The following is a 57140-nucleotide window of genomic DNA, read 5'->3' on the forward strand; positions in this document are numbered from 1 at the left end:
CGCGCGGTCTGCTCCGCAGACGCGACGCGACGCCCCTACGGGGCGTCAACTCCCGCGCTGCGCGCGGGAGTTGGGGAATTGCTTCGCAATTCCTGCGGGAACCTGCTCCGCAGTTTCCCTTTCGGGGAATCGCTCCGCGATCCCCCGCCTGAATTCGCTCCGCGCATTCAGGAAAACGGCTGGCTAGGGGATGTAAGTGCCCGGATTTCGGTGCGGAATCAAGGGGTCCGGCCCGGTGAAGAACTCGATCCGATGCCCTCTCAGAATCCCAGCCCGCAGGGTCCTTGGCACTCCCCCGGGCCCCGGAAGCCTCGCCCTCGCGGGCGGGGCCGGCTGACCGTTCCCCGGCCCCGCCACGAGCACAACGCCAGAGTTGCGACCCCAGAGCAGGCCAGTCAACCACCTGGTGTGGGTGGGGGCCGGCCGTGAGGTCCCGGGGCAGGGCCGGGGGTGAGGATGGGGGTGGGAATTGCGGGCCAGTCCAGGAGCACTTGCTCCGCAGGGCAGTGGCGTGGCCGACGGAACACCGGACGAAGACGGCGGGCGGGCGCCCAGGGGGCGGCTAACAGTCCGGCGGTGATCTACAGGTGTACGGCGGGATCAATCGCTCTCACCACGTGACCACCCGTGGTTCCGCCCGTGCATGTCCAGACCGCGGTCTCATGGACGTAATCGACATGCAGACCGCGATTGTGCTCATCGCAGAGGGGCCAGGTCACGCGATGGTGGGGCTCATGACGAATTCCTGTATTCCTTCTGCCATGGCGCACAGAGCGTCTGCCGAATCGGGTGTGGAGACCTCCGCCGACTTGATGTGGACCACGCCGACCGGTCCCATTTCCGAGTCGCGCATCCGCCCGGGAGATCAGCGCTGAGTACGCACCCACCACATGGTTGATACCTTCCAATGCCACCTCGTACGCCGTACCGTCCTCGGCCGACCACGAGGCCGTCCCCATACCGGCCAGCACTGAGTTCTGCTCCGTCACCATGCTCCCCTGTCTCGTCGGTTCACACACGGGCCGTGGTGTCGACCATCACGGGACGACCACCACAACTCTGACAGAAACCTCCCACAGCACGCCCCTGTTCGCCCGCGCCGTCGACGCGGCCGGGTGCCGGGTGCACCGGGCCTTCCTCGCCAGCGTTCGCGTGCTCGGGGAAGGTGTGGACATCACCGGCGAACGGGGAGTCGATTCGATCTGCTTCGCCGACACCCGCGGCTCCCGAGTCGAGATCGTCCAGTACATCGGCCGGGCGCTCCGCCTCAACAAGGACGGCGCACCAAGGTGGCCAGGATCATCGTGCCGGTGTTCCTGGAGCCGAGCGAGGACCCGACCGACATGGTCGCCTCCGCCAGCTTCAAGCCGCTCGTGGCCGTGCTCCAGGGCCTGCGCAGCCACGATGAGCGCCTGGTCGAACAGCTCGCCTCCCGGGCGCTCACCCACGGCAAGCGCAAGGTTCAGGTGCAGCGTGACGAGGACGGGCGGATCGTCGGGGCCGGCGGCCCGGGCGACGGCGAGGACCAGGAGCAGGACGACACCGACGCTGCTGCCGAGTCGGCATTGCTGCACTTCTCCTCGCCCCGGGACGCGACCATCGCGGCCTTCCTGCGCACCCGGGTCTACCGGCCCGAGTCCCTGGCCTGGCTGGAGGGCTACCAGCCCCTGCTGCGCTGGCGCAGGGAGAACGAGATCACCGGCCTCTACGCCGTCCCGTATGACGTCGAGGTCCAGGTCGGCGTCACCAAGGACTTGCCCCTCGGGCGGTGGGTCCTTCAGCAGCGGAAGGCGCTGCGGGCCGGGGAGCTCGACCCGCACCGCAAGACGCTGCTCGACGCACCCGAGGCCGGGGTGGTGTGGGAGCCGGGCGAGGAAGCGTGGGAGAACAGCTCGCCGCGCTGCGCTCGTACCGGCGGGCGACCGGGCACCTCGCGCCCCGGCAGGACGCTGTGTGGGGGGAGGGCGAGGCGATGGTGCCCCATCGGGCAGTACATGGCCAACCTCCGGCGCAAGGGCGCGAAGAACTGCCTGGGCAAGGACCCCGAGCGGGCGGCCGAGCGCGCGGTGCCGTCGTGCTACGGCAGTGATTGAGGAGTGCGGTGTGAGTGTGCTGATGCCTCCCCATGGAGGGCCTTCTGCAGCTTCACCGGTCACTTCTGGGATGCCGGGACGAGAGCGGGCGCGGCCCTGAAGGAGATGGCCTCCATCAGCGGCTTGCGCTTGGTGTTGTGGAAAGCAGCGATGCGCCACTGGCCGTCCGACTCCCGGACCAGCGTATAGGTCTGGACCTTGGTCAGTTTCTTTGGCTTGCTGCCTTTGTAGCTGTCGCCCCGGCCGGTGATCACAGCGGTGTCCGGACCGTAGAAGCGGATGTCCAGGATCTCGTCGGCGAGCTGTGTGCCCTTGAGGAATGTGGCGAACAGCGTGCGGTGGCTGTCGATGATGTCCCGGCGGCCCTGGTAGTACGTGCCGACGAAGGTGACGTAGGTGGCGTCCTGCGTGAACTGCGCACCGTAGGTGTCGGCGTCGTGGCGCCGCCAGGCGTCGACGAGTGAGGCGATCACTGTGGTGACGGCATTCCGGTCGTCCGTGGTGGTCATGGAATCCTCCAGGTAGCTATACTGGTGCAGATATTGCATGCAGACATTATCTGCACATGTGCAGCTATTTACGCAAGGGGCATCCAGGGATATGGCAGACCCGACGCCGGCAGATGAGCACTTGGTCTTCCGTCAGTACCTCGACGCTGTGGGACTCCACGGCATGGCCGGGGCGGAAGCGGTGGGGCTCGGCGCCTCCGAGTGGTATGCGCTCAGCCAGATCGCTCTGGACGGCATGCTCACCTCGGGAGAACTGGCCGCACGTACCGGTCTTACCACCGGGGCGACCACTCGCCTCATCGACCGCCTGGAGCGAGCCGGATTCGTCCGCCGGGCCGCCGATCCGGATGATCGACGCAAGGTCATCGTCGAGCCGGTGGCCGACTCCCTCGACCAGATTGAAAAGGTGGTTGGGCCTGCCCGCCGCCGGATCGCCGAGGTTCTCAGCCTGTACACGCCAGACCAACGCGCTGTTCTCTTCGACTACTTCGCTCACGCCGCCCCTGCTTTCCGTGCAGCCACCGAGGAGATCCGGGACGCAGCAGCACACGGTCGCCAGCGCAAGGGAGGCGCGGCGGCTCGCCGCTCGTGAGGGCGGCGGGCCGCCGAGTCGGAACCGGCGGTGTCAGCTGGACATGACTGCCTGCTCGGCGCGGGCTCGGGCGCCGGCGAGGTGGTAGGAGCCGGTGTCGGTTTCGATGATGATGCCGTTGAAGGTCAGGCGGTCGACGATGGCCGCCCAAAGCGGGGGCGGTGAAGGTCTTGGTCCAGCCGCCGAAGCCGCCGGCCGTCTGACGAACAAGCTCGGCACCTACCTGCGGCCCAGCGTCCTCGTCGTCGACGAAGTCGGCTACCAGCCCCTCCTCCCAGCTCACTGCTCGCACCAGCGAAGCCACCGAGTAGCCGCCACGGGAGCTTCAATTGCTTTTACCCAAGGGCAGCCCGGCCGATCGATCAACTCTTCAGGTAACCTCGCTGTCGCCTTCACCTGCTCTGATCATTATTCGGGACACGGTCCTGTTGACTCATCGCGGTGACGAGGGTGGAGGAGATGTGGGCCAGGTCGGGGTCTGCAGCGATGAAGAACGTTTCGACTCCGGCCAGTTCGTGGTTCATGCGGGCCATCGGCATTTCGTAGTCCAGGTCGCGAACGCCGCGGACTCCGCGGATGACGACGTCGATACCGACTCGGCGGCAGTAGTCGACCAGCAGGCCGCCGGTGTGGGACTCGACCGTGACGTTGCTCAGATCAGCTGCTGCTGCGCGGAGCCGGTCCAGCCGTTCCGGGATGGGGAAGCGGCCGGTCTTGTTCGAATTGAACATCACGCACACGACGACCTCGTCGAACAGGAGGGCAGCGCGCCGAAGTACATCCTGATGCCCTTGGGTGACCGGGTCGAAGGATCCTGGGAAGAGGGCTCGCATGATCGGAAAGAGTAACAAGCGGCCGCTCCCGGTAGTGCAGTGCCGGGGAACCCAAACCACCAAGATCAAGCACGGCAGGGGGAACGTCTGGCGGGGCGAGACAACCGCAACGTCACACATGGATCACAGCCACATGGAGCACGCTCTCTAGTTCAGAGAAGGCTCACCACCATCATCTGGCGCCGCACCGGCAACCCACGACATCCTCTCCGGCCTGACCACAGGGGGGGGCGGCACGGCCGGTCACCCGCTGGCAGGCTCAGCGCCCGCACCGAAGGGCGGGACGTCCGCAACCGCGTCGTCCAGCCGGGGACGTGCGAAGCGCACCGGGTGCCGCCACACGCCGCGCTCCAGCGCCGCGGCCAACCGTGATCTCGGCATCCAGCTCCGGTTCGACCAGCATGTCGTCGAGCGGCGTCCGCGACCCCCACGAGGTCGTGAACCGCACGCCCTTCCAGGGGTGCCGGGTCCTGCCAGGGGTCAGCCAGGTCGCGCGCCGCGTCCGGCCACAGCGCCGTACTGCGACCGACCGCCTTGACCGCCCCGGCCGCGTCGAGGCGGCCCGGCACGAGCGGTCTGCGGCCGGCGCACGGTCCCGGTGATGACGCCGCCCACCGCCTCGGTGGAGACCCGGCGGCGCACCTTGTAGAGCGCGCAGGCTTCCGGCAGATACCGCTGGCCGCTCCCCCGGACCACCAGCCCTTCAACACCGGGCACCTGCGTCCAGGACGTCAGCCACTCCTTGGCCGTCGCCAAGTCGGTCGTCTCCGGGCACAGCGTCCACGGGGTGCTCAGCCGGTGGTCGGCGAACAGCCGCTCCCTTCCCTCATCCTCCGTCGGAGCGACCCGGCAGGGGCGAGCGGCGGCCAGTGAAATCTGATCCCCCTACACACGTGGGCCCCGGGAGATCGACCATGACGCCCGGGGCCCGGCCCGAGGATCACAGCGTCCAACGACGCTGTGATCCTCGCCGTCACGTGGTGGCCGGCTGCCGCTCCCACAACACATCGGCGACCGCGCGACGGAGGGGCGGCGGCGGGCGTAGTGGTCTCAGGCGGAGGCGATGCTGACGAGGGCGCTCTGAAGTCGGCGGACTGCGCCCTCGGCCTGCGCGTACTGCTGAGGGGTGGGTGGGACGGTGCCGAAGGCGTGGCTGTCGTCGGCGGGCATGGCGCGCCAGTGCAGGACGGGCGTGAGTGCGGTGGCTGCCGCGCCGAGGAACCAGGCGGTGCGCCCGTGGACGCGGGCCAGGGCGATGGCCAGTGCGGCGAGTGCTTCCCGCAGGTGTTCCAGCCGGTCGATCGCGGGCAGCGCCTCCTGGACCTGCGGAGCGCCGACAACGCCGTGCAGGTCCAGGGCGGCCTTCGCGACGACCGAACGATGCCGGGGTGTCAGGACCCACGCACCGTCGCGGATCAGGCCTTCGGCCTCGGCCGCCAGATCCTCGATCAACGCCCCCATGTCCATGACCACACCCTATGGTCCCCGGCGGGATGAGGGTGCCCGGGCATCGCAGAGGGCCCTCAGGAAGCCGTGGCGGCGCCCTGAGGACCCCTTACGGTGGGCAGCGTCAGCCGCTTTCAGTCTCGCGAGGGTGACATCACCCGGTGGAGGCTGCGGCTGGCCGGTTAGTAGATGAGGTGGACGACGGCGTCGTCGTAGTCGTTGTCTCGGCTCATCAGGCTGTCGTCGGTCAGGCGCACGTACACCATGTTCGAGGTGTGGTTGCGGACGGCGTGCCAGCCGTTCAGCCCGATCAGCACAGCCGGAGCGAGCATTTTTGCCCCCGGCAGCGCGCCGCCGCAGTCCGGTGAAGGAGCTCGGTCCCCCGTCACGAAGGTGGACGGGGGCCGGAGAGGCACGGGGCGGTGTGGGCTCAGGCGCTCTGGTTCACGATGAAATCGGCGCCTTCCAGCGCGCCGACCGGCTCGGTGCCTGCGGCCGCGCTGTCGTCGGCGGGGTAGAGCTGCACGGGCTCCTGCAGCGTGTAGAGCTGATTGACCGGCGGAAATGCCTTCACGTCGACGGCCCGCAGCGTGGCGTGCTTCGTCGGGGCCGTAGCCAGACGCGCATGTGTCTCGCCGGTGGCCTTGTCGATCACCTCCACGGTGAGGGGCAGGTGGAGGAGCATCTCCAGGCCCCCGGGCGAGGCGATTTGGAGGACGCTGAGGGGCGCGGTCGTCGCATCCGACTTCGAGAGAGCGATGAGGGTGCCCGAGCTGGGGGTGCTGGGGCTGGTGTCCGCTTCCACGCGGAAACCCTGGATCTCCAGGACGATGCCGTCCGTGCTGCTCGTTCGAACTGTGGTGTTGAAGCCGCCCTTGAAGTCGAGGGTGAGAGTGCCCAGGATGTTGATCTTCAGTGGCGTGTTCGCCCCGTACATGCTGCACGGGATGTCCACACCGACCGGCGGAAGCGGGACGAGCCCGCCGATCAAGGAGTCAAGGTCAGTCACGTGATGGTCCTTCCGTTCCTTGTGTGCACGGATCAACGAGGACGGCCGAGGCGGGTCACTTGAGCCCCGACTCTGTGCGCGGAGCGTCGCTACAGGAACGGGCCCCGGAAGGAGTAGTGGCGGCCTGAGGCCCTTCGCGTGGGCGGAGAGCCACGGGTTGAGGGCGTTCAGGGGTTGATGGGGGCTGGGCGGGGCTGGGCGGGGCTGGGCGGGGCTGCCCGGGGAGGAGGGGTGGGTGACGGCGGAGGTGTGAGGGTGGCGCCGGCGGCCGGCGATGTGCCATCCCGTCCCTCTCTCCCCCCCCCCCCCCCACCGGCGGGGGCACCGGGACATCGGAGCGCGGCGCGCAAGGTGTCGCCGTTCTTGCTCGACGGCGGACAGGCTTGGCGGCGGCCAGGAGATCGACGCCGGCCGGGGCGCAGGCGACGGTGGGGAGGCAGTGAGCAGTGGCGCGGGCGCGCGGCTCGGTGCGGGCCTTGTCGAGTGCGGTGCGGATCTGCCCGGCCGGGTGGCTGAGTGCAGCTGCCGCCTGCTCGGGGCGGCAGGCCCGACCGACCGTCGCCGAACCGTGGAGGCCATCACGTGGAAGTACCGCATGTGCTCACGCTGGCGGGATCTGCCGGACGAATTCTCGCTGATCCGACGTTGAGCGGCAAGGATATCTACCGGGAGGTGCTCGTCCCAGCCGGTGACGCTCACCACCTCACGCGCTATGTCGACCACGGCACGTCCGTCCGTCGCCACTCGCACCGCTTCCGGAGGCATCTGCTCATCCAAAATCCGCGCTTTGCGGGCACTGCCCTCCAACTCATGTTCCAGCTCCGACCCCCGTTCCCGACCAGTCCACTGCACGGCCAGGACCGGGCCGCCTCCGGGCGCCAGGACGGGACCGGCAGCCGCTTTTCGGGGGTGGGTCCGGCGAGGAACACCGACGGGCCACCGGCGGGGGCAGGTTCGCGGGCCCTGACGTGACGGACGGCGCTGGTGTCCATGCGGAGGGTCCGTTCCGCCCAGTGAGGGCTCGGGCGGTGTGCTGCGGGGCAGAGGGCAGGGGCAGGCCATCGTCGGCAGCACGGGGACCGATGTGCCGGTGCGGATGGGGCACCGTTGCGTGGCCTCGGAACCGATGTTCGTGATCAGGTTCAGATCCGCACCGGCCCCAGCCGCGTACTGGGAGGCGCGACGCACGGCCGCGCTTTCCTCGATCGGAGACACGGGGGTACCCCTCATGATCACGCGGGGGCAGGCCGACGCCCAGGTGAGCCAGGGGCCGGGGGTCGCACGGTCAGCCTTGGCGGTGCGGGGGTACGTACTTCAGGGTCACCAGGCGCGGCGCGTACGGCAGGTGCTTCCTTCCCGTCAGCAGGGCGTCGGCGGAGGCGTCGTCCATCAAGTAGCGGCGGAAGAAGGCTGTGGTGTAGGCGGTGGTGATCCGGCGCTGAGTGGCCTCGTCCAGTCCGCGGTGTTCCTGGTCCAGGCCATCTTGGGAGACGCAGTGTCCGGGGCGCCGACCGGAGGCGGCGTCGTTGGTCCCGCCGACCTGTCCACTCGACGGGGACCACTGGGTGTTGAAGTAATTGTGGTTGCCGCCGGTCAGGGTGACACCGTGCAAGGGGGCTTTGTTCTTGCCGTTGTTCCAGTCCACGTACTGACCGGTGTTGACCTGGTCGCAGGTGCCCCACAGTACGGCGAGCGGGATCTTGGTGACGGGCTCGACGTCCCAGGTGGCGGTAGGGGCGAGGCCGAGTGCAGCCTTCACTTTGACGCCTTCCGGCCAGGCAGCGTGACGATCGTCGGATGCATGTTGCATCACTCCGCCGCCGCCCATGGAGTGGCCGATGGTACCGACACGGCTGAGGTCCACATGGCCCGCGAACCCGGCGCGGCTCTCCTTGCCCGTCTGCGCGTCCATCAGTTTACCTCGCAACGGCCCCTTTCCTTGGACCAGTTGCCGCCACAGGTCCAGGTGCTTGTTGATCAGCGCGGCGCGGGCCTGGTACACCGACGGAGCTTGGCCCGAGCTGGTCGCGTTGATGCCGTTGGCTCCCATGGAGACGACGATGAAGCCTTCGCGGGCGAGGGCCGTGGCCAGGTAGTCGTAGCCCGAACTGCTGGGCAGGGGTGTGACTCCGTCCCGGCAGGGCCAGGACCACAAGGGGACACTCGCTTGCTCGACGAGCGCCTGGCGACGGGCCACCTCGTCCTCGTCACCGGCCTTCTCAGCCTCGGTCAGCGCCTTCTGCGCGGCCTCGAGTGCGATCTGTGCCGTTCGGTCCGCGCAGGTGTGCCACAGCCCGTGCTGCTGCAGGATGAGGGGGTGTCTGCCACTGGCCACGTTTCTGGGGTAATGGACGACGGCGGCGATTTCAGCCTTGCCCTCGTAGGGCGCGGGCGGCGTGAACGCCTGATCGCCGAGGTCGTACCGCGCCTCGCCCACCTCGCGGGTTTCCGGACGCTCCGCCTGGCCGGGCTGTTGGCCCCGTTCGGCCTTCCCGGCCGATGCCTGCACGGGCACGATCACGGCCGCCGCGGCCGCTGCTGCTGCCGCGGCCATAAGGGTTCGCCGCCCTGTCCTTCCAGAGAGGAGCGGCCTGCGGTGCTTGGCTGCCATGGTGTTCTTCCTTTCGATCGCCCCGACCGTCACCCGCGAGCCGGCACCTGGCCGGTTCAGCTGGACGGCTGAGGCTCGTCATTGTGGTGACCGCATGTCAGCAACGTGTCAGGAAGAGGCAAGGAACCTGTTCGCCGCCGAGCGTCGCTCGTGCCTCTTGCGTCTCCCCTACGAGATTCGCGCGCAGGACGCAGGACGCGTACGGCAAGGCCGGTCGCGCAGACCGTCCCACGTGGGGTGCACCTGGACGGCCCTCGTGCGTGCCTCTCCCGATCCTCTGCCCGCCCACGGGTGGGCGGCGGCTGCCGCCGGTGGCCGGCGCGCCAGCCGCAGATCCGCGGCGTCCGTGCTCCGGGCTGGTGGAAACGCTCAGCGGCGGTGCCGGGCGCTTCGTCTCTGCCGACCGACCACGACGGCGCACGTGAGCGCTGCCACGAGGAGCGCGCTCGCGATGCCCGTGCCGAGGAGTGGTGAGCGGGCGGGTTTCTCGCCGGCGTCGTCTGCTTCCCGGGGTGCGCTCGGCTCGGTCCCGCGATGCGTGGCGGGTGCCGTGGTCGGCGAGGGCGGGGAGCTGTCGTCTTCGGGTGGGAGAGTGGCGGGGGCGGGGCCTGCCGTGCGGAAGGCGTCGTCGACGAAGGTCAGCACCTGGTCGTGCAGGTGTGCCCCGGCTCTGCCGTCTTCCATCATGTCGACTCCGTGGGCGTGGCTGTCGAGGATGTGGAGCCGCTTGTCCTTGGCGCCGGAGGCCCGGTGGAGGGCCCGCACCTCGTCGACGAAGGTCTGGTCGCCCGTGGCCGCGGCGAAGAAGGAGGGCACCGTCACCTTCGCCAGACCCGGGAGGGGTTTCATCGTCGGAAGTTCGCGGGGTGAGGACAGGATGAGCAGGCCGACGAGTTCGGGGATCTCAGGGGCGACGGTCGCCGTCGCGGTGCCGCCCATGGAGGCCCCGCCCGCGAGGATGTGCCGTGCGCCTCGGTTTCTGAGCTGTTGCACGGCGGCCCGGACGTCCCGGTCGAAGTGGAGATTGGCGGCTCGGCCGCCTCGCTCGGAAGCCCCGTCGTACACGTTGCGCTGGTCGTAGACGAGGACCTGGTAACCGGCGGCTGCGAGTGCCTCGGCGAACGCCAGCCAGCTGCAGATGTTCCAGCCGTTCTCGTGAGACAGGACGACGCCCCTTGGCCCGCTGCCCAGGACAAGGCCGGACAGCCTGACGCCGTCGGTGGCCTTGAAGGAGATCGCCTTGCCGTGCAGCCGCTTGGGCACGCAGGCGTTGACGGGCACCTCGTGCCGGAGGGGATCGCGCTGCACGGTGGCCGAGGCGGCCGGCGTCCGTCGCTGTGGGGTGGGCTGAGGTGTCGCGGTGGCCGCTGTGGCGGGCCCGGTGAGTGGACAGACCAGAGCGAGCAGCAGGGCCGGTGCCAGGGTGCGGGCCGCGCGGTGGGGCTGTCGACCCGGAGGAGCGGGATTCATGGCTCCTTGGTAGTGGAGCCGTGTCAGGGAGCTGTCAGGTTTCTGTCGGCTTCCCGTTGGACCGCATCGCCCGGGAGGCAAAGCGGGACAAGCCGTGCAAGTTATCGGTTTGTCGTGACCTACGATCGTCACTATGTGTGCACACATCCTGGTCGCGGAGGACGACCCGAAGCAGGCTGAGCTGGTGGTCCGCTACCTGGAGCGACAGGGGCATTCCGTCCGGGCTGTTCACGACGGGCGCGCCGCGCTCGACCAGGTTCGCGGGCGGGAGCCCGACCTCGCCGTCCTCGACTGGATGATGCCGCGGGTGGACGGGCTCGATGTGCTGCGCATCCTGCGTGCCGAGGGCCGCGACATGCCGGTTCTGCTGCTGACCGCCCGCGCCACCGAGGACGACCTGCTGCTCGGCCTCGATCTGGGCGCTGACGACTACATGACCAAGCCCTACAGTCCCCGGGAGCTCGTGGCCCGCGTCCGTACGCTGCTGCGCCGGGTGGCCCGGAGCGAGCCGCCGCCCTCGTGCGCAGACGGCGATCTACACGTGGGCGCCCTCCGGGTCAGTCCCGAGCGATACGAGGTGACGGTGGACGGCCGGAGCATCGAGTGCACACCCGGGGAATTCCGTCTGCTCGTCGCGATGGCCGCGCGCCCCGGGCAGGTCTTCACCCGGGACCGGCTCCTCGACGAGCTGCACGGCTTCAGCCACTACACGACGCCCCGCGCGGTCGACATGCACATCATGAACCTGCGCAGGAAGACCGAGGCCGATCCCCGCAATCCGCGCCGGCTGGTCACGGTCTTCGGGGTCGGCTACAAGCTGGTCCCGGCCGACGTCGCCGAGCGGTCCGGGGGGAACGACGGGGAGGCCACTTCGGGAGTCACGCATGCGAGGCCCTGAGCCGTTCGACAGGCTCCCACTGCACAAGCGGCTCCTGTTCCGTCTGTTCGTGGTCTCCGTCGTGGTCGGGGCGTGCAGCGTCGCGGCCACCGCCTGGCTCGCCGCGCGGACCGCGACGGGTGCGATCGTGCGGGAGCAGGGGCAGATCGTCGCCGACGACGCCCGGATCACCGACCGGCTCCTGGCCTACGCGGCTGGCCACAGCACCTGGAGCGGCGTCCAGCCCGAGGTGCTCCGGCTGTCCAGAGAGACGGGGCGGCACATCGTGCTGAGCTCGCAGGACCACCGGCCTCTGGCCGACTCCGCGCCGCGCACTCCCCCGCCGTCCGCTCGCTCGGTCACGGTGCTGGACCCGCTCGCCGCCGAGGGCGTCCACGGCTCCGAGGACCGGATCGATCCCCGTGCAGTGGGACCGTACCGTCTCACCGCGGCCGAGCGCGCCCTTCTTCACGGTCATGCCCGCCGCGAGGCGGCGTGCTTCGCGAAGAGCGGGATGAAGTCCGTCATCGACACCGCCCCCAGCGGCCGCCCCACCGTCCGCCACCTCGGCCGCTCGGGCGCGCCCGCCCCGGCGCCCCTGTGTGACCGGGTCCTGGAACGGACCATCACACTGACTGAGCGCGCGGCCCTCGATGAGCTCGATGCTCTCGTGGCCCGCTGCCTCAGCGGAACGGGCATCTCCGGTATCCGGGTCGGCATCGACTTCTCCTGGTCCAGGACGGCGGGCGGCCCGTGGACGCCCAACAGTGACAACGACATCACGTCCTGCGTCGCACACAGCCGCCGCGAACAGCTCAAGAGCTACGTCGCCCCGCCGGCCAACCTGGCCTTGGGACCGGCCCGGGAGGCCGGCCGCACCGCCTTCGGCGTCTCGCCCCGGAGCACGACCGAGATCGTCGCTCTGGCGGCCCTGGTGTTCGCCCTCTCCGTGGGTGCCGCCGTCCTCGTGGCGGCTCGGGTCGTCCAGCCCCTGCGCCATCTGACCCATGCGGCTCGACTCATGCGGGACGCCGGCGACACGGCACCTGTTCCCGTGCGGAGCAGGGACGAGATCGGCCGGCTCACCTCCGCCTTCAACGAACTCGCCGAGCACCGGGCGCGGCTGGAGAGCGAACGCAAGGCCATGATCAGCGACATCGCCCACGAGTTGCGGACCCCGCTCAGCAACATCCGTGGCTGGCTGGAGGCGGCCCAGGACGGCGTCGCGACGGTGGACGCCGAGTACATCGACTCTCTCCACAACGAAGCCGTCCTTCTCCAGCACGTCATCGACGACCTCCGTGACCTCGCCGCCCTCGACGACGGCCGCCTGGTCCTGCACCCCGAGCCCACCCCTGTACGCCTCCTCCTCGACCAGGTCTCGGCAGGTCAGCAGGCTCGCGCGGAAGCCGGCCGGATCGCGCTCATCGTTGAGGCGGACGACGACCTGTGGCTCGACGCAGACCCTGTGCGACTGCGCCAGGCCGTCGGCAACCTGGTGTCCAACGCGATCCGGCACACCCCTGCGGGCGGCACGGTCACGCTGAGCGGAAGCGCCGACGGCGCGGAAGGCACCGGCGGCCGCGAAAGCATCCGTATCGAGGTTCGCGACACCGGCTCCGGCATCGCCGGGGAGGACCTGCCCCACGTCTTCGACCGCTTCTGGCGCGCGGATAAATCCCGCTCCCGTCAGTACGGCGGCAGCGGGCTCGGCCTGTCCATCGTGCGCAAACTCACGGAGGCGCAGGGAGGCACGGTGAACGTGAGCAGCGAGCCGGGACTGGGGTCCGTGTTCGAGCTACGGCTGCCGGGGATGCACGACGGCTTCCCGGTGCAGCCGGACGGGGGTCACCGAATGCAGAAGGCGTGACAGCACGTCCGGCTCCTCCGCCCCCTGAGCCCGAGACATCCTGTGGCAGGGCCTCATCGCGGAGCGCGCGCTCCCGGTGGCGGCGCGGAGCTCGCGACCCGTCCGAGGGCAAACGTCCCCGCCCTCGTCGGGTTCGGGCCGCACCGGCCGCCACGACTGCGGCGATGACGGCAGTGTCCTGCCGCCTACGCCCCCGCTGGGGGGCTGCCGGGGCTTCGACTACCTCCTGCGCTGCGGACGCGACGGGGGCGCCGCCGTCGCTGGGCGGGCGGGCGGAAGCGAACCAGGAGCCGGCGTTCGTCCTGCTGCGGCTGGCCGAGGACATCGTCCGGCCCGTCACGGCCCTCGACGGGGAGGCCACCGAGCTGTGCGCGGACTCCCGCCCTGGACGAGGTCAGGTGCGTGCTGTTGTCCGCGCTGCACGACTGGGCGGGGGACTCCCCCACCACGGCAGTGCCCGGCATCGCCCGCAGCATCATCCGGTTCACGACGAGCGTTGTCCCGGACCCCGACCGCCCGGACACCGCCGGCACCCTGGAGGCGATGCGCGACGAGCACTTGGCGCCGGCCCACGCGCTGCATCCCGCACCGGTGCGCACCACCGTCCAGCCGGGGCGCTCCACTCGGTGGTCGGTGCGCCCACCGGCGCGGCTGGTGCGCGGGAGTGATGCGCACCAGCCGGACGGTGGTGCAGTGCAGTGGGCCCGGGTGGAGACGGTGGCGACGGTGCGTTTCTCCTTGACCAGGGCCGAGGTCGAGGAGAAGCGCGCCGGGTGGATGCGCGGCGGCCCAACTCCCGTCGATGACGCCGACTTCCACCAGGTGTACACCATCGGGTCCACTCCGTGGCCGGCCTCCCGGCCGCGGTGCGGTCCGGGCTCCTGCCGGTGATGCGCCTGCTGGTCGTCCAGGCGGCGCACCGCGTCGGCGTCGGCCTGTGCGGTGTGGCGGTGCGCGCGGGTGCGGGATTCGTTGACCATCTTGGTGGCCCCTGGGTGCGGCGCAGCCGGTCGGCGGTGAGACCGGGGGCTTCCACGCCCGTGCGGGATTCCCGCAGGGTTTGCAGCGCCGTCACGTCGATCGCCTCTGGGCGCCCGGCCTCCTGCTCCTGGTCGTCATGCTCGGGGTCGGCCGGCTCGGGCCCGAGCATGTGCTCGGGCATCGCCGCCTGCTGGTGGGCGACGACGTCGTACGCCCGGCCCCGCACGGCGGTGATGGTGCGCAGCTTCTCCCGCACCACCGCGCCGGCGAGGACGGCACGGTCGTACGGGAGCGGGATGCGGGGGATCTCCCACTCCTCCGCGTCCTGGCCCGGGGGCCGGGGCGCGGCCGGCTCACCGGCATGGGCCGGGGGCTGCCGGTCCGGCCGGTCCGGGTCAGGTGCGGGCGGGGCCGGGCGGGGAGGTCGGCCAGCGCCCACCGGGCGGTGAAGAGGCGGTAGTCCGACAGCAGGCCGATGGTGGTCCTCGGCTCGGTGATGTCCAGGCAGTGGGTGGAGACGGCAGTGACGACGATCTTCTCGTCCAGGCCGGGGTCGCGGCGGCGGTCACGCAGGAGGAGGGCGAGGTGGCGGCGGACTTCGGCGAGCGGGTGCCGGCGGTGGGAGCGGCCGCCGTCGTTCATCACGAACACCGTCGCGGTGACGTCGACGGCCGCCAGGCCGACGTCGGCCGCGGCGGCGACGCGGGCCCGGATCGCCGCGGCTGCGGCGCGGGCGCGCTCAAGGAGCGAGGTCATGGCGTCGACGGCGACCTTGGAGGTGAGGATCGCGCTCACCTTCCACCACGCGCAGCCTCGCGAGCGGCCGGGTCTTCTGCTTCGGTGGGCGGCTCTTGCGGGCGGTGATCTGGTTCATCTTGGCGCGGGCCCGCTCGGAGACCACGGGCAGGAACAGCGGCTCGCCGTCGTCGTCGACGGCGGTGACGTACTCGTGCTCCGGCTCGGCCAGGCAGGCGGCGATCTGGTCACCGCGCCGGGCGGTCCATCGGATCAGCTCATGCGGCACCCCCGCAATCTCCATCACCGGCCGGCACGCCGGGGTGATGGTGCGCGGCGGTCGTCAGCCCCAGCTCCTCGCAGACCTCGGAGGCGACCAGCTCGTTGGAGAGCGCGGAGGCCGCCACCGTGTTCTCGTACAGGATCGTGGTGTGGATCGGCCCTCGCTTCCCGTCCGAGCGCTGCCCCTTCACGCTCAGAAGCAGATGGGCGTGGAGCAACGGCCGACCCGACCTCGCCTCGTAGTGGCGGAAGCGCGCGACCACATCACCGGGCGGCCGCACCCGATAGATCCCGTCCTTGCCGGATCACCGCAACCTCGTCCTCGATCCACTCCCGCACCCCGCTCACGCGCGGCCCCGATCACCAGACGGGTCTCCTCATCCCCGAACGCCCACAGGAGGTAGATCGCCGGCTGCGGCCGGACCACGAAGTCCACGCCCGTGACCGTGGCCGTGCGTCCGAGGGCGCCGGCCCGATACGCCTTCTTCGGGGAGTCGCCCGCGGCGAGCCGCTCGGCCTCGATCCGGTGCGCGTACGGGTGGCGCCCCCGCTCTCCGAACCAGTTCCGCAACTGCGCCTCGGTGACCTCCTCACCCGGTGCGGGTCCGAGTACGGCAAGTCCCCGGCCCATCCGACGCCCGACCGGGACCCCGGCCTGATCCTGGGCGGCGCGCAGCGGCGTGGGGGCCGGGCGGCGGCGTCGCCGGCGATGGCTTTGTTCATGAGAACGGACAGCAGATGTTCACCACTTCGGGAGGCGGCAAAGCCCATCGCAGGATTCGAACGGCGCGTGAGTTGCAGGCCCGAGCGCCAGTTTTCTTCTGCGGAAGGCTTCGTGAGTGCTGTCCCCTGCGGATGGCTGTCAGTCCCCGTTCATAGGGTCACGGCATGTCTGATGCCTTCACCGTCTTGTGGACCCATGACACGTGCCGCGCGCTGCACAAGGCGGGGCGCGTGGGAGAACGCCCGCCGGTCGCCTTCAGCGGCGTTCACTCATCCCTGCCCGCGTGGACGGGCGCTCGTGCTGGGGACGAGGTGTACGCGCTGCATGTCAACCGGCGCGAGGTTTTCGTGGTGAGTCAACTGCGAGTGATCGACACGGAACGACGCGACTGCTGCGGCGCGGCCCCCGCGACGTGGGAGGACCCTGCGTATCCCGGGCACGGTGACTGGGCGATGCTCGGCGCCGGCGGCTGCGGCGCCATGGCGGTGCATGTGGATGCGACGCCCGTGCGCTTCGATGTGGCCATCCCCGGTGAACTGCTTGCGAGGCTTACCTGGCGCAACCGCCGAGGTCAGACCCGCGGTCTGAAGTACGTGGTGGATGGTCGTCTGGAGAACTCGGTCAGCCTTCAGGGTTTCTACCGTCTGACCCCCCAGGCCGCCGGCGAGTTGGCGGAATTCGTCGGCAGCTCTGCCCCTCGATGCTGAGGGACGGGCGAGGCGTAAGCCCCGGCAAGCGTCGCCGCCCTCTGCCGCAGTAGTGGGGGAAAATCGAACAAGGCCGGCTGCGGTGCCTCCCGAAGTGGTGAACATCTGCTGTCCGTTCTCGTTTACAAAGCCAGACGGGGGCCGGAGAAGAGGGGACGGGTCGGCGGTCAGTGTTGCGGAGACGCCTCCTGCGGTGGCAGGCCTCAGGAGGACGTGCACCCGCCCCCGCGGGTCGATGCCGGGGTGCAGGGAGCGGTCGTGCCTAGGCCGTGTCTTTCGGATCAGGCCGGATCGGGGAGCGACGTCTGGCGCCGTGCATCGCTAGGCGGAGGAGGGAGTCGATGCCGAGCCTCGGCGACCGACGACAACGCTGGGGGCACCTCCCGTGCCCGAAGGGCCACGGGGGAGAGGCGCGGTGCCAGGCGCCGCGAGCCCGGCAAGATCCGAAAGACACGGCCTAGCCGCAGGCACCCTTCAGGTTCGGCTGGGAGGAATCGTCGGTGAGCAGCGCGGTCACCTTGGCGGTTACATCGGCTGGGGCGCCCGCGTCCTTGAACAAATGGCCCGAAAGGATGCTGGTGCCTGAGAACCACTGGTCGATCGCGCAGACCGGTGCGTCGGCGCCGCCGCACTGGTTGAGGGGAGAGCCGACGGGCAGGCCGGCGAGGTTGCCGGCGGCGGTGCCCGTGCCGTGCGTGGTGGCACCGTCGGCGCGGGCGGCGGTGTGGAGGTTGACGCAGGAGGTGGCGAAGGCGGGAGAGAGGACGTCTCCGATGCCGCCTGCGGCAGCCGGGGCGGCCGGGGCGAGAGCGGTCGCGAGGGCGGCGGTGGTGACCGCCGCGGCGGTGTGTCGGTTGCACATGCCCGGTGAACGACCCCGCACCGCCCGGTGTCACGCCGACTCCCGCCCCGGGGTGCGGTGGGGAGGTGGGCGAGCGGGAAGGCCGGTACTTCCGTGTCGTACGGACCTCTTCCCAGTCGTTGCCCGGGTGGGTGAGGAGCTCCTCGAGGTCGCCGTGGCGGTAGAGGGGGACGGCCGGGGTGTGGGAGCGGGGCTGGAAACGGCTGTGGACATGGGCGGCGGGGCGCAGGAGTCCGGTGCGGGTCAGGTCCCCACCGCCGCCCGAATCTCTGTGAGCCGGGCGGCGGTGTCCTGCAGGGCGGGGGCCGGCCTCCGGACGCCGGCACCCGGGGGTGGGATCAGTCCCAGGTTCAGGCCCCGCGGGAACTTCCGGGGAGCCAGGCCCAGCCGGTCGGGGAACTGCCTAACCGCTGCACCGATGCTCCCGAGGCTGTAAGAGACAGGGCTTCCGTAAACCGAGTACGAGAGCGTTCTGGAACAGAAAAAGAGAGGCCCTTTGGGACCTCCCAGACACCGAATGGTCTACATTCCGCTGTAGCTCTCCGGGGAGCCGCAGGTGCGCGTGCCATCCGCCCAGTTCTGACAGACCGTGATCTTTACCCGCGCCGTTGCCTCGGGAAAGCCGATAAACGTGAAGTTCTTGTTACCGTCCGCGACGGTGCGGGTGTCGCCCTGCAGCTTGATCCCGGAGTGATCGAAGGCCTCGAAGACAGCGGTGGTGGAGTAGCTGCTGCCCAGGCGGTTCACGACACGGCCCTCCACCGCTACATAACACGTGTGGCCCAGCTGGCACGCGACAGGCCAGCTGATGGCCCCCGAGGTGAAGCCCATATTGCAGTCGGAGTTCTTGTAACAGACCGCGAACTCCTGCTGCGAATAACCGTCGCCCACCTCCGCCGAGGCCGGGGATGCGCCGAGCCCCACACCCGCCAGCACGGCCGGTACGAGAGCAAGTCGAGCCAGAATCTTCATGGTTCTCCCTTTCCCGGTCCCCCCCGCGGAGACCCGGCAAGATCATAGGTGCTCCCGCACCGACTTGGCGGGGTACATTCCAGCAGGCAGGACAGGAAGCCTTGGGCTACGGGTCAAACTCGACGTGTCTCCGCCGCGTCGTTCCGACAGTCGTCCGATGCGGCGAGGATCACGCGGCCGGTGGCGACGTCCAGGCTGAACTTCACTTTCGTGGTGAACCCCGGCGTCGTCCGTAGGTCGCGGGGGATCCGGAGCAGGATCGCGGCCGCAGCAGCGCCGGCGGCGCTTACCCAGTCGACCTGCCGCTCGTACCGGTCCACGTGTACGCCGTAAGGGGACTCCGATCTCAGGGCGGTCAGCGGCTCGGCGCCGGTCCACTGCGCGGCCAGGAGCCGGGCGGCCTCGGAGCGCCCGAACGGGACCGGGGTCCGCATTGTCGGGGGTGGGTCCGGCGAGTAACACCGACGGGCCGCCGGTGGAGGGGGGGATCGCGGGCCGTGACGAGACGGACGGCGCCGGTGTCCATGAGGTGGCCCCGTTCTGTGCGGCGAGGGCGACGAGACCGGCAGCGCTGCTCACCTCGCAAGAGCCTGGGCGGCGTACAGCGTCTCGAGGGCGGCGGCGAGCGTGCCGAGCAGGAGACGGAGTGCCGTCTGGGCAGGTGCGGCCGGAGGCGCGCGCCGAGGTAGCCGCCGATCAGACCTCCGAAGCCACACGCCGGACCGAGCCGCCAGTCGGGGGCGACGGGCCCCGGAGCTCATCGCGGCGAGCACGGCGTACGCGGCGGCTCCGGCGAGCGAGGTGGTGAAGGCCGCGGCGAGCATGGCCGGTGCGAGCCGGACCATGGGCATGCCTCGTGCGGCGAGGAGCGGGCCGAGCAGGGAGCCGCCGCCGATCCCGTAGATCCCGCCCACCAGCCCGACGGTCAGGGCCAGAGCAGTGAGCGCACACGCCGACGGCTCGCCGGCTTCGGTGCCCCGGGGCGGTGCCGCGCCGGGCGCAGGGTGCACGGCCTAGGTGCCCACGGGCAGCAGGAGGGTGGCGGCCAGGACGCGGAAGAGGCTGTGGCCGGGGAGGGCGAAGACGCGGACGGCGGCGCCGGCGACGGCACCGGGCAGCGTCCGGAGCAGGAGGCGCCGGGCCGGTCCGCCGCGCAGAAGCGCCATCGCGGCGGTGGCGCCCCAGTGCGCCTGCCCCGGCCACCACATTGAACAGCAGGTTCGTCGGCGTGACCGCGGGACTCGGCACGCCGAGGGCGCTGAGCTGGACCGGCAGGAGGAAGACCGCCCCGGACACACAGAGCGGTGCGGTCACCGTCGGGATCAAAAGGCCAGCCGCGAACGCGGCCCGGACCGTCCACTCCACCGCTGCCCCCGCCATGGCTCGATCACCGGGTCGGTATCGGCACACCGGGCCGAGCGGGGCGGATCCGCAACGAGATGTTCACGAGCAGCAGGGGCAGCCCGGTTCGCAGCCGCAGGGGTCCGGCGCGGCCGCACCGGAGGCGGTGGGAGCCGCAGCGTGGGCGGTGGGAGCACAACAGCCTTTGCCCTGCCAGGCATGGCGGCCCTCTTTCACCGCGAGGGCGGCGATGACGAGTGCGGCGATCGGGTCGGCCCATGACCAGCCGAGGGTGGCGTTGAGCACCAGGCCGACCAGGAGGACGGCGGAGAGGTAGGTGCACAGCAGGGTCTGCTTGGAGTCGGCGACCGCGCTGGCGGAGCCGAGTTCGCGTCCGGCCTTGCGCTGGGCCGCGGAGAGGAACGGCATGATCGCCAGGGACAGCGCGGCGATGACGATGCCGGGGATGGACCGGTCGGCCTGGCCGGTGCCGGCCAGCGCGCGGACGGCGTCGAAAGTGACGTACGCGGCGAGCACGAAGAAGGAGACGGCGATGATCCGCAGGGTGCGCTGTTCGCGGGCTTCGCGGACGGCGTGCTCGCGGGCGGAGAACTGCCAGGCGACCGCGGCGGCGGAGGACACCTCGATGACCGAGTCGAGTCCGAAGCCGATCAGGGCTGTTGAGGAGGCGATCGACCCGGCGGTGAGGGCGACGGTCGCCTCGATGACGTTGTAGGTGAGGGTCGCGGCGACCAGGAGGCGTATCCGGCGGGCGAGTACCTCGCGGCGGGTCGGGCCGGGGCCGAGGGATATGGAAGTGTCCGCGGTCATTCAGCAGCAGCCCTTCTCGTCTGCGTCCGGGCAGGTGCGGTCGGCCTCGACGGCGACCACGACGGTGCGCACATCGTCGAGGGCCCGGCCGAGGCGTTCGTCGGCGAGCTCGTAGCGGGTGCGGCGGCCGTCGGGGAGGGCGACGACGAGGCCGCAGTCGCGAAGGCACGCGAGGTGGTTCGACAGCCGAGTGCGGGAAATCCCGAGGGTGTCAGCAAGGTCAGCCGGATAGGCGGGGGCGTCGCACAGAGCGAGCAGGACGCGGCAGCGGATCGGGTCGGCGAGGGCGCGGCCGAACCGGGCCAGCACCTCGATGTCAGAGGCAGCGGTCAGCACACCAGGACAGTACACGATTTTCTGAATTCACAGAATCCTGGATGGTTCATGGGTTCGGCGCCTGGTCAGTGGATTCGGGGCAGGTTCTTGTCGGGATGCGCCATCTGCACGTACTTCACGGCGACCCTGGGTTGGATGCCGTACGAGACAGATCGGGTCGGCCGTCTCGCGGGCTCGTCGAGCACGCGGTCGGTCCATGGCGGGGCAGGAGGCTGATCCGGTCGAAGGCGGAGCGCATGCCGGTGCAGCTGATCTGCGGTGAAGCCGGGTACAGGTAGGTCTGGGCGGTGATGAGCAGATGAGGGTGGGTGGCCAGGGGCCGGCGGGTGCGCCGTCAGCAGGCCGCGGGCCACGTTCCCCCGTGCCGGTCGAGCTGGGCCTGGACGTCCTTGCTCGCGATCTGCCGCAGGTCCTTCCCGGTGGCCGCCCACGCGGTCAGGGCGGACGGCGCCGTGCGGGAGTAGCGGCGGATGAGCCGGCAGGCGGCGGGTGGGTGCTCGTAGCGGCCGCCACCGCGCATGACCTTGCCCCAGGCGTGCATCGGCTCGGGTGGCCGGTCGATCCGCTCCCGCAGCTTCCGAGCGTCGTGTCGGTCACGGCGCTCCACGTGCAGGCTCATGATCCTGGCCGAGATCCGGCCCTGGACATCGAGCAGCTGATGCGGTGTCTCGCGGAGTCCTTCGGCGTCGAGCAGGTCGTGCTGGTCGAGGAAGTCGACCACGCTGCGGGTCGCGGCGGCGGCAGCGGCCATGGCGGCGCGGGACCGTACATCCCGTTCGAGGATCGGCTCACTTCCGCCCACCCGGGTCAGCAGGCTGCGCAGAAGGGCGACAGCTGCGCCCTGCGTCGTGCGCTGGTCGGCGAATCAGACCTTCGAGCGGCCGGCGAAGGACGAGTTCAGCAGAGCCGCCTCCGCGGCCGGCAGGTGCGACTCGGTGGTGACGAGGTGCCGGCGCTGCCACCGGCGAGCCATCGCGAACAGGGAGAACCGCCCGGAGACGCTCAGCACAGCCTCCTCCGAGCCGCCACGCCGGCGGCGAGGCGGCCGTACTGCGGAGAAGTTGATCACAGGGCAGGCGCCGGCCTGAGGGACAGTGAGCTCCTGAGCGCTTTGAAGGGCGTCCGTCCGCCGCCTCCCGGTGCCGGGTGGCGGGGCCGGAGTCACCAGCGTTCGTACACGGAGAACGGCGGCATGGTGTCGTCCGCGTGGACCAGGATCACCAGGTCTTGGTAGGTGAGCATGCCCGCGACGGACCGCACCTCGGCATCGCGGAAGGACCGATCGTCCTTCTCGTCTCCGGTGGCCGCGTCGAGGACGGTCAGCAGGTCACCGTGCCGGTGGGCGCTGACCGTCGTCACCCGGCCGTCCGTCACGTCGAAATCGTTGCCCGCGACCTTCGTCCGCCACAGCTGGGCACCGGTTGCCAGGTCGAATGCGACGATTCTGCTGAAGGACGTGCTCTCTCCGCTCCCGGCCCAGGCGCTGCTGAAGAGTCGCCCGCCCTCGACGTGCGTGCTCATCAGCCTGCCGTGGTCGCCTGTGCCGGCGATCCTCGCCCGGCTGCGGCCGTCCGGTCCGTACGTGAGGACGGCGCTGGTCCTCCCGTCCGCTGCGGAGATTTGCACCACTGGCTGAACCGCGGACAGCACGCGCAGCTGCGCGTGCTCGTCCACGCCTCGCCGGGCGTCGACGGGCACGGTCCACCGGGCCGTGCCGTTGGCGGGGTCGTACGCGATGAGCGTGGCCTCGGGGCCGCACATCAGGGCGGCGACCAGCTGTTCGGGAGCGAGGGCGAGGGCGTGCGGGGCACAGTTCTTGGGCAGGGGGACCGTCCAGCGCTGGGCGCCGGTCTTCAGGTCGACGGCGCTCAGGTGGTCGCCGTCGAGGAGCACGCCGAGTCCGCCGCCGGCGGTGACGACGTCGTCCAGGAAGTGCGCCGCGACACCGTCGGTGCGCCACAGTTCCCGGCCGTCGGCGAGGTCGACCGCCGCGACGGTGACGCAGCCCTTCTCCTTCGGCCTCGCCTCACGGTAGGCGACCAGGGCTACCCCGGCAGCCGGGTCGGAGGACATTGCGCACGTCTCCGCCCGGTCGGGCACGGCGTATTCCCAGCGCTTCTTCCCCGACCGGACGTCGAAGGCGGTCACGCCGTCGGAGCGGCTGCTGATCACCGCGTCGCCCGCCAGACGGACCTCCCCTCCGTCGTCGGTGGCATCACCCTCGTGCGGGGCGTCCCAGACCTTGGCCATGGAGAACCCGGGGACATAGCCCGAGTCGGGCAGGATGACGACGGCGATGATGCCGCCGATGAGAAGAAGCATTCCGAGGAGGCTCGCGAGGGGCTTGAGGCACCCCCCGGCGGACCCGGCTCTCCGGCCGGCGGCGTCCGTGCCGTTCGTTTCTGCCGTCATGCGATTTCCCCCTGGTTCGACCGGCGACCGGTCAACAGGCTAGGCGATCACCGATCAGCGGCGGCATGCGGCCGTCGACGCTCCGAGGCCGTCCCGCGGCCCTCCGCGCCACTCCCCCGAGCCTCGGCGCCCCTGTCCGTCCGACGGACTGCGCCGCTGCCCCGGGCATGCTCCGGTGCCGTGTGCGAGTGAGGCGAAGCGCCGGGCCGAGGCCGGGGAGCCGTCGGCCTGCGGTCAGGCGGAGGCGGCGGTGGTGCGGGCGTAGTGTTCGGCGATGTCGTCGCTGGTCGTGGTCCACACGCCCGGGTGGTTGACGACGTATTCGAGCGCCTGGTCCAGGTACTTCATCCGGAACGCCTGGCCGGTCACGAAGGGGTGCAGGGCCAGGGCCATCACACGGCCGCTGTGCGCGGAGTCCGCGTACAGCTGGTCGAGCTGGTCCTTGACGATCTGCACGAAGTCGGGGCCGCTGATGGAGTGGGCGGTGAACAGCCCCAGGTCGTTGAGTTCGAGGGTGTAGGGGATGCTCAGGAGCCCGGGCTCGTTCAACCGGAACGGCTGGTCGTCGGCGGTCCAGTCCAGCACGTAGCGCAGGCCGAGCTCGGCGACCAGTGCCGGGGTCCGAAACGTCTCGGTGAGGGCGGGTCCCATCCAGCCGCGGGGACGCTGCCCGGTCGCCTTCTCGATGGTCTCGACGACCTCGGTCAGGTAGGCGCGCTCGTCCGCCTCGACCTCGGCCTGCAGAGTGGAGTTGTTCTTGCCATGGGCGAGCCAGGCCCAGTCGCGCGCCCGGCCGGCCTCGATGATCTGCGGGTAGTGCTCGGCGACATCGGAGTTGAGGAGCACGCTCGGGCGCACGCCGTGCCGGTCGAACGACTCGATCATCCGCCAGATCGCCACCCGGGGGCCGTAGTCGCGCCATCCGTGGTTCAGCGGATCGGGCACGAGCGCCGCGGTGCTCTGGTTGATGCTCGTGGACGGCTTGCCCAGGACGAAGTGCTCCACGTTGAGGCCGACGTAGAACGCCACGCGGGCGCCGTCGGGCCACTGGATGGGCGGGCGTTCGGTGATGGGGCTGTAGTCGTACAGGTCGTTGCGCATGGAATTCCCTTCGCAGGCACCGTCCTTGGGGACGGCAGCGGAGCTGGATGGCGGGAGCCGATCCGTGTCGTATCGCGAACCGATACGGATCGTGTCGTGGCAACGCGTCCGTGTCAACACGAACCGGATCGTCTCCCCCGTGCGGTAACGTGAGCCCGTCAGCACCATGGAGGCGACATGAGCACCACGCGCGCACCCGACCCGGCCCGGCGCAACCCGCAAACGACCGCCGCGATCCTCGAGGCCGCGCTCGGCATGGCCCGCGAAATCGGCTTGGCGCGCGTCACCATCGAGGGGATCGCGGCTCGTGCGGGCGTCGGCAAGCGGACCGTCTACCGCTGGTGGCCCTCCAAGGGCGCGGTCGTCCTCGACGCGTGGGCGCAACAGCTCGAGGAGCGCCTGCACCGGCGCCTCGACACCGCGCAGACCGGCGACTTCGAGGCCGACCTGAAGCTGATGGTCAAAGACGCCTGGATCCACACGATCGGCGACACCCGCAGTGTTCTCGCCTCGATCGTCGCCGAGTCCCAGCACGACCCCGATCTCGCCGCCCAGTTCCGTCAACGCCTCATCGACCCCGCCACCGCGTTGGTCGCGGAGCGCATCCGCCGCGCCCAGGCGGACGGACAGGTCGCCGCCGACATCGACCCCTACCGCGCCATCGAGCTGATCTACGCCCAGCTGTATTACCGGCTGCTCGTCGTGCGCGGCCCGAACGACGAGGCGTACGTCGAGGACGTGGTCGAACTCGCCATGCGCGGGCTCAGGCCCCACCGCCAGAACGGGGCATGATCCCGACAGGCCGGAAACCGCGGACGCTCTCGGAGTGGGAGAGCCTCACTCCGCCGCCTCTTCGGTCCGGTGCCATGGGTGTGATCCGCCGATGGGAAGAACCCGGGCTTCCTCCTCCTGGGCTGCTGCTGCCGGGTCCGCACGGGAGCGACGAGATGCGCTCCCCCGCCGAACTCGCCCCGTCCGACACCAAGGTCGTCGAGCAGGAGCGTCTTTCGTCCGGCGCCGGTTCCGCGCGGTGCGCCGCAGCATTGTGTGCACGCGTCCGCGACCCCCCGGCGCCGGGCGGGCTCGAAGGCGTATGACGGGAACGCAGGGGCCTTTGGGAGGCCGATGTGCCCGGTGCCGGCGGGTCTCGGCACGGCGTGGTGACCGTCGGAAGGCCCGGCTTGACGGTGTGGTCGACGGCGGCGAGCACCGGCTCGCCCACTGCTGCACGACTCGGCCGGCCACTTCCCGACCGACCGCACCCCTGAATTTTCCGCCGCTCCGGCCTCTGGCACCATGACGCATCCATGTAAATCGAACTCATGGGGGTGGGCGCACGTGCGCCGCAGTCTGACACGACTTCCAGGAAAGAGAAGCGTCCTCGCCGCGACCGGTGGCCTGGCGCTCGCCGCTTCGCTGCTCGTCCCGGCCACGGCATCGAGCACACCGAACGTTCCGGAGCTGAAGGCCGAACCGGTCGCCGCGTCGGCAGTCCCCACTGCCACGCCCATGGCGCAGACCGGCCCTCGAAACATCATCAAGCGTCTGCAGGACACCTACATCAGCAGCGCCGACAACGCCGACCACTCGCAGGGCCACATCCTGCATGTCGGTACGCCCGACAACGGTGTGACGAAGTACCGGAGCTTCATGCGCTTCGACGTGTCGAAGCTCCGTGGCGCGCCGATCAAGCAGGCCACCCTGCGCGTGTACAACTCCTTCGTCTCCGACTGCGCGGCCAACGCGTGGATGGGCGTCCACCCGGTGACCTCGGCGTGGGATCAGGCCACCATCACCTGGGCCAACCAGCCCACTGTCGGCGCCGGCAAAGGCACCTGGTTCGGTGTCGGTCACCCGAACTGCCCCGACGTTCCGAACAAGACCAATCCCGCCGCGTCCAACGGTATCCAGCGCATCGACGTGACCGACTGGGTCAAGGGGTGGGCGGACACGAGCCTGCCGAACCACGGGATCAGGTTCAGCGCCGCCGAGAGCGGCACATCCGGTTACAAGGACTTCTGCTCCATGAACCCGGTGGGGACCGACTACGCGTGCCACGCCGCGTACAACGCCCCCACTCTCGAGGTCGAGTTCAACGAGGGTCACACCCCGCTCATCTCGGGCAACGAGTTCGGCCCGACCTACCCGAACAACTACCCCAGCGCGCACGCGGCGCTCGAGTTCTTCGACTCCACCAAGCCTTCCGTCTGGCCGAGTTCGGGGCCGTACCAGCGGTGGATCCCCGACGCGTACCACTCCGTCTTCGACGCGAGCCTGAAGGGTGACGCCTGGAAGGGCGGCACCTCGCACAAGCTACGGCCCGGCGGTCCGTACGGCGGTACGGTTCTGGTCACCGGCGACGGCGGCAGCGGCTTCGTCGGCGTGATCCCCTACCCGTCGCTCGCCGGCTATCACTGGGCCGTCAACGTGGGCACCGCCGGAAACCTCCACGGCGTCGAGATGCTGCCGAACGGCAACGTGGTGGTCGCGTTCTCCGACGCCGTCCCCGGGGCACCCCAAGGCGGCGTCGCCGTCTACACCAGGGCTCAGGGCGCACCCGGAGCCTGGAACGCCGCGTCACCTCAGATCTTCCCGCTGGAGGACGCGCACGAGGTCTCGTACGACCCGGCCTCCGGTGCCCTCTGGGCCGTCGGCGGAAAGCAGCTGGTGAAGTACGCCTACGCGGGAGGAAAACTCGCGCCCCCACTGGAGCAGGACATATACGCCCTGCCCAAGCAGAGCGCCACGGGGGATGCCTGGGGGCACGACCTCGGCCCTGTGTACGGCAACTCCGACCGCCTCTGGGTGGCGAGCAACGGGGGCATCACCCAGTTCTCCAAGAGTGGCTCCGTTCGCTGCCACTTCGGTACGAACGACGACCGCTGGCCGAAGGCCGCGTACGTGCAGGGAGCGGAGCACCGTTGGTGCAAGGACTACGCCAACGAACCGGTGATCAACAGCCGCGGCCTGGTCAAGAGCGTGGGTGACGACCCGGCGTCCGGTGCCGTCGTCTCCACCTGCTCGGGCAACCTCGACGCCTGTCCGGAGACGCAGATGTCCAACCCCGACGCGCTCTGGACCTCGGCTTACATGCGGTTCGTCGCCGGAAACGGCACGACGACGATCAAGGCGGCCTCGTCGTCGGACCGGCACTACAAGGCGACCTGGGCCGTCCCGGCCTATCAGTGATGCGGGATTCCGCGTCCTGAGAAGGGCGTGTACGACCCTAGGGGGTGGCCGTCCTGCCGGCTCCCCCCCAGGGCCCGTAAGGGGCGGATCGGCGCCCTCGTACCGGATGGGGGCACTCCGGCCGCCGGACCGCGCCGGCGACGGCGGTGGGGGCAGACTCACTCCTTCCGGTAGCGGAGGGCGTCTCGCCGTCACGTTTCCGCCTCGGGTCGGTTACGTAGTCGCACTCATCGGATCAGGTCCGGGACCGACGGACCGTAGAGACAGGTGACGGACATGCGTACTGAGGCTGCCCAGCGGGTCGAGCTGGTCTTCTCCCTTTTCGATGTCAACCGCAACGGGGTCGTCGACTCCGGCGACTTCGATCTCATGACGGAACGGGTGCTGGCGGCGGCCGTGGCCTCGGACGACGGCGCCAGGGAGGCCATCCGGGCCGCGTTCCGCCGCTACTGGTCGACGCTGGCCACGGAGTTGGACGCCAACGGTGACGGTGTGATCACCGTCGACGAGTTCCGTCCGTTCGTGCTCGACCCCGAGCGTTTCGGGCCCACGGTCACGGAGTTCGCCACGGCGCTCTCCGCGCTGGGGGACCCCGACGGGGACGGTCTGATCGAGCGTCCGCTCTTCGTGTCGCTGATGACGGCGATCGGTTTCGAGGAGGCGAACATCCACGCGCTGTTCGACGCCTTCGGCCCGGACGCCGAGGACCGCATCACCGTGGCCACGTGGGCCGCCGGCATCGAAGACTTCTACGCGCCGGACCTGGCCGGGATCCCGGGTGACCAGCTGGTGGCGGTCCGCACCGTCTGACACCGCCGTCGCGAGCGTCCCTGGGGCCGGCCCGCGTGGCCGGCCCCGGGGCGCCGCGTCAGGGCCGGGGCTCGTGGGGCTTGTGGGGCTTGTGGGGCTTGTGGGCGAACACCCACCGGTTGCCCTCCAGCGCGTCGTTCCGCTCGGGGAGGGGCCCTCGTCCCAGCAGGCGGGTGAACTCGAACGGGGTGTGCGTCGACGTGGACCAGCCCCTGACCGCCAGGGCGCCGGCGGAGTCGGGGCGCGGCTCCCTCGCGAAGAGGTCGAGCAGGTCGATGCCGATCTGTTCGCGTGTCGCCGTGTAGATCGCGCTGTCACGGTACGCCAGCAGGTCCTTCTCCAGTTTGGCCTCGAAGGCCAGGGTGCTGCCTCCGGCCGTGAGCCGGTGCACCGTGTCGACGAGATATGTCTCCGCGGAGGCCGGCAGGTAGAAGAGCAGCCCCTCGGCCAGCCAGACGCTCGGGGCGGACGGGTCGAACCCCGCGGAGGTCAGCGCGGTGACCCAGTCGGCGCGCAGGTCGACCGGGACGGGGACGCGTTTCACCTTGGGGACGGCCGCGGCCTCCGCGAGGATCCGCTCCTTGAAGGCCAGCACACCCGCCCTGTCGATCTCGTGAACGACGCAGTCGGAGGGCAGGTCGAGCCGGAAGGCGCGGGTGTCGAGGCCCGCGCCCAGCAGGATCACTTGGCGGATGCCCGTGCCGGCCGACCGGAGGACGAAGTCGTCGAGGACTCTCGTCCGCAGGCCGAAGTAGCGGGCGAACCTCCCCCACAGCGGGTCGTGCTCCCCGTCCGGGACCTGCTCGATGCGCACCGGCCAGCCGGCGCACGCCGGGGCCGCGCGCACGAAGTGTTCCGCGTACTCGTCCTGGGCGAGGCTGTCGCGGCGGTGGGTCTCGATCGCACGGGCGGCGGCGACCAGGAGGGCGGTGAGTCCCACCCCTCCGTCGACGCCGTCCGTGGTGGTCGGTGCGTTCATCGGTCTCCTCTCTCCGGCAGCAGAACGGCTTTGACCACGCGGCCCGCCTCGCAGTCGCGTTCGGCCTCGTTGATGTCGGCCAGGGGGTAGGTGCGGATCAGTTGGTCGAAGGGGAAGCGGCCGGCCTGCCACAGAGAGGTCAGCCGGGGTATCAGCAGCGCGGGTACGGCGTCCCCCTCGCAGATGTGCCGGATGCTGCGGCCCTTGTCGAGCGTGCCCGGTTCGAGGGCGAGCGCGGTGTGCAGGCGTGCCACGAGGCCGAGCGTGCCGGTGGGGCGCAGGGCGTGGAGCGCGTCGTTGATGAGCGGGGGCGAGGCAGTGGTGTCCAGGGCGTACTGGGCCCCGCCGCCGGTCAGCCGGCGGATGCGGTCGGCCGACCCGGCCGTCCTCGCGGGCAGCGGGATCGCGCCGTACCGTTCGGCCAGGGCCAGTCGTCCAGGGTGGTGGTCGACGGCGACGGTCCGTACGGCGGCGGCGGTCGCCGCCATCACCGCGGCCAGGCCCACCGCTCCCGCGCCGAGGACGACGAGGGTGTCGCCGGGGCCGGCGCGGAACGTGTTGAGTACAGCTCCGGCACCGGTGAGGAAGCCGCAGCCGAGCGGTCCCAGCAGTTCGAGCGGTAGGGCGGGGTCGACCCGGACGGCGTTGCGCGCCGGGACGAGCGCGTACTGGGCGAAGGACGACTGGCCGAACCACCGGGGGGCCAGCGGGCCGCCGGTGGCGTCGGTGAGCCGTGGCACGTCCTCCGCGCGTCCTCCGAAGAGGTTGAGGGAGGCGAAGGAGTCGCAGTACGCGGGGGCCGCCCCCAGACAGTTCCGGCACGCTCCGCAGGAGTCGAAGCTCAGCACGACGTGGTCGCCGACGCCGATCGCTCCGTCCGGACGTGCGGAGGGGCCTTTCGTGCCGTCGCCCGACGCCACCACGACTCCGGCGCCCTCGTGGCCGAGGACCGCCGGGAGCGGGGTGCGGCCGGCCGATCGCCGGACCGCGAGGTCGGTGCGGCACATTCCGCATCCCGCGATCTCGACGAGGATCTCCCCGGCGGCCGGGGCGTTGCCGAGGGTCACCTCCTCCACCGTGAAGGGGGAGTCGTACGAGCGCAGCACCGCGGCCCGGAATTTCATCGGCCTTCCTCCCGCGGCCGGTGCACGACGAACGGCCGGAGGTTGCCGTAGAGGCCCCATGGTCCGCCCGCGACGCCGAGCCCGCTGTCCTTGGTGCCGGCGAAGGGCTGGGCGAGGGAGAGTTCGGCATGGTGGTTGATCCAGGCCGTGCCGCATTCGAGCCGGTCGGCGACCGCGGCGGCCCGGTCGGGATCCGTGCCCCAGACGGAGCCGCCCAGTCCGAAGCCGGTGCCGTTGGCGGCGTCGACGGCTTCGTCGAGGGTGCGGTAGGGCAGCACCGGCAGGACCGGACCGAACTGTTCTTCCGTCACCACGGGGCTGTCGGGTGGGACGTCGGTGAGGATCGTGGGGGCGAAGAAGTAGCCCGGTCCTTCGAGCCGGTGGCCGCCGGCCGCGGCGCGGGCGCCGGCCGCCACGGCCCTTCGTGTGACCTGCTCGACCCGGGCCAGTTGGGGCGCGTTGTTGACCGGGCCGATCCGGGTGCCGGGGTCGAGTCCGGATCCGACGGCGACGGTCTTCGCGCGGTGGGCGAGGGCCTCGACCACCTCGGCATGGAGCCGCGCCGGCGCGTAGACGCGTTTGACCGCCATGCAGACCTGCCCGCAGTTGCGGAACGCGGCCCAGAACAGCCGGTCCGCGATCCGTTCCACGTCGGCGTCGTCCAGGAGGACGGCCGCGTCGTTGCCGCCCAGTTCCAGGGTGACCCGGGTGAGCGAGGCCGCCGCCGCCGTGGCGACGGCCCGTCCGGTCGGTACCGAGCCGGTGAACGTGACGTGGCGGATGCCCGGGTGGGAGGCGAGGCGGGCTCCGAGAGGTTCCCGGCCGGTGACGACGGTCAGGATGTCTTCGGGCAGGACCGCGGCGAGGACGGAACCGAGCAGCCGGGTGGCGAGCGGGGTGTACGGGGACGGTTTGAGGACCACGGTGTTGCCGGCCGCCAGGGCGGGGGCGAATTTCGCCGCCGCGAGCTGGAGGGGGAAGTTCCACGGCACGATCCCGGCGACGGGCCCGAGGGAGCGCCAGCGGACCTCGCTGTGCACGGGCCTGCCGTCGTCGATCCGGCGGGCGTGAGGGGCGAGGCCGGCGAAGTACCGCAAGCGGGCCGCCGTACGGGCGACCTCCGCGTACGACTCCGCCAGGGGCTTGCCCTGCTCCCGGGTGAGCAGGGGGGCGAGGTCGTCCCCGGCGGTCTCGACGGCGTCGGCGGCGGCGCGCAGGGCGGTGGTACGGGCGGCGGGGTCGGCCCGCCATCCGTACCAGGCGCGCCGGGCGCGTTCGACCACCGTGTCCAGTTCCTCCGGTCGCTGGTCGGGGGCGTCGTCGAAGAGCTCGCCGGTGGCGGGGTCGACGACGGTGAGGCGTGCGGCGCGGGGGCCGGGGGCATTGCCTGCTTCCGGTGTCGGCATCCTGCGGTCAGCTCACGGCCGGGGCGCCGGCGGCGTGCTCGCGGGCTTGCCGGTCCATCTCCGCGCGGAAGGCGGCGACCAGGTGCGGCTGGATCCTGCCGGCATTGCGGTCGCCTCCCGCGCAGACCGCTCCCCGTACGCCCACGATGTCCGTGCCGATGCGGGTCAGCGCACCGAGGTCGGCCTGCCGGACGCTGCCCGCGAGGGCGGCGAGCAGCCCGGAGGCGTGGGCGCGGCGGACGAATTCGGCGCAGGCGTCCGGCGGGACGTGGTCGAAGAGCCGCGTCCCGTCCTTGATCGCGGTGTCCAGCATGGCCGCGTCGGCGCCGGCGCGGGCGGCGATGTCGGGCAGGGCGAGCGGATTGACGCAGCCTACGCGGTGGGCGTCCGCGTAGCCCGAGGCGACGACGAGCGCGTCCGGACGGTGGTCCTTCACCGCCCGGACGACCGCCCGCATGACCTCGACGCCCTGCTCGGGGGTGGTGCAGCCGTAGAGGCCGACCTTGATGTACGTGGCGCCGGAGACGACCGCGCCGAGTGCGGCCTGGGCCACGGTACCGGGCTTGTAGGGCACGTCGCCGACGGTGGCGGAGACCGGCTTGTCCGCCGGGACCGCGTCGCGGATCTCCCGGATGACCCACGGGAAGTTGGCGCCGAGAGAGCCCTCGTCGGGCTTCTTCACGTCGACGATGTCGAGGTGGTCCGCCGCCTTCGCACAGTCGAGAGCCTCCTCGACGCCGTCCGGGGAGATGAGAAGCAACACCGTGCACTCCTTCCGCCGCGTATCCGCCCGATCGGAGGTCGAGGAACCCGCGGGTCACCTGGTTCATGTGCGGTGCGCTCATCTTTTCCACCCGTCCGCGCGCACCGGTAGGGCGCGCGGAGCCGCCGGGGGGCGCGTATGCGCAGACGCAGGTTTCCGTGTGCACCGGCGCGGACCGGGAGCCCGCGGCCCGTGCCGCGATCGCCCGAGCGGTCGGTCAGGTGCGCCCCTGCGCCCTGGCGTGCCTCGGTCGGACAGCCCCTGATCGACGGCCGGGACCGGGCCGGATGGGGGTGGGGCCGGCCGCAACGAACGGCCCGTGCCGCACGCCGTGCGGTACGGGCCGTCGGTCGGGTCGCGAGACGCACCCGTCACCGGTGGGTCAGGAGACGGTGACCGTCGCCAGGCCCCGGTAGAAGGTGTGCTCCGACAGTTTCAGGTACTTGCCGTTGGCGTCCTTGGCGGCGTCGTACGTGTGGGGGGTGGTTTCCGTGCGCGCGGCGTCCTTGAAGTACAGGGGGACGGAGGCGCCGCTGAGCGACTCGGGTGTGGTGGCTTCCGAGAAGAAGAGGTGGTCGATCTTGCTGTTGCGCTGGTCGGCCTCGGTCGGGGACAGGTCGACGGTGGTGGACTGGCCGCTCCGGCAGGTCTTGGCGGGGGCGGCGCAGTCCGGATCCGTCATGGTCCAGTAGGCGGGGTCGCCGCCGGGGCCGTCGGGGTCGCCGTTGTCGTCGCTGTCGGCCTCGTAGAAGCGGCCGATGCCCCCGCCCGGTTCGGCGTCGGGGCGGTAGAAGCTGTCCAGCTGGGGGCCCTTGTGCGGCTGCGGGACCGCGTTGAAGTCGCCGCCCACCACGACGACCTTGCCGGCGTCGATGTCGTCGTCGAGTTCGGAGGCGAGACGCGCCGCCTGCGCGGAACGGGCCCGGTCGTTGACGCCCTTGGGGTCGTCGAAGGCGCGCATGTGCACGCTGCAGCCCTTCACCTTCCCGGGGACGCCCACGAGGGTCGCGTCGTAGCAGAGGGCGTTGAACGTCCGCGCCGGGACGACCGGGCTGCCGTCGGCCTTGATCTGGTGGTTCTCGCCGCCGAGCGAGATCTTGTCCGGCGGGCCCAGCGTCCCGCGGGCTCCGACGACCTGACCGATCCAGCAGCGCGTGTCGTCATTGGCCGGGTCGCTGTCCATGTTCACCGAACAGTCGGACACGCCGCAGCCCGTGTAATTGGTGAGCAGCGGCGTGAAGCCGAACTCGTAAGTGCCCTCGTATCTGTTCTGGAACCACTGGAACTGCGGGTAGCACACTTCCTGGAGCATGATCAGGTGCACCGGTTGGAAGTCGGTGATCTGCTTCTCGATGTGGTGGAGCTTGTCGGTGCCGCCCTTGTTGCACATACCGCCGCACATGTTGAAGGTGACCGCTCTGAGCTGCACCTCGGTTCCGGCCCCGGCGTCGGCCGGCGCGGTGTCCGTGGCCGTGCGCTTCGTCTCGGTCACCGCCCGGTCGGCTCGCAGCAGGTCGGCCCCGTTCCGGGCGAGGCCCACCATCAGGACGACGGAAAGGGCGGCTGCGAAGGCCGCCAGAATTCCACGTGTTCTCATCGCTTCCCTTGGAATCGCAATCGGCGAACGCGATGATCTCAAATGCCGCGTGAACATGTCACACAAGAGGCCGGGGGCCGGCCGGCAGGCAGCTCCGTACGCCACCGCGCGGACTCCTGGGCGCGCCCCCTTCACGAGCCGCCGAGCGGCGGCTTCGGCGGGCGGGCCCCGCTTCCGTGCCCGGCCTCAGGCGACTCCGGCGGGAAGCCGTCCCGAGGGGTATTCGAGCGGGGTGAGGAAATCCAGGTCGTCCAGGCGCTGGTCGGTGAAGAAGCGCAGGAGGAGTTCGCCGACCTCTCTGCGGCGTTCGAGTGCCGGCAGGTGGTCCGTGTCGCGTACGAGGGTGAAGATGCTGCCGGCGATGGTGGCAGCGGCTTCACGGCCCAGGTCGGGGCGGGTGAGGGTGTCGTGCTCGCCGGTGACACAGAGGGCCGGGACGCCGCTCACCCCGCCGTCGGGCAGCCCCGACCAGTCGATCACGCGGCGGATGGACGCCAGGTGACGCTCGAAGTCCGGTCCCGTGACGGCCGCCATGTCACGGGCCAGCACACGGGTGACCGCGGCCCGGTTGCGTACCGTACGGTCGGCCGGGGCCATGAGCGACTCCACGCTGCGCCGGGCGTACCCGTCGGCGTCCCCCGAGGCGAGCGCGTCCGCCATGGCCCGAAGCCCCTCCAGCCCCTCCGGCGGGTAGACGGAGGCGGCTCCCATGAGGGCCAGCCGGGACAGGCGGCCGGGATCGCGCTGCGCGAGGTGGTAGGCGACCGGCACCGCGTAGGAGACGGCGTAGAGGTTGACCCGGTCGAGGCCCAGACGGTCGAGGAGGTCGGTCAGGGCGTCGGCGAGGAAATCGAACCCGTACGTCGCCGGCAGCGGGTCGGCGTTGCCGGAACCGGGCAGCTCCACATGGATGAGGGGTGCGGTCTGCGCCCATGGCCCTTCCAGCCGCCGGTAGGAATACATGTTCTGGAAGGCGCCGCCGATCACGACGATCGGCTCCGTGCTGGGGGCGGGGCACTGCACGACACGGCACTGGTAGCCGAAGCCGGAGAAGAAGAAACGATGCACCTGATCGACGGTCACGAGGACGAACTCCAGACGACGGAAAACGCGTACCGTTGGATCAACGACCTGCCCTCGACATGGTTCTCGCCGCCGGCCCCGGCCCCACACCAACGTGTGGTGCTCTCGGCTCCGGCCGGGAGTCGGCACGGGTGGCGGGCAGGTCGCGACGGAATCCGGCCGCACCGGTCGCGGGGTCCGGGTCGTTGTCCTCGTGCGCGGCCCGCCGATCCGCGGGCCGCGCGCGACGCACACCGACCCGCCGGAGCAGACATGTCACAGAAGCAGCGGACAACGGGGACCGAGCACGGCTTCACCGGCTACGCCGAGGACCTCCTGAAGGTCCTGGCGCGGCATCCCGACCGGCCTGCCGTTCTCACCGCCGACCACCGGCCCGTGTCCGCGGGCGAACTGTCCGCCCTCGTTCACCGTCTCGCCCGGGCTCTGCGAAGCCGCGGGATCGGACCGGGCCGGACGGTGTCCCTGCTCACCGGCAACACGCCTCTCGCCCTGGCCGCGCGCTACGCGGTACCCCTGACCGGTGCGCGCCTCGTCTACCTGTACGACGTCATGCCGCCCAGGGCCCTCGCGCACATCGTCGCCGACGTCGACACGTCCTTGCTGCTCGTCGACGCGAGCCGGCAGGCCGACCTGGGCCCCCTCCTGTCCCTGGTCGGCGTCCCGGAGGTGGCGTCGCTCGGCCCGGCCGCCGGCTGCGACGATCTCGTCGCCTCGGTCGCCGAGCACGCCGGGGACGCTCCCGGCGGACAGACCGACCCCGATGCCGACTGGTGCATCCGTCACACCAGCGGCACCACCGGGGTCCCCAAAGCCCTCCAGGTCACCCACGGCCAGTACAAGCGCTGCCTGAACAGTCTGCACGTCGACGCGGGTGATCCGCCGCGCTTCCTCGTCAACACCCCGCTGTCGCACGTCGCCGGCCTGTGCGCCGATCTGACGCTGCTCCAGGGCGGCAGCGTCGTTCTGCAGCAGGATTTCGACGCCGGCGCGGCCCTGGCGGCGGTCGAACGCGACAGCGTCACCCACCTGTGGCTGCTCCCGCCCCTGCTGCACCAGATGCTCGACCACCCGTCCTTGCCCGCCACCGACGTCTCCAGCGTCCAGCGCGTCACCTACGGCGGGAGTCCCGCGTCAGCCGCCCGGCTCCGGCGCGCCGCGGAGGTCTTCGGGCCTGTGCTGCACAGCTGGTACGGACAGAGCGAAACCCTCGGCCTCACCGAGGTCCGGCCCGAGGAGCACCTCCTGACCGGCCGCCACGGCCAGATCACCGTCGGCCGCCCCATGCCCGAAGTCGAACTCGTCATCCGTGACGCCCACGGTTCGCCACTTCCCGCCGGCCACCAGGGCGAGATCTACGCCCGCTCCCCCGGGATGATGCGCGGCTACTGGAAACAACCGGAACTCACGGCCGCCATCATGCGGGACGGCTGGATCCGCACCGGAGACGTCGGATACCTCGACGACGACGGCTACCTCTTCCTCGTCGGCCGCTCCAACGACCTCATCAAGACCCTTGGCGGCGGCATCTATCCCAGCGAGGTCGAAGCGGTGCTGCTGACCCATCCGGCCGTGGCGCATTGCGCCGTCTTCGGCGTCGCCGACCAGGACGCGGCCGAACACGTCCACGCCGCCGTCGTACCCGCCGCGGGCCACCGGATCACCCCCGAAGAAATCCGCACCCACATCACCACCCACCTCACCCGCCAGTACGCACCCGGCACCGTCCACTTCGTCGCGGACATCCCCCGCACCGCCATGGGCAAACCGGACAAGAACAAGCTGCGGGACCAGCTCACCTGACCTCACCGCGCACCGTTGTCGCACGAGCTGGGCCCCCTGGGTCCGGCCTGGACCGCCGCGCCACCGACGGTCCCCCACTGCCGGGTCGCTGTCCGGCGGTCAGGGGCCGGGGCGGCAGCAGGAACCTCGCTGGAAACTCCGGGCCACGTCGAGCCATGTGGTGTCGGGGCCGGCGGCCGGGGGCGGCGACGTGTGGACGCGGGTGAGGTCGGCCTGATGGTGGGGGACGCCGTCGCGCAGGACCAGGGGGATGTCGACGAGGGTGGTGAAGTCGCTGAAGGGATCGCCGTCGACGACGGTGAGGTCGGCGACCTTGCCGGGTTCGGCGGTGCCGAGTTCGCCGTGGAGTCCGAACACCCGGGCGGGGACGGCGGTGGCGGTGCGGAGGGCCTGGGCGGGGGTGAAGCCGTGGGCGTGCAGCGCGCGCAGGGCGAGGTGCAGGGAGAGCCCGGGCGGGACCAGGGGGGCGTCGGTGCCCAGGGCGAGCGTGGCGCCGCCGGCCGCGAGCAGACGGTAGTTGTCCATTTCGACGGACAGTGCCCGGAGCTGCGCGGCGGTGGGCGGGGTGCCGGCGCGTTCGCGGACGGAGGCGGCGTCCCAGGGCGGCATCAGGCTGCGTACGCGTACGTCGTCGGCCAGGCCGGGGTCGGCGGCGAGAAGGGCCTGTGCGGTGAACGGGGTGACGATCAGGGCGAAGGTGCCGTCGGCGTACTGCTGGACGACGTCCTGTCGGATGTCTCCCAGCGGGGTGGTGGCGTGCCCGTACGGAAGGCGCTGGGTGGCCTGAAGATGGGTGGTCAGGTCCTGGCCGGCGGCACGTCCGGGACTGCACAGATGGCTGCCGCACGGCACGCCGAGGCGGTGTGCGGCGTCGGCGGCCCGTGCCATGAAGTCGCCCGGGGCCCGTACGTAGGTCTTGACGAAGTCGACGTTCAGGGCGGTGGCGCGTTCCAGGGTGCGCTCGAGGCCCGCCCTGGTGCGGTGGGCGCGGCCCTTGCTGTAGGCGGTGCGGGCGCCGTCGATCAGCTCCGCGCAGGCCAGCAGGCGGGGGCCGGTGCTGTGGCCCGAGGCGAGCGATTCGCGCAGCCCGACGGCCTCGTACAGGGGCGCGCCGAGGCAGGCGGTGGTGGTGATGCCGTAGGCGAGGGCGGTGAGGTGGTGACGGGCGCCGTAGGTGGCGCTGTAGGGGTGGGTGTGGCTGTCGATCAGACCGGGGATGACGGTCCGGTCGGAGGCGTCGATGGTGCGGTGGCCGGGGCGGCGGGCCCGGTGGGGGTCGACAGCGGTGATGCGGCCGTTCTCGATCAGGATGTCGACGTCGTGGCGGGGCGGGGCTCCGGTGGCGTCCCAGAGTTGGCCGGCGTGGACGCGCAGCGGTTCCGGCCCGGGTGGCCGGCGTCGCACGGTCAGCGGTACCGGCAGCGTGCGGGTGCGGCCCCGCTGTCGCGCGCTGTCGAGGTCCAGCAGACGCAGGCGTCCGTTGGAGAGGTAGAGAAGGAGTCGGGAGTCGCGGGCCCAGCTGGGATGATCGGCGGGCTCGTCGGTGAGGCGGCGGGCGGGCCCGGTGGGGGTGCCGTCGGGACGGACGGGCAGCAGCCACAGGGCCGATTCGGCGACCAGCGCCAGGTGACGGCCGTCGGGCGACCAGACGGGTCCGGCGGCGGCCCGGTCGGACAGCGACTGGTGCGCGGCGGGCAGGTGGCGCCGGTCGGTGCCGGTGCGCGTGTCGACGACCCGGATGAGGTGGTAGCCCTCGCGGAAGCGCTGATTGAGCCGGTTGCGGTCGCAGAAGGCGATGTACCGGCCGTCGGGTGACCAGGTGGGCGCGCCGGGTGGCCCGTCCGTGGCGAGGGGGCGGGCGAGGACGCGCTCGGCGCCGGTGGCGGGGTCGTGCAGCAGCAGGTTGCCGGCGATGTCCTGGCAGGCCAGGAGGGAGCCGTCCGGGGACAGCGCCGGATGCAGCCGTCCGGCGCCGGTGACGGGTTCGTCGTGTCCGCTGTCCAGGTGCAGCCGGCGTACGGCCGTCAGTCCGTCCCGGTCGGTGCAGTAGAGCAGGCTGCGTCCGTCTCCGGCCCAGGCGGGCATCTGCACGTGGTGGACCGGCGAGGCCTGGAGGAGTTTGCGGGGAGTGCCGCCGACGGGCAGCAGCCACAGGGCGTTGAGAGCCGCGAACGCCACCTCGCGCCCGTCGGGGGAGAGCGCGGGCCGCTGGATGCCGCGCACCGGGACGGGCCGGGCCGGCGTGAGATCGCGCGGTTTCGGCCGGCGGCCGGGTGCCGGCACGGGCATCCGCGCGTCGAAGGCGATCTCCTGGACGGACGGCGTCCCGGTCAGGGTACGGACGCGGATGCGTCCGTCGCCCACGTACAGCAGGCGGTCGTCACCCAGCCAGCACGGCGGTGCCGCCGCCAGGTCCTCGTCGGCCGCCACGGTCCGGCCGTCCACCATCAGGGCCGCGCGGGCGGCCGGGAGGGAGGGGGAGTCGCCGGTACCGGTCAGGTGCAGGTAGGCGACGCGGCCCGAGGGGGACACCGAGGGGCACAGCACCCGGCCGGACGTGACCGTGCGCAGGACACGCGCCGGGCCGCCGGTGACGGGCACCCGGACCAGGGCCGAGCCGCCGTCGGTTCCGCCGCCCGGTGTGTGGGCCGCGCGGACGCACACCAGCGAACGTCCGTCCGGCCACCAGGCCGGGTCGTAGTCCTCGAAGGCACCGCCGGTCAGCCGCCTCGGCCGGGCGTCGTCCACGTCGAGGACGCACAGGCCGAAGGAACCTCCGGACACCGGGTCGCCGTCGCGTTCGGAGGAGAAGGCCAGGCGGGTGCCGTCGGGTGACCAGGCGACGTCGCGGTCGTCCCAGGGGCCGTCGGTGAGCTGCCGCAGCCCGGTGCCGTCGGCCCGCATCGTCCACAGGTGGAAGGAGCCGCCGCGGTAGCCGCACAAGGCCACGGCCCCGCCGGTGGAGGACAGGGCCGGGCGGGTGGCCTCCAGGTCCCAGTCGGTCAGCGGCGCCGCGGGTCCGCGCTCACGGGGTACGCGCCACAGGACTCCCTGCGCTTCGGCGATGAGCAGGTGGCCGTCGGCGGAAGCGGTGACCGATCCGCCGGTGATCTCGCGGTAGCGCAGAACCCGCCCCTTGTCCGAAGCGCCGGCGGCGGCCGTTTCGGGGACCGTCGACACCGCCAGACCGGCAGCGGAGGTCCGCAGGAATCCACGGCGGTTGACGTGGCCGAAGTCGAACATGGCGCCTTCCGGGGTCGGTCTCGTGCGACGGTCCCGGTGCCGAGCGCCGCGCTCTCGTACGAGACGGCGTACGCGTCCCGGTCCCGGGGGCGGGCCCGGTGGGTACGGCCCCGGGTACGGGGAGCGGCGCGTCGGCCGCGCGGAAGGTGCCGGGTCACGTTGCACCGTGTGTCGTCGACGGTCCCGTACGGCTCACCGCTCGTCGCTTTTGTCCATGTTTTCACGCCGCGGAGCCGAGCAGCATGGGCTTCCGGGGGCGCTCGGGTGGACAGCGGGGGGCGCGTGAGGGCGCGGAACCAGGCCCGTGTGCGGTCATCGGAGGGTGTTCGTCTCGAGATCGAGGTGCAGGGCCCGGCGTACGGCCGCGGACGCAGCGCGGGATGGGTCCGGGCACGCCCCGGTGGGGCCGGCCTTCACCCGGACGGGGCGTGACGCGAGGGGTGGGCCGGGAGTTGGCACAGTCGCGGGGTGCGGGCGGCTGCCCGGTTCGACGGTCGGCGGAGGCGGCGGGTATGGATCTTGTGACGGTCCGGGCCGTGTGCGACGCGCGCGGTGGTGTGCGGTGGGAGGCGGGGGACGCGTGGCTGGCCGGCGGCACCTGGCTGTTCTCCGCTCCCCGGCCCGGGATCTCCCGTCTGTGGGATCTCGAGCGGATGGGTTGGCGACCGCTGGTGGCCGGTGCGGGCGGTCTGGAGATCGCGGCGACGTGCACGGTGGCCGAGCTGCTGGCCTTCGCCGAAGGACCGGACGGGCCCTGGCCCGGTGCGCGTGCGCTGATGGCGGGCTGTTGCCGGGCGTTCTCCTCGTCGTTCAAAGTGTGGAACAGCGCCACGGTGGGCGGCAATGTGTGTCTGGCGCTGCCGGCCGCGCCGATGGTGTCGATGGCGGTCGCCCTGGGCGGCGTCTGTGTGCTGCGCGCGGCCGACGGGCGCGAACGGCGGCTACCGGTCGACGAGTTCGTCACCGGAGCCGGCAGGACGCGTCTGGAGCCGGGGGAAATGCTGCGCTGCCTGTGGCTTCCCGCCGAGGGCCTGGCGCGGCGCACCGTCATGCGCCGGGTGAGCCTGCGGCCCGGTGGGCATTCGGCCGCCCTGGTGATCGCCACGTCCGCTGCCGGCTCCGGGCGTTGCGCGTTCACGCTGACCGCGGCCACGGCGCGCCCGGTGCGCCTGCCCTTCGACCGGCTGCCGACGTCGGCAGGGCTGCGTACGGCGATCGAGCGGGCCGTCGGCCCTCGGATGATCGTGGAGGACGCCCACGGGTCCCCCGCCTGGCGCCGGCATCTTCTCGCTCACCTGGCCGAGGAAGCGCGGCGCGCCCTGATGGTGGAGGACTGACATGGCCTTCTCGCTCGTACTCGACGGCCGGCTCGTCAGCGAACCGCCCGCGCCCGGGCAGTGCCTGCGCACGTATCTGCGGGAGCGCGGCTGCTTCGGGGTGAAGAAGGGCTGCGACACCGGTGACTGCGGCGCGTGCACCGTGCACGTGGACGGCACGCCGGTGCACAGCTGCCTCTACCCGGCCCTGCGTGCTTCCGGGCGCGAGGTGGTGACGGTGGAGGGCCTGTCACGGGACGGTTCGCTGCACCCCGTACAGCGGGCGTTCGCCACGGCCGGCGCCTTCCAGTGCGGTTTCTGCACCCCCGGGTTCGTCATGACCGCCGCCGCCCTGGACCGGGCGCGGGGTGCCGATCTTCCCGAGGCCCTCAAAGGCAATGTGTGCCGCTGCACCGGCTATCGGCCGATCACCCAAGCCGTCCAGGCCTTCCACGAAGGCCGCGCCGATGACGCGCGGGCCGCCACTGCGGAGGACGTCCCTGTCGCTCCGGAAGCCGCGGGTGTCGTCACGGGCAGGGCCCGCTTCACCCTCGACCACCCGGAACCCGAGGGGCTGCTGCACGTCAAGCTGGTGCGTTCCCCGCACCGGCACGCGCTCGTCACCGGCATCGACACCGCCGATGCCCTGGCCGTGCCGGGGGTCCACGCCGTCCTGACCCACCGTGACGCGCCCGGCATCCGCTTCTCGACCGCTCTGCACGAGCACGCCGAGGAGGATCCGGCCGACACCCGCGTCCTGGACGACGTCGTACGTCACGTGGGCCAGCGCGTCGCGGCGGTGGTGGCCGACAGCGAAGCCGCCGCCGAAGAGGGCTGCCGCCGTGTCCGCGTCACCTACCGGCTCGTGCCCGCCGTCGGTGACCCGGAGCACGCTCTGTCGCCCGGCGCGCCTCGTGTCCATCCCGGCGGGAACATCGTCGAGGAGGTGCACACCGCCGTCGGGGACGTCGAGGCCGGACTGGCCGAAGCCGACCACGTCCATGAGGAGACGTACCGCACCCACCGGGTGCAGCACGCCGCGCTGGAGACCCACGCGACCCTCGTGTGGCAGGACGAGGACGGAGGGCTGCGCGTGCACACCACCACCCAGGCACCGCACCTGACCCGCCGGCATCTGTGCCGGGTGTTCGGTCTGCCACCGCGCCGCGTGCGGGTCACGGCCTCACGGCTGGGCGGCGCGTTCGGCGGAAAGCAGGAGGCGCTCACCGAGGACATCGCCGTGCTCGCGGCGCTGCGTACCGGGCGCCCCGTCAAGATCGAGTACACCCGCGCCGAGGAGTTCACCGCCACCACCCGCCATCCCTTCCAGGTCCGGGTGAGCGTCGGAGCCCGCCGCGACGGCACGCTCACCGCCCTGCGCCTGCGCGTCCTGTGCGACACCGGCGCGTACGGCAACCACGGCACCGCCGTCCTGCGCAGAGCCTGCACCGAGGCCCTGAGCCTCTACGACTGCCCCAATGTCACGGTCGACGGCTGGGCGCTCTACACGCACAACGTGCCGGCGGGCGCCTTCCGCGGTTACGGCATCGGCCAGATCGCCTTCGCCGTCGAATCCGCCCTCGACGAGATCGCCCGCAGAAGCGGCCTCGACCCCCTGGCCCTGCGCCGCCGGGCCTACCTGCGTCCCGGACAGTCCGCACCGGCGGTGACCGCCGACGGCACGCCACCCGTCGCCGACCACGGCATCAGCGGCTGTCTGGATCTCATCGAAGCGGCCCGCGCACGACGCTCGGCGACCCCGCCCGCGCTGCCCGGACCTGCCTGGGTGGTGGGTGAGGGCATGGCCGTCACCGTCACCCACACCCTGCCCTCCGACGGCCACGTCGCCCGGGCCACCGCCGCCCTGCGCGCCGACGGCACCTACGAGCTGCTCAGCGGTGCCCCGGAGTTCGGCAACCAGGCCGGCCCCGTCCACCGGCGCATCGCCGCCACGGTGCTGGCCACCACCGTCGACCGCGTCCATCTCCGCCAGGGCGACACCGATCTGCTCTCCCACGACACCGGAGGCTTCGTCTCCACCGGCTCCACTCTGGCCGCCCGCGCCGTCCACGACGCCTGCCTGGCCCTGCGCACGGCCGTCCTGGAAGCCGCGGCAGCCCACACCGGCACCACCCCGGACGGCTGCGGACTCGGGCCGGAGGCCGTCGACTGCGCCGGCCGCCCCCTGTCCTTGACCGTCCTGTACCGAACCGCCCGCGAGACCGGACGGCCACTCACCGCCACCGCGTCCCGGGACGCCACCACCGGGACTCCCGGTCTGGCGGCGAACGCGCAGTGGATCCGTCTCGCGGTCGACCCGGCCACCGGTCTGGTCGCCCTCCTGGATTCCGTCCACGCCGGCGACGCGGGCACCGTCCTGGACCGGCGCCAACTGCGGAGCCAGATCGAGGGAGCCGTCGCCCAGGGCATCGGCACCACACTGATGGAAGAGGTGCGCACCGATCACCACGGCCGCGTCACCACGGCGGAACTCCGCACCTACCCGGTCCCGCACGCCGCCGACGTACCTCCCACCGAGGTCCGCTTCGTCCCCGTCCCGGGCTCCGATCGGCCGCACGGCGCCAAGCCCGGCAGTGAGGCCGCGTTCAACCCCGTCGCCCCCGCCGTGGCCAACGCCCTGCGCGACGCCACCGGCGTCCGCTTCACGACCCTGCCCCTGCGCCCCGACGTCATCTGGGAGCGATGGCACGCGCACGTCCCGGCCTCACCCGGGGAACAGGCCGCGGAGGTCCGCTCCTCCCCCGCGTCGGAGGGACCGGCCGGCGGCTGACGGCCCGCACACCACCGGCGTTCCCGGGGACCGCGCCGGGCGCGACGCGGCCCGCGCGCCGCCGGCGCCTACGGCACCGGGCGGTCGATGCGCAGCACGTGCTGGTCGTGGTGGATCGTGTAGGTGCCGTCGCCGTTGTCGAAGTGCTGACGCACGTAGGTTTCGACCTCCTCGCGGGAGGGGGGCGGGGCGCCGGGGAGGCTGAGGTGGAAGCCCGCGACGGAGATCGTTTCCTCCAGATTTCGACCGTGGTAGCTGGCGGGGACGGTGTCCAGCCGGGTGCGCTCCACGAGGCCGGGCGGGAGGGCGGCCAGCTCGCCGGCGAGGTCGCGTACGTCGAAGCGGCATCCGGTGAGGTGACGCACCATGCGCATGCACGCGTTGTCGGGGTCCTGCAGCCACACGAGGACGACGCCTCCGGGCGCCACCCAGTCCAGGATGCGTGTGATCGTCGCCGTCCACTGCTCACGGGGGATGTAGTAGAGCACATGGGAGACCAGCGCGAGGTCGGCCGGTGTCTCCACGCGGGCGTCGGCGACGGGTTGTGCCACCACCTCGGCCTGCGGGCACGTGCGTGCCAGCACGCGCCGCATCGGCGCGCTCGGTTCGATGCACACGGTGCGCTCGAAGTAGGGGGCCAGGTGCCGCGTCGTCGTGCCGTCGGCGGCACCGACGTCGAGGAAGACCCGGCGGGTGGGCATCGTGTCCACCACGGCGCGCAGGTAGGCGTGGGCGTTGGTCTTCTCGTCCGTACCGGCGAGGAATTGGGCGAAGGCTTCCCGGTAGGCGTCGTCGGCCGTTCCGGTGCGGGCTGTCCTGTCTCGCTCCACTCACGCACCCCGCTCACGACGGGGGGAGCCGGGCGGGTGCGCGTGTGCGGCTTCGGGACGGATCCCTACCGCCATGGGCTTCTCCTTCACAGGCCGGCAGCACGTCCTTTCTCCTCGTCGAAGGGACAGCGCCCGGATGAGCTCGTCGGCGGCGCCCTTCTGGCGAGAGGCTACCTGCCGATGAGGGAAATGTGCCGTTTCGACCCTGGCGACGCGGCGTGGCCGTCGCAGGCTGTGCGGGGGCGTTGCCCCGGTCGGGTCGAGTGGCTCGATCCGACGGCTCGGGAGCGGAGGAGCCGCGTACGATGACGCCTCGGGGCGCCTTCGGGAGGTGCGGAGTGTCGGACGGTGGTCAGGCCATGCGGCCGGTGGTACGGGAGACGTACGGCCCGGGCGATCTGGGCAGTCATCAGATCTTTGCCGGCGGATTCATCAACTTCGGGTACTGGCGGGCGGTGGACCTGGGCGGGCCGCTCGGTGAGGCGGAGCGGATCCGCAGCCAGGTGGATCTCTACCGTCATGTCCTGGACTCCGCCGGCCCACCGCGGGGAGCGGACGTCCTGGAGGTGGGGTGCGGGCTGGGCATGGGGGCCGTGGTCACCTTGCGGGAGTACGGCACCGGCACGGTCACCGGCATGGACGTTCATCCGGAGCAGCTGCGGCGGGCGCGCGCGGCGCATGCCGACCTGCTCCGGCAGGAGCCCGCCCGGCTGCGGTTCGTCCAGGGGGCCGCGGAGAGCATGCCCCTGGAGGACGGCGCGTTCGACGCGGTGATCAGCGTGGAGGCGGCTCAGCACTTCCCGGATCTCGGTGCCTTCGCGGCGGAGACCTGGAGGGTGCTGCGACCGGGCGGCCGGGTGGCCGTCGCCAGCTTCTTCACCGTGGACGAGGCGCCCGGCCGGGCGGAGGAACTCGCGCGGCTGCTCGACACGTACGCCAGCGGTCTGGACATCGCACGGCCGGTGAAGGCGCTCGCCGACGCGTTCACGCGGGCCGGGTTCACCAGCGTGCGGGGCGAGTCGATCGGGGCGCACGTGTGGCCGGGGTGGGACCGCTGGCTCGGTCGGTGGTGGGAGCCCGGGACCTGGCCGCGGAATTTTCTGCGCGCCTACCGGCAACGGATTCTTGACTACTACCTCGTCACGGCCGTGCGGCCGGCGCAGGAGGCCGGCGCCGGGCCGGCCCCCGCGGCTCCGGGTGCGTGACGGCAGACGGACCTGCGCCCAGGCGGCCCAGGGGTGGGCTTCCGTACGTCCGGTGACCCGTGCCGGGCGGGGCCCGTGCGGGACGCAAGGGGCCGCGGCGCCTCTCGGCAGCCGCGGCCCCGGCGGTCAGCTCCCCGTGTCAGGGAGCGGCGCCGTCGTTCACCTCGCGAAGCCGTAGTCCAGCAGCTTCTTGACGTCGGCCGCGCGGTTCGTCTCGCTCGGTGCGGCGAGGACCGTGCCGATGACGGTCTTGTTGTTGCGGGTGGCCGCGAAGACGAGGCAGTACTTGGCCTGCTGGCCCGAGCCGGTCTTCACGCCGATCGCGCCGCTGTAGGTGCTCAGCAGCTTGTTCGTGTTGGTCCAGGCCATGTTCCGGTAGCCACCGGTCCTGGTCGTCACCTTCTGGGTGGTGGACTTGGTCTTGACGATGGTGCGGAACGTGCTGTTCTGCATCACGCTGCTCGCGAGCTTCGTCAGGTCGCGCGGGGTCGAGTAGTTCGCCCCGTTGCTGATGCCGTCGAAGGAGTCGAAGTGCGTGTTCCGCAGCCCCAGCCGCCGGGCCTCGTCGTTCATCTTCCCGATGAACGACTTCACCCGGGCAGCGCGGGTCGTGCCGGTGCCGAACTTGTCGGCCAGCGCGTAGGCCGCGTCGCAGCCCGACGGGAGCATCAGGCCGTAGAGCAGCTGCCGGACCGTGACCTTGTCCCCGACGATGAGCCGGGCCGAGGAGGCGTTCTTCGCGACGATGTAGTCGCTGTACGCCTTGTCGATCGTGACCTTCGCGTCGAGGTTCAGGCCCCGCTGGGCCAGCACCACCTTCGCCGTCATGATCTTGGTGGTGGAGCCGGTCGGCCGGCGGGTGTCCGCGGCCTTGCCGAACAGCACCGCGCCCGTCCCGTTGTTCATGACGAACCCGCCGGGGGCGGTGATCGACGGGGCGGGGGGCGTCGCGGCCTGCGCCTGGCTCGCGATGGAGCCTCCGGCGAGCACGGCGGAGGTGGTGACCACGATCGTCACGGCCCGGCGCACGCGCAGTGGCGTAGATATCAAGGTGTTCTGCCCTTGGTAGGAGTGTCGTTGGCGGCGAGGACCGTAGAGACCTCGCGTACAGAAGATGCGCGAACGGCCCCGATGGATGTACGGGATGTGTGTCGTACCGGTCACTTCCCGGGCGGGAGCGGACCGCGCCGCGTGTCCCGGATGACCCGCGCGGCGGGGCCGCGGGGACGCCCGCCCTCTTCCCTCCGGTCAAGTCGGCGTGTGCGCAGGCGAATTGGGGGCAACCGGGCTTCGAAGGCCGATCCGCCCGGACCGGCCGGAGGACGACCGTCCGCGAAGGAGAGGCTCATGACGACGCAGTACGGCAACCAGCCCACCGGACACCGGCCCCATGGCACACCGGAGCGCGCCGCGACCGGCAATGTGCTCAGCATCGTCGCCATGGTCCTCGGCGTGATCGCCCTGCTGTTCGTGCCGATCGTCTTCGGCGTGGTCGGCGTCGTGCTGGCGATCGTCGCCAAGACCGTGCGGCACGAGCGGCTCGCCGTTCCCGCGCTCGTCGTGGCCGCGGTGGGCCTGGTCGGCGGCATGATCCTCGGCGTCGTCGTCTCGTCCGCCTGACCTCGGCCCGGCCCACGGCCGCCCCGGTCGGTGACCGCCCCCGCGTTCGCGGAGGGGACGGCCGCCGGCCGGGGCGGCCGTTGTCGCGGGCAGGCCCCTCACCCCAGCAGGTCGGGAGCCCGCAGCACCTGCGGCGGGACGCCCCAGGCGTCCACCAGGTCGACGGCGAGCGGGCGGATCTTGCGGCACAGGTCGTTCACCTCGCGGCTGATCGCCTTGGACCGCTGCACGGTCAGACGGCCGTGCTCCATGAACCAGGCGCGGTCGGCCTCGATCGTCGACAGGGCGTACAGGTCGCACAGCAGGCCCAACGCGACCTTGTTGCCGCCGGCGGGGTGGGCCTTCGACGCCTCGGTGAACGATTCCAGCACCAGCCGCTCGACGTGCGCGTGGGCCAGTGCGATCACGTGGTCCTGCGCCGCCGAGAACACCGCGCCGGGGTCGCGCCCCCGGTCGACGCCGGCCTTCAGACGGCGGGCCAGGCCGGCGAGCATGTGCTCCTCGCGGTAGCGCAGCATGGCCAGGTGGTACTCCGAGTCGAACAGCCCGGCCTCCTGGTCCCACCGGTCGCCCCCGGGCAGCAGGTCGCGGACCCGTTCCAGGAGCTTGTGCGCGGAGGTCTTCTCGATGACGGTCTCGACCGCGAGGCCGGCGACGTAACGGACCAGGCCGAGCTGGTCCAAGTCCTCGAACTCACCGGCGTGGTCGGTGAGCAGACCCTTCGCGACGAGCTGGAGAAGGACGTGGTTGTCGCCCTCGAAGGTGGTGAAGACGTCGCTGTCGGCCTTCAGTGCGGCGAAGCGGTTCACCGCCAGGTAGCCCGCACCGCCGCACGCCTCCCGGCACTCCTGCACCGTGCGGGTGGCGTGCCAGGTGCCGAGCGCCTTCATGCCGGCGGCGCGCGACTCCAGGCGCCGGCGCGCCTGCGGAGGGTCGTCGTGGCCGGAGAAGACGTCGTGGAGCTGCCCGCGCAGGGTGTCCTGCGCGAAGTGGAGCGCGTACGTGCGGGCGAGCAGCGGCAGCAGTCGGCGCTGGTGCAGCCCGTAGTCCAGCAGCACCTGCTCCCCCGCGCCCGGTGACGCCTCGAACTGACGCCTGCGCACCGCGTACTTGACGGCGAGGGTGAGCGCGACCTTGGCGATGTTCACCCCGGCGCCGCCGACGCAGACGCGGCCCTGGACGAGCGTGCCGAGCATGGTGAAGAAGCGGCGGTCGGGGTTGTCGATGGAGCTGACGTAGGTTCCGTCGGGGGTGACGTCGGCGAAGCGGTTGAGGAGCGCCTCGCGCGGGACACGGACGCCGCGGAAGCGGATGCGGCCGTTGTCGACGCCGTTGAGGCCCATCTTGAGGCCGTCGTCCTCGATCTCGACGCCCTCCACGACCCGGCCGCCGGAGCGCAGCGGTACGAGCAGGGCGTGCACGCCGCGGGCTTCGCCGCCGACCTCCAGCTGGGCGAAGACCACCGCGAGCTCGGCGTGACGGGCGGCGTTGCCGATGTAGTCCTTGCGGGCCGCGTCGCCCTCGGTGGTGACGACGAACTCGCCGGTGGCGGCGTCGTAGCGGGCGACCGTCCCGAGCGCCTGCACATTGGAGCCGTGCCCGGACTCGGTCATCGCGAAGCAGCCCATCAGCCGGCCGGCGACCAGGTCCGCCAGGTGGGCGTCGTGGTGGCGGGCGGTGCCCAGCTGCAGGATCGCGCCGCCGAACAGGCCGAACTGGACCCCCACCTTCACCAGCACCGACAGGTCGCCGAAGGCGAGGGTCTCGAAGGCGGCGACCGAGGCGCCGATGTCGTCCCCGCCGCCGTACGCCGCGGGGAAGCCCATCCCGGTCTGCCCTGTCGCGGCCATCTCGACCGCGATGTCCCGCACCCGTTCGCGGTACGCGTCCCTGTCGAGCCGCTCGGCGTCCTCCAGCACGGAGGAGTGGGCCGCCAGATTGGTCCGGACGAGGTCGCGGACCCCGGCGTACGAGCCGTCGAGCAGCCGCGCCAGGGCCGGGACGTCGATCTCGGGCCGTACGTAGCCGCTCGCGGCGGCGGAAGCGTCGTGAAGTGCCATGGGGCCTCCGATACCCCTCGGCGCCCGGGCCATACCGGGCCCGATCATGGGCAGGAGCGGTGGGCAGGCCCTGTCGGCGGCGCCTTTTCAGTACCGTTGCCAAGTGAGGGCCCTACCCGACCGCAGGGCCGTGGGGGGCGCAGGGACGTCCGTACGGTGGCGGAAGGGGACGCGCGATGGCCGGTCTGAGGCTGGGGCCGCTGGTGCGGTACGTCGACTGGGAGACGGGGACGAGTGCGACGGTGTGGGTGGAGACCGACCGGGCGTGCACGGTCGGGGTGCGGTGCGAGGGCGGCGGGGAGGGCACGGCCCGTACGTTCCTCGTCGCCGGTCATCACTACGCGCTGGTCGTCGTCACCGGCCTGACCCCGGGCTCGGCCGCGGAGTACGAGGTGGTCCTGGACGGCGAGCGGGTCTGGCCTTCGCCGGACTCACCCCTGCCGCCCAGCACCCTGCGCACGCCGCGCGTCCCCGCGGCGGGCGCGGTGGTCGCCTTCGGTTCCTGCCGGTGGGCCGCGCCGGCCGAGGGCGCGGACCCGGTCGGTCCCGATGTCCTCGACACGCTCGCCGCCCGCCTCGCCGCCGGCACGGGCGACGGCCGCCCGGACGTCCTGCTCCTCCTCGGCGATCAGGTGTACGCCGACGAGACGTCCGCCGGCACCCGCGCGTGGATCGCCCGGCACCGCCGGGAGAACGGCACCGGCACCGGCGCCCCGCCCGACCAGGTCGCCGACTACGAGGAGTACACACACCTCTACGACGAGTCCTGGGGCGACCCCGAACTGCGCTGGCTGCTGTCGACAGTGCCCACCTGCATGATCTTCGACGACCACGACGTCATCGACGACTGGAACACCAGCGCGGCCTGGGTCGCCGAGATGCGGGCCACGTCCTGGTGGCACGAGCGGATCATCGGCGGCCTGATGTCCTACTGGGTCTACCAGCACCTCGGGAACCTCTCCCCGGCCGAGCTCGCCGAGGACGAGCTGTACGCGGCGGTCCTCGCCGCCGACGACGGCACGGAGGTGCTGCGCGCCTTCGCCGAGCGGGCCGAGGCCGACCCGGCGTCGGTGCGCTGGAGCTACCGCAGGGACTTCGGCCGCACCCGGCTGCTGATGGTCGACACGCGGGCCGCGCGGGTCCTGGAGGAGCAGCACCGGGCGATGCTGGACGCCGGGGAGGCCGACTGGTTGCGCGCGCAGGCCCTCGACGGGCCCGGGGGCGTCGACCACCTCCTCGTGGGCACCTCGCTGCCGTGGCTGCTGCCGCCGATGGTGCACTTCGCGGAGGCCTGGCACGCGGCCCTGTGCCGGGGCGAGCGCGGGCCGCGCTGGGCGAGGTTCGGGGAGTGGCTGCGCCGGCGCGCGGACCTGGAGCACTGGGCGGCCTTCACCGCCTCCTTCCACCGGCTGACGGACACCCTCGCCGAGGTGGGCCGGCGGGACGGCGCCCCGGCGACCGTGTGCGTGCTGTCGGGCGACGTCCACCACGCGTACGTGGCCGAGGCCCTCTGGCCCGCGGGGCGACAGCCGCGCTCCCGCGTCTTCCAGTTCACCTGCTCACCGCTGCACAACTCGGTGCCCCGGGCGATGCGGATCGGCTTCCGCTTCGGCTGGAGCCGCTTCGCCAAGGCCGCCGGCCACCTGCTGGCCCGCCACGGCCGCGTCGCCCGCCCCGCGGTGCGGTGGGAGCGCGGCGGCGGCCCGTGGTTCGGCAACCAGCTGATGACCCTGACCCTGCGCGGCCGTACGGCACGCCTGCGGCTGGAGAAAGCCGTCACGGACGCCGGACGGGGCCGGCGCGACACGGACCGCGCGGGAGCCCACCTCGTGGAGGTCCTGGAACGGGGACTGACGGAGGAGACGTGACGTGCGGCGGCGCACGCACCGGGGCGCGGGCGGGTCCGTGCGCCGACCCGGTGCGCGCCTCCGTGACGGCGGGAACAAGGCCGCCGGCCGGCCGCCATGGTGGCGGCGGGGGGACGCCCTGCGCGATCGCGGGCTTCGGTGCCCGCCCCCGGGATCCGCGGTCAGGGCGGACCGCCGGGCACCGTCGGTGGGCGCGGGCGGCTGCTCAGTCCTGACGGGCGTCGCGGATCGCGGTCACCAGGCCGCCCACGAGGCGGGCCCGCCCGGCCATCGCGTCCACCACGAGGTATTCGTGGTCGGCGTGGGCGCCGCCGCCGACCGCGCCCAGGCCGTCGAGGGTCGGCACGCCCAGTGCGGCGGTGAAGTTGCCGTCGCTGCCGCCGCCGACCGACCACCCCTCGATGCCCGGCTCCAACCGCCGGGCCAGGGCGAACAGCTCGGCGGCCGCGGACTCCGGCATGGGCGGGCGGCTCACCCCGCCCCGTACGTCGAGGCGAGCGCCGGGAAGGTGCGGGGTCAAGGCGGCGAACGCCGCTTCGACCCGGTCCTTCTCCGCGGCCGACTCGACGCGCACGTCGATCAGTACCGTCGCCTCGGCCGGCACCACGTTGTCCGTGGTCCCCGCGGTGGCCACGGTCGGGGTCACCGTCGTACCCACCTCGGGCCGGCTCAGCGCGGCGATCGCCAGCACCTGGTGGGCCGCCTCGACCAGAGCGTTCACGCCGGCGGCGGGCTCCAGGCCCGCGTGCGCCGCGCGGCCCTCGATGTCCAACCGGAAGCTGCCGCAGCCCTTGCGGCCGGTCTTCAGTCCGCCTCCCTCCGCGGAGCCCTCGCACACCAGCACGGCGCCGCACTCCCGCGCCAGGTCCTCGATCAGCGCGCGTGAGGTTCCCGAGCCCACTTCCTCGTCGGCGGTCACGAGGATCTCCACCCCCGACAGGTCGTCCAGCGCGGCCAGCCCGTGCACCGCCTGCACCAGCCCGCCCAGCATGTCGAAGACACCGGGCCCCGTCGCGTGCCCGTCGGCGACCCGGAACGGGCGCTCGGCGAGGGTCCCCTTGGGGAACACGGTGTCGTGGTGGCCGAGGACGAGGACCCGGGGGGTTCCGCCGCCGGACCAGCGGACATGGGTGCCCGCCTCGCCCGGGAGCAGGGCCGCCTTCCCGCCCAGCCGCTTCTCCAGGATCTCGGCGACCGCCTCGGCCGACTCCTCCAGGGCCGCCAGGTCGCGGGAGGGCGATTCGACCTCGACGAGCCGCCGGAGATCGGCGAGCATCGCCTCGGTGCTGATGTCAGTGCTCTGGTGCATGTCCGACCTTCGGGCTCGGGGAACGGGACGACGGGACGGACGAGCCTACTGACAGGCGCTCATGACCGGCCCGGGCGGGTTCCGCGAGGTGAGCGGGGCAGGGTCCTGTCCGCGCGCATACGGGCCGTCCGGGTCACGGAGGTCCTGTCCGCGCGCACGCGGGCGGTCCGGGTCACGGGGAGGGCCCGGGCGCGGTGCGCCGCCTGAGCGGTGCGGGGGCGACCCGAAGGACCGTCCGCGCCGGCGTCCGGCCGGCTGATCCGGCGACGGGCGCCTCCGAGGGCGATCTTCCGGCCCGGCCACCGTCTGCGAGGAGACCGACCCCATACGGAGGGTGAGGCTCCTGCTCCCGGCCGTTCGCCCCTTTCCGGGGCGTGCCGCAGCCATACAAAGGTTCGAGGCGGGTAGGTGCCGGGCGTGAACGAGCAGAAGTCGCCGCGCGCGGAAGCCGAGGACCTGCTGACGGGGCTCAGCGTGGACAACCGCCGGCCGGAGCAGCCCGTGCTGCTGGACTCCTCCGGCGCCCCGATCCGTACCTGGCAGGAGAACTACCCGTACGATCACAAGATCCGTCGGGCGGAGTACGAGCGGAGCAAGCGGATCCTGCAGATCGAGCTGCTGAAGCTGCAGCGCTGGGTCAAGGAGACCGGAGCCCGGCTGGTGGTGATCTGCGAAGGGCGTGACGCGGCGGGCAAGGGCGGCACGATCCAGCGGTTCACGGAACGGCTCAATCCCCGCGGGGCCAGGATCGTGGCCCTGGACAAGCCGACCGAGCGGGAGGCGGGGCAGTGGTATTTCCAGCGGTACGTCGCCCACCTGCCGGCCGCGGGTGAGATCGTCTTCTTCGACCGGTCCTGGTACAACCGCGCCGGCGTCGAGAAGGTCATGGGGTTCTGCACGCCCGAGCAGTACGAGCTGTTCCTGCGGCAGTGCCCCACCTTCGAGGCCATGCTCGTGGAGGACGGGGTCCTGCTGGTCAAGTTCTGGTTCTCGGTGTCCCGTGCCGAACAGCGCACCCGCTTCGCGATACGGCAGGTCGATCCGGTCCGGCAGTGGAAGCTCTCCCCCACCGACCTCGCCTCCCTGGACCTGTGGGACGCCTACACCACCGCGAAGGTCGAGATGTTCCGCGCGACCGACACCGAGCACGCGCCGTGGACCGTGGTCAAGAGCAACGACAAACGCCGCGCCCGCCTCGAAGCCATGCGCAGCCTGCTGTGGCGCATCGACTACGACCGCAAGGACGAGGAGGCGGTGGGACGGCCCGACGATCTCATCGTCGGCGCCGCCGACACACTTCTGGAGGCCGGCGAGGAACCCACCGACCTCTCCCCCACCCCGCTGGCCGGCCAGCCCCTCGGCCCCGGCCTCCACCCCCACGACCCCGCGACCTGACCCGGTGCGCGGCCGGCCCGGCCCGACCCCGGGGTGCGCCCCTCCGCCGCTGCGGAGCTGTCGCAGGCTGCCGGTGTCCGGCTCGGCGCACCCCGCGCGCCGCCCCGCGCGGGGAGTTTGGGCGCGCGGACATCGGCCGGTGGTCGCCCGGCGACGAGCCGCCGAGCGAGCACCGGCCGGGGCGGCCCGGGTCCCGGCCGGCGGCCGTCCCGCTACAGCTCGTCGAGGTCGAGGGCCTCGGCCATCGCGCGGTAGCCGGCGTCGCCGGGGTGGAGATGGTCGCCGGAGTCGTACGCGGGCAGCATCCGGTCCGGGTCCGCGGGGTCGGCGACGGCGCGGTCGAAGTCGACCACGGCGTCGTACGCTCCGGAGGTGCGGATCCATCGGTTGAACGCGTCGCGCTTGGCCTCGTTCTCCGGGGTGCCGTAGGGCGAGCCCTTGATGGGTGTGAGGGTCGCGCCCACCACCCTGAGGCCCTGGGCACGTGCCTGGCGGATCAGCTCACGGTGACCGTCGATCAACCGCTCGACGGACACCTCCGGGGTGGGGCCGCCGGGGAAGTCGGGGCCGCTGCCGCCGATGTCGTTGATGCCTTCGAGGACGATCACCGTGCGTACGCCCCGCTCGGTCAGGACGTCCTTCTTGAACCGCTCGATGCCCTTCTCTCCGGCCCAGGTCGTGTCGTTGACGACCTGGTTGCCGCTGATGCCGTGGTTGAGGACGGCGCGCGGGGCGCCGGTGGCGGCGAGGCGTTCGGCCAGCTCGTCGGGGTAGCGGTTGTCGGCGTCCTGGGTGGCGCCGACGCCGTCGGTGATGGAGTCGCCGAAGGTGACGATCGCGTCCCGGCGGGGCGCCTTGCCGCCGAGAACCTCGACGCCGGTGAGGTAGTACCAGGAGGAGCTGGTCTCCCGGAACGCGGCGCCCGACACGTCGGCGCGGTGGTCGCCGGTCGCGCGGTAGCTGGTGGCGCCGGCGGCGTGGTGGAAGGTTGCCGGGCCGGTGTCACCCGCCAGGTGGAGGGTGACGGTGACCGATTCCAGGGCCTTGAGCCGCAGCGGCACGCCGTCACTGAGTACGGTGCCGCCCACCGGCACGGTGACGGAGCGGCCGTGATCGAACGTCAGGTGGCGCACGGTGCCGGGCCGGACGGCGCCGCCCCCGGCGGTGCGGGCCACCGTCGCCCCGGTGACGCGCAGCGGGGTGGTGCCGTAGCGGTTGGAGAGCTCGATCCGCGCGGCGGTGCCCCCGGCCGTGACCCGGACGACCTGGCGGACGGTGTGGTTGGAGAAGCCCCGCTGCGACCAGTTCGGGCCGAACGGCGCGCTCGGCGCCTGCGGCGAGGCCGCCCAGGCGCCGCGCCAGGGGCCGGCGTCGTGCGCGGTGCCGGCCGGGGCGGCGGAAGTCCCGGCGGGCACGGCGGCCGTCGCGGTCGCGGTCGCCGTGAGGGGCAGGGTGGTGAGGGTGGTCGCGGCGAGCAGCGCGATGCCGGCGCGCCGCAGGGTGTTCGTGGTTCGCATGTCGGTCCCCGTGTGTGTCGTGTCGTTGACGATCACTCATAAGCGGATGCCGAATCCGCTTATTCCTCGGAGAGTTGGAGACGTCACCTGCCCACGGGTCGGAAGGGCGCGCCGCCGCCGTCTCCGTACTCCTCCCCGGCCCGGTGGGAGTCCGGTGCGGCAACGAGGGGACCCGGAACGGCGCGGCGGCCGGTCGTGGCACGATCGGAGCATGATCCAAGCGTGTCTGAACGGTCGGCGTACGGCACAGGAACACCCCCGGGTGCCCCTCACGCCGGGGCAGTTGGCGGCGGACGCCCGGCTGGCCCGCGCCGCCGGGGCTTCCTCCGTCCACCTGCACCCCCGTGACGAGTGGGGCCGGGAGAGCCTCGACCGGGCGGTCGTGTCGACCGCCGTGGGGGCGGTGCGCCGGGCCTGCCCCGGCCTGGAGGTGAGCGTGTCGACCGGTCTGTGGATGTACGACGGGGACGCCGCCGCACGCGAGCGCGCCGTCGCGGCATGGGCCGTCGCGGAACACCGCCCCGACGTCGTGTCGCTCAATCTCGGGGAGCCGGGCTTCGACCGCCTGGCCGGCGTGCTGGGCACGCTCGGCGTCGGCGTCGAGGCGGGCGTGTGGTCGCTCGCCGACGCCGTACGGCTGC

General features: G+C 71.8%; 48 protein-coding genes and 4 pseudogenes (1 of these 52 running past the window's edge). 18 read left to right on the top strand and 34 right to left on the bottom strand.

Features of this window, described 5'->3' with window-relative positions; translation table 11 throughout:
* Window positions 1-1089: 1089 nt before the first annotated feature.
* Window positions 1090-2066, top strand: a pseudogene (locus ACFY60_RS26150) (Helicase associated domain protein); the annotation flags it as partial.
* Between the two features lie 86 nt (window positions 2067-2152).
* Here ACFY60_RS26150 and ACFY60_RS26155 read toward each other — a convergent pair.
* Window positions 2153-2641 carry an SgcJ/EcaC family oxidoreductase gene (locus tag ACFY60_RS26155; protein WP_388613519.1) on the bottom strand — a complete coding sequence of 163 codons (489 nt, stop codon included), beginning with the start codon at window positions 2639-2641 and terminating at the stop codon, window positions 2153-2155.
* Window positions 2642-2693: 52 nt separating this feature from the next.
* Between ACFY60_RS26155 and ACFY60_RS26160 the strand changes: the two genes are divergently transcribed.
* Window positions 2694-3194: a MarR family winged helix-turn-helix transcriptional regulator gene (locus ACFY60_RS26160; protein ID WP_388613521.1), complete on the top strand. Its 501-nt coding sequence runs from the start codon at window positions 2694-2696 to the stop codon at window positions 3192-3194.
* 33 nt (window positions 3195-3227) lie between these two features.
* Here the strand turns inward: ACFY60_RS26160 and ACFY60_RS26165 are convergent.
* Window positions 3228-3381: pseudogene (locus ACFY60_RS26165) on the bottom strand (AAA family ATPase); the annotation flags it as partial.
* On the opposite strand from ACFY60_RS26165, the pseudogene ACFY60_RS26170 reads away from it, so the two are divergent.
* Window positions 3373-3465: pseudogene (locus ACFY60_RS26170) on the top strand (ATP-binding protein); the annotation flags it as partial. The pseudogenes ACFY60_RS26165 and ACFY60_RS26170 overlap by 9 nt on opposite strands.
* Before the next feature lie 121 nt (window positions 3466-3586).
* On the opposite strand, the gene coaD reads toward ACFY60_RS26170, so the two are convergent.
* The 6 genes from coaD to ACFY60_RS26200 all read right to left on the bottom strand — a co-directional run bounded on the left by coaD (window position 3587) and on the right by ACFY60_RS26200 (window position 10401).
* Window positions 3587-4027 carry a pantetheine-phosphate adenylyltransferase gene (coaD, locus tag ACFY60_RS26175; RefSeq protein WP_388613523.1) on the bottom strand — a complete coding sequence of 147 codons (441 nt, stop codon included), beginning with the start codon at window positions 4025-4027 and terminating at the stop codon, window positions 3587-3589.
* Window positions 4028-5077: 1050 nt separating this feature from the next.
* Window positions 5078-5494 carry a hypothetical protein gene (locus tag ACFY60_RS26180; RefSeq protein ID WP_388613526.1) on the bottom strand — a complete coding sequence of 139 codons (417 nt, stop codon included), beginning with the start codon at window positions 5492-5494 and terminating at the stop codon, window positions 5078-5080.
* 161 nt (window positions 5495-5655) lie between these two features.
* Entirely contained in the window at window positions 5656-5790 is a 135-nt protein-coding gene (locus ACFY60_RS26185) for a hypothetical protein (protein ID WP_388613529.1), read from the bottom strand.
* 113 nt (window positions 5791-5903) lie between these two features.
* A complete protein-coding gene (locus ACFY60_RS26190) occupies window positions 5904-6482 on the bottom strand; it encodes a hypothetical protein (protein WP_388613532.1) in 579 nt (192 codons plus the stop codon).
* Between the two features lie 1285 nt (window positions 6483-7767).
* Window positions 7768-9093 (bottom strand): alpha/beta hydrolase, encoded by a 1326-nt coding sequence (locus ACFY60_RS26195; protein WP_388613535.1) that lies wholly within the window; start codon window positions 9091-9093, stop codon window positions 7768-7770.
* Window positions 9094-9462: 369 nt separating this feature from the next.
* The gene (locus ACFY60_RS26200; protein ID WP_388613537.1) at window positions 9463-10401 is read right to left on the bottom strand and encodes an alpha/beta hydrolase; all 939 of its coding nucleotides are present in this window, start codon (window positions 10399-10401) and stop codon (window positions 9463-9465) included.
* 295 nt (window positions 10402-10696) lie between these two features.
* Between ACFY60_RS26200 and ACFY60_RS26205 the strand changes: the two genes are divergently transcribed.
* From ACFY60_RS26205 to ACFY60_RS26215, 3 genes are all read left to right on the top strand, one after another.
* Entirely contained in the window at window positions 10697-11461 is a 765-nt protein-coding gene (locus tag ACFY60_RS26205) for a response regulator transcription factor (RefSeq protein ID WP_388613540.1), read from the top strand.
* Window positions 11448-13310 carry a sensor histidine kinase gene (locus ACFY60_RS26210; protein ID WP_388613543.1) on the top strand — a complete coding sequence of 621 codons (1863 nt, stop codon included), beginning with the start codon at window positions 11448-11450 and terminating at the stop codon, window positions 13308-13310. Before ACFY60_RS26205 ends, ACFY60_RS26210 begins: the two co-directional genes overlap by 14 nt.
* A 402-nt stretch (window positions 13311-13712) precedes the next feature.
* The gene (locus ACFY60_RS26215; RefSeq protein ID WP_388613546.1) at window positions 13713-14201 is read left to right on the top strand and encodes a hypothetical protein; all 489 of its coding nucleotides are present in this window, start codon (window positions 13713-13715) and stop codon (window positions 14199-14201) included.
* Window positions 14202-14381: 180 nt separating this feature from the next.
* On the opposite strand, the gene ACFY60_RS26220 is transcribed toward ACFY60_RS26215, so the two are convergent.
* From ACFY60_RS26220 to ACFY60_RS26235, 4 genes are read right to left on the bottom strand one after another with little or no spacing between them, the layout of a single operon-like run.
* Window positions 14382-15086 carry a hypothetical protein gene (locus tag ACFY60_RS26220; protein WP_388613548.1) on the bottom strand — a complete coding sequence of 235 codons (705 nt, stop codon included), beginning with the start codon at window positions 15084-15086 and terminating at the stop codon, window positions 14382-14384.
* Complete coding sequence (locus ACFY60_RS26225; RefSeq protein ID WP_388613551.1) at window positions 15031-15315, bottom strand: hypothetical protein; 285 nt, start codon at window positions 15313-15315, stop codon at window positions 15031-15033. Before ACFY60_RS26225 ends, ACFY60_RS26220 begins: the two co-directional genes overlap by 56 nt.
* Window positions 15305-15589, bottom strand: coding sequence for a relaxase domain-containing protein (locus ACFY60_RS26230; protein WP_388613553.1), 285 nt, complete (start codon window positions 15587-15589; stop codon window positions 15305-15307). The genes ACFY60_RS26225 and ACFY60_RS26230 overlap by 11 nt, the downstream gene beginning before the upstream one ends.
* On the bottom strand, window positions 15502-15984 hold the full coding sequence (locus tag ACFY60_RS26235) for a relaxase domain-containing protein (RefSeq protein WP_388614142.1): 483 nt from the start codon (window positions 15982-15984) through the stop codon (window positions 15502-15504). The genes ACFY60_RS26230 and ACFY60_RS26235 overlap by 88 nt, the downstream gene beginning before the upstream one ends.
* A gap of 212 nt (window positions 15985-16196) precedes the next feature.
* Between ACFY60_RS26235 and ACFY60_RS26240 the strand changes: the two genes are divergently transcribed.
* Complete coding sequence (locus ACFY60_RS26240) at window positions 16197-16739, top strand: hypothetical protein (RefSeq protein ID WP_388613556.1); 543 nt, start codon at window positions 16197-16199, stop codon at window positions 16737-16739.
* Window positions 16740-17196: 457 nt separating this feature from the next.
* Here the strand turns inward: ACFY60_RS26240 and ACFY60_RS26245 are convergent, their stop codons facing one another.
* The 10 genes and pseudogenes from ACFY60_RS26245 to ACFY60_RS26290 form a co-directional block, all read right to left on the bottom strand.
* Window positions 17197-17601 (bottom strand): chaplin family protein, encoded by a 405-nt coding sequence (locus ACFY60_RS26245; RefSeq protein WP_388613558.1) that lies wholly within the window; start codon window positions 17599-17601, stop codon window positions 17197-17199.
* Between the two features lie 522 nt (window positions 17602-18123).
* On the bottom strand, window positions 18124-18573 hold the full coding sequence (locus ACFY60_RS26250) for a hypothetical protein (protein ID WP_388613561.1): 450 nt from the start codon (window positions 18571-18573) through the stop codon (window positions 18124-18126).
* Between the two features lie 113 nt (window positions 18574-18686).
* The gene (locus ACFY60_RS26255; protein WP_388613564.1) at window positions 18687-18893 is read right to left on the bottom strand and encodes a hypothetical protein; all 207 of its coding nucleotides are present in this window, start codon (window positions 18891-18893) and stop codon (window positions 18687-18689) included.
* Between the two features lie 255 nt (window positions 18894-19148).
* A pseudogene (locus ACFY60_RS26260) lies at window positions 19149-19938 on the bottom strand (TSUP family transporter).
* A gap of 78 nt (window positions 19939-20016) precedes the next feature.
* Window positions 20017-20745: a cation transporter gene (locus ACFY60_RS26265; RefSeq protein ID WP_388613566.1), complete on the bottom strand. Its 729-nt coding sequence runs from the start codon at window positions 20743-20745 to the stop codon at window positions 20017-20019.
* Window positions 20746-21081 carry an ArsR/SmtB family transcription factor gene (locus ACFY60_RS26270; RefSeq protein ID WP_388613568.1) on the bottom strand — a complete coding sequence of 112 codons (336 nt, stop codon included), beginning with the start codon at window positions 21079-21081 and terminating at the stop codon, window positions 20746-20748. It lies immediately after the preceding gene.
* A gap of 334 nt (window positions 21082-21415) precedes the next feature.
* Entirely contained in the window at window positions 21416-21832 is a 417-nt protein-coding gene (locus tag ACFY60_RS26275) for a hypothetical protein (RefSeq protein ID WP_388613570.1), read from the bottom strand.
* Between the two features lie 114 nt (window positions 21833-21946).
* Window positions 21947-22090: a hypothetical protein gene (locus ACFY60_RS26280; protein WP_388613572.1), complete on the bottom strand. Its 144-nt coding sequence runs from the start codon at window positions 22088-22090 to the stop codon at window positions 21947-21949.
* Between the two features lie 152 nt (window positions 22091-22242).
* Window positions 22243-23403, bottom strand: a complete 1161-nt coding sequence (locus ACFY60_RS26285) for a PQQ-binding-like beta-propeller repeat protein (RefSeq protein ID WP_388613575.1) — start codon at window positions 23401-23403, stop codon at window positions 22243-22245.
* Window positions 23404-23727: 324 nt separating this feature from the next.
* Window positions 23728-24594 (bottom strand): polysaccharide deacetylase family protein, encoded by an 867-nt coding sequence (locus tag ACFY60_RS26290; protein WP_388613577.1) that lies wholly within the window; start codon window positions 24592-24594, stop codon window positions 23728-23730.
* A 177-nt stretch (window positions 24595-24771) separates the two neighbouring features.
* Between ACFY60_RS26290 and ACFY60_RS26295 the strand changes: the two genes are divergently transcribed.
* From ACFY60_RS26295 to ACFY60_RS26305, 3 genes are all read left to right on the top strand, one after another.
* On the top strand, window positions 24772-25386 hold the full coding sequence (locus ACFY60_RS26295; protein ID WP_388613580.1) for a TetR/AcrR family transcriptional regulator: 615 nt from the start codon (window positions 24772-24774) through the stop codon (window positions 25384-25386).
* A gap of 546 nt (window positions 25387-25932) precedes the next feature.
* Window positions 25933-27783: a DUF6528 family protein gene (locus tag ACFY60_RS26300; protein ID WP_388613583.1), complete on the top strand. Its 1851-nt coding sequence runs from the start codon at window positions 25933-25935 to the stop codon at window positions 27781-27783.
* A gap of 276 nt (window positions 27784-28059) precedes the next feature.
* Window positions 28060-28593 (top strand): EF-hand domain-containing protein, encoded by a 534-nt coding sequence (locus ACFY60_RS26305; RefSeq protein ID WP_388613585.1) that lies wholly within the window; start codon window positions 28060-28062, stop codon window positions 28591-28593.
* A gap of 58 nt (window positions 28594-28651) precedes the next feature.
* Here ACFY60_RS26305 and ACFY60_RS26310 read toward each other — a convergent pair whose 3' ends face one another.
* From ACFY60_RS26310 to ACFY60_RS26335, 6 genes are all read right to left on the bottom strand, one after another.
* On the bottom strand, window positions 28652-29572 hold the full coding sequence (locus ACFY60_RS26310; RefSeq protein WP_388613587.1) for an SAM-dependent methyltransferase: 921 nt from the start codon (window positions 29570-29572) through the stop codon (window positions 28652-28654).
* On the bottom strand, window positions 29569-30696 hold the full coding sequence (locus ACFY60_RS26315; RefSeq protein ID WP_388613589.1) for an NAD(P)-dependent alcohol dehydrogenase: 1128 nt from the start codon (window positions 30694-30696) through the stop codon (window positions 29569-29571). The genes ACFY60_RS26310 and ACFY60_RS26315 overlap by 4 nt, the downstream gene beginning before the upstream one ends.
* Window positions 30693-32102 carry an aldehyde dehydrogenase family protein gene (locus ACFY60_RS26320; protein ID WP_388613592.1) on the bottom strand — a complete coding sequence of 470 codons (1410 nt, stop codon included), beginning with the start codon at window positions 32100-32102 and terminating at the stop codon, window positions 30693-30695. Before ACFY60_RS26320 ends, ACFY60_RS26315 begins: the two co-directional genes overlap by 4 nt.
* A 7-nt stretch (window positions 32103-32109) precedes the next feature.
* Window positions 32110-32865 (bottom strand): (5-formylfuran-3-yl)methyl phosphate synthase, encoded by a 756-nt coding sequence (locus ACFY60_RS26325; RefSeq protein WP_388613594.1) that lies wholly within the window; start codon window positions 32863-32865, stop codon window positions 32110-32112.
* Window positions 32866-33247: 382 nt separating this feature from the next.
* On the bottom strand, window positions 33248-34462 hold the full coding sequence (locus ACFY60_RS26330) for an endonuclease/exonuclease/phosphatase family protein (RefSeq protein ID WP_388613597.1): 1215 nt from the start codon (window positions 34460-34462) through the stop codon (window positions 33248-33250).
* Window positions 34463-34648: 186 nt separating this feature from the next.
* Window positions 34649-35545 (bottom strand): alpha/beta fold hydrolase, encoded by an 897-nt coding sequence (locus tag ACFY60_RS26335; RefSeq protein ID WP_388613600.1) that lies wholly within the window; start codon window positions 35543-35545, stop codon window positions 34649-34651.
* Between the two features lie 252 nt (window positions 35546-35797).
* Between ACFY60_RS26335 and ACFY60_RS26340 the strand changes: the two genes are divergently transcribed.
* Window positions 35798-37345 (top strand): class I adenylate-forming enzyme family protein, encoded by a 1548-nt coding sequence (locus tag ACFY60_RS26340; protein WP_388613603.1) that lies wholly within the window; start codon window positions 35798-35800, stop codon window positions 37343-37345.
* Window positions 37346-37444: 99 nt separating this feature from the next.
* Here the strand turns inward: ACFY60_RS26340 and ACFY60_RS26345 are convergent, their stop codons facing one another.
* A complete protein-coding gene (locus tag ACFY60_RS26345) occupies window positions 37445-40588 on the bottom strand; it encodes an amidohydrolase family protein (protein WP_388613605.1) in 3144 nt (1047 codons plus the stop codon).
* 536 nt (window positions 40589-41124) lie between these two features.
* On the opposite strand from ACFY60_RS26345, the gene ACFY60_RS26350 reads away from it, so the two are divergent.
* Window positions 41125-41925, top strand: coding sequence for an FAD binding domain-containing protein (locus ACFY60_RS26350; RefSeq protein WP_388613608.1), 801 nt, complete (start codon window positions 41125-41127; stop codon window positions 41923-41925).
* A gap of 1 nt (window position 41926) precedes the next feature.
* Window positions 41927-44695, top strand: coding sequence for a molybdopterin-dependent oxidoreductase (locus ACFY60_RS26355; RefSeq protein ID WP_388613610.1), 2769 nt, complete (start codon window positions 41927-41929; stop codon window positions 44693-44695).
* A gap of 68 nt (window positions 44696-44763) precedes the next feature.
* On the opposite strand, the gene ACFY60_RS26360 is transcribed toward ACFY60_RS26355, so the two are convergent.
* Window positions 44764-45525: a class I SAM-dependent methyltransferase gene (locus ACFY60_RS26360; protein ID WP_388613613.1), complete on the bottom strand. Its 762-nt coding sequence runs from the start codon at window positions 45523-45525 to the stop codon at window positions 44764-44766.
* Between the two features lie 338 nt (window positions 45526-45863).
* On the opposite strand from ACFY60_RS26360, the gene ACFY60_RS26365 reads away from it, so the two are divergent.
* Complete coding sequence (locus tag ACFY60_RS26365) at window positions 45864-46730, top strand: methyltransferase domain-containing protein (RefSeq protein WP_388613616.1); 867 nt, start codon at window positions 45864-45866, stop codon at window positions 46728-46730.
* 159 nt (window positions 46731-46889) lie between these two features.
* On the opposite strand, the gene ACFY60_RS26370 is transcribed toward ACFY60_RS26365, so the two are convergent.
* Window positions 46890-47741 (bottom strand): D-alanyl-D-alanine carboxypeptidase family protein, encoded by an 852-nt coding sequence (locus tag ACFY60_RS26370; protein ID WP_388614144.1) that lies wholly within the window; start codon window positions 47739-47741, stop codon window positions 46890-46892.
* A gap of 336 nt (window positions 47742-48077) precedes the next feature.
* Here ACFY60_RS26370 and ACFY60_RS26375 point away from each other — a divergent pair, with 336 nt between their 5' ends.
* Window positions 48078-48350 (top strand): hypothetical protein, encoded by a 273-nt coding sequence (locus ACFY60_RS26375; protein ID WP_388613617.1) that lies wholly within the window; start codon window positions 48078-48080, stop codon window positions 48348-48350.
* A 98-nt stretch (window positions 48351-48448) separates the two neighbouring features.
* Here ACFY60_RS26375 and ACFY60_RS26380 read toward each other — a convergent pair whose 3' ends face one another.
* On the bottom strand, window positions 48449-50410 hold the full coding sequence (locus ACFY60_RS26380) for an acyl-CoA dehydrogenase (protein WP_388613620.1): 1962 nt from the start codon (window positions 50408-50410) through the stop codon (window positions 48449-48451).
* Between the two features lie 176 nt (window positions 50411-50586).
* On the opposite strand from ACFY60_RS26380, the gene ACFY60_RS26385 reads away from it, so the two are divergent.
* Window positions 50587-52278: an alkaline phosphatase D family protein gene (locus ACFY60_RS26385; protein WP_388613623.1), complete on the top strand. Its 1692-nt coding sequence runs from the start codon at window positions 50587-50589 to the stop codon at window positions 52276-52278.
* Window positions 52279-52483: 205 nt separating this feature from the next.
* Here the strand turns inward: ACFY60_RS26385 and ACFY60_RS26390 are convergent, their stop codons facing one another.
* The gene (locus tag ACFY60_RS26390; protein WP_388613626.1) at window positions 52484-53587 is read right to left on the bottom strand and encodes a M20 family metallopeptidase; all 1104 of its coding nucleotides are present in this window, start codon (window positions 53585-53587) and stop codon (window positions 52484-52486) included.
* Window positions 53588-54004: 417 nt separating this feature from the next.
* Here ACFY60_RS26390 and ppk2 point away from each other — a divergent pair, with 417 nt between their 5' ends.
* Window positions 54005-54982: a polyphosphate kinase 2 gene (ppk2, locus tag ACFY60_RS26395; RefSeq protein WP_388613629.1), complete on the top strand. Its 978-nt coding sequence runs from the start codon at window positions 54005-54007 to the stop codon at window positions 54980-54982.
* 212 nt (window positions 54983-55194) lie between these two features.
* Here ppk2 and ACFY60_RS26400 read toward each other — a convergent pair whose 3' ends face one another.
* Window positions 55195-56499 carry an SGNH/GDSL hydrolase family protein gene (locus ACFY60_RS26400; protein WP_388613632.1) on the bottom strand — a complete coding sequence of 435 codons (1305 nt, stop codon included), beginning with the start codon at window positions 56497-56499 and terminating at the stop codon, window positions 55195-55197.
* Between the two features lie 211 nt (window positions 56500-56710).
* Here ACFY60_RS26400 and ACFY60_RS26405 point away from each other — a divergent pair, with 211 nt between their 5' ends.
* On the top strand, window positions 56711-57140 hold the 5' portion of the coding sequence (locus tag ACFY60_RS26405; protein WP_388613635.1) for a 3-keto-5-aminohexanoate cleavage protein. It continues 314 nt past the right edge of the window; only the first 430 of its 744 coding nucleotides appear in the window; it begins with the start codon at window positions 56711-56713; its stop codon lies beyond the right edge, outside the window.

This window comes from Streptomyces sp. NPDC012827 (genome assembly GCF_042900905.1).
Taxonomy (GTDB): Bacteria; Actinomycetota; Actinomycetes; order Streptomycetales; family Streptomycetaceae; genus Streptomyces; species Streptomyces gulbargensis.

Bases quoted from the DNA above. Each gene is read 5' to 3' on its own strand.
- ACFY60_RS26250 (WP_388613561.1), bottom strand. From the start codon at position 18,573: ATGAAGATTCTGGCTCGACTTGCTCTCGTACCGGCCGTGCTGGCGGGT.
- ACFY60_RS26285 (WP_388613575.1), bottom strand. From the start codon at position 23,403: ATGCTTCTTCTCATCGGCGGCATCATCGCCGTCGTCATCCTGCCCGAC.
- ACFY60_RS26265 (WP_388613566.1), bottom strand. From the start codon at position 20,745: ATGACCGCGGACACTTCCATATCCCTCGGCCCCGGCCCGACCCGCCGC.
- ACFY60_RS26390 (WP_388613626.1), bottom strand. From the start codon at position 53,587: ATGCACCAGAGCACTGACATCAGCACCGAGGCGATGCTCGCCGATCTC.
- ACFY60_RS26305 (WP_388613585.1), top strand. From the start codon at position 28,060: ATGCGTACTGAGGCTGCCCAGCGGGTCGAGCTGGTCTTCTCCCTTTTC.
- ACFY60_RS26320 (WP_388613592.1), bottom strand. From the start codon at position 32,102: ATGCCGACACCGGAAGCAGGCAATGCCCCCGGCCCCCGCGCCGCACGC.
- ACFY60_RS26315 (WP_388613589.1), bottom strand. From the start codon at position 30,696: ATGAAATTCCGGGCCGCGGTGCTGCGCTCGTACGACTCCCCCTTCACG.
- ACFY60_RS26245 (WP_388613558.1), bottom strand. From the start codon at position 17,601: ATGTGCAACCGACACACCGCCGCGGCGGTCACCACCGCCGCCCTCGCG.
- ACFY60_RS26355 (WP_388613610.1), top strand. From the start codon at position 41,927: ATGGCCTTCTCGCTCGTACTCGACGGCCGGCTCGTCAGCGAACCGCCC.
- ACFY60_RS26385 (WP_388613623.1), top strand. From the start codon at position 50,587: ATGGCCGGTCTGAGGCTGGGGCCGCTGGTGCGGTACGTCGACTGGGAG.
- ACFY60_RS26375 (WP_388613617.1), top strand. From the start codon at position 48,078: ATGACGACGCAGTACGGCAACCAGCCCACCGGACACCGGCCCCATGGC.
- ACFY60_RS26340 (WP_388613603.1), top strand. From the start codon at position 35,798: ATGTCACAGAAGCAGCGGACAACGGGGACCGAGCACGGCTTCACCGGC.
- ACFY60_RS26155 (WP_388613519.1), bottom strand. From the start codon at position 2,641: ATGCAATATCTGCACCAGTATAGCTACCTGGAGGATTCCATGACCACC.
- ACFY60_RS26275 (WP_388613570.1), bottom strand. From the start codon at position 21,832: ATGGCCGCTGCCGCCGCCGCGACCCGCAGCGTGGTCGACTTCCTCGAC.
- ACFY60_RS26205 (WP_388613540.1), top strand. From the start codon at position 10,697: ATGTGTGCACACATCCTGGTCGCGGAGGACGACCCGAAGCAGGCTGAG.
- ACFY60_RS26210 (WP_388613543.1), top strand. From the start codon at position 11,448: ATGCGAGGCCCTGAGCCGTTCGACAGGCTCCCACTGCACAAGCGGCTC.
- coaD (WP_388613523.1), bottom strand. From the start codon at position 4,027: ATGCGAGCCCTCTTCCCAGGATCCTTCGACCCGGTCACCCAAGGGCAT.
- ACFY60_RS26180 (WP_388613526.1), bottom strand. From the start codon at position 5,494: ATGGACATGGGGGCGTTGATCGAGGATCTGGCGGCCGAGGCCGAAGGC.
- ACFY60_RS26195 (WP_388613535.1), bottom strand. From the start codon at position 9,093: ATGGCAGCCAAGCACCGCAGGCCGCTCCTCTCTGGAAGGACAGGGCGG.
- ACFY60_RS26160 (WP_388613521.1), top strand. From the start codon at position 2,694: ATGGCAGACCCGACGCCGGCAGATGAGCACTTGGTCTTCCGTCAGTAC.
- ACFY60_RS26400 (WP_388613632.1), bottom strand. From the start codon at position 56,499: ATGCGAACCACGAACACCCTGCGGCGCGCCGGCATCGCGCTGCTCGCC.
- ACFY60_RS26380 (WP_388613620.1), bottom strand. From the start codon at position 50,410: ATGGCACTTCACGACGCTTCCGCCGCCGCGAGCGGCTACGTACGGCCC.
- ACFY60_RS26295 (WP_388613580.1), top strand. From the start codon at position 24,772: ATGAGCACCACGCGCGCACCCGACCCGGCCCGGCGCAACCCGCAAACG.
- ACFY60_RS26310 (WP_388613587.1), bottom strand. From the start codon at position 29,572: ATGAACGCACCGACCACCACGGACGGCGTCGACGGAGGGGTGGGACTC.
- ACFY60_RS26240 (WP_388613556.1), top strand. From the start codon at position 16,197: ATGTCTGATGCCTTCACCGTCTTGTGGACCCATGACACGTGCCGCGCG.
- ACFY60_RS26330 (WP_388613597.1), bottom strand. From the start codon at position 34,462: ATGAGAACACGTGGAATTCTGGCGGCCTTCGCAGCCGCCCTTTCCGTC.
- ACFY60_RS26290 (WP_388613577.1), bottom strand. From the start codon at position 24,594: ATGCGCAACGACCTGTACGACTACAGCCCCATCACCGAACGCCCGCCC.
- ACFY60_RS26345 (WP_388613605.1), bottom strand. From the start codon at position 40,588: ATGTTCGACTTCGGCCACGTCAACCGCCGTGGATTCCTGCGGACCTCC.